Source organism: Patulibacter sp., from assembly GCF_030655195.1.
Taxonomy (GTDB): Bacteria; Actinomycetota; Thermoleophilia; order Solirubrobacterales; family Solirubrobacteraceae; genus Patulibacter.
This window is the reverse complement of record NZ_JAURWA010000009.1, coordinates 1-55,791: the sequence shown is the minus strand read 5'-3', so window position 1 is coordinate 55,791 and position 55,791 is coordinate 1. Positions and strand designations below refer to the sequence as shown.

The window sequence follows — 55,791 nt, the reverse complement described above, 5'->3', positions numbered from 1 at the left end:
CGATGCCGGTGATGGAGGGCAAGGCGCTCTTCTACAGCCAGTTCGTCGGCCTGACGGCGGTGCCGATCCTGATCGACAGCCACGACGCCGACGAGATCGTCGAGACGGTGCTGCGGATCTCGCCCGGGTTCGGGGCGATCCACCTCGAGGACATCTCCGCGCCGACGTGCTTCGAGGTCGAGCGGCGCCTCGACGAGGCGCTGGACAAGCCCGTCATGCACGACGACGTCCACGGCACCGCCGTCGCGACGTTCGCGGCCGCCCTGGCGGCCTGTCGTCACGTGGGGCTGCGGCTGGACAAGGCGGTCGTCGGGCAGATCGGTCTCGGCGCGGCCGGCTCGGGGATCGCGAACCTCATCCACGACGCGGGCGTCGACCGGCTCGTCGCGACGGACCCCAACCCCGCCGCCCGCGAGCGCGCCGCCCGGAGCGGCCTCGAGATCGTCGACGGGGTGGAGGCCGTCATGGCGCAGGCCGACGTCGTGATCGCCACGAGCGGGCAGCCGGGCCTGATCCGCCCGGAGTGGGTCCGGCCGGGCACCGTCGTGCTCGCCCTGACCAACCCCGCGCCGGAGATCGAGCCCGAGGCGGCCCTGGCCGCGGGCGCCGCGTTCGCCGCCGACGGCACCAGCGTCAACAACGTCCTCGGGTACCCCGGGATCTTCAAGGGGGCGCTGGAGGCCGGCGCCACGCGCATCAACGTCGAGATGAAGCGCGCCGCGGCCTGGGCGCTCGCGGGCCTGACGGTCGAGTCCGAGCTGGTCCCGGACGTCCTGGACCCGGCGGTCCACGCCGCGGTCGCCGCGGCCGTCCGCAAGGCGGCCGTCGAGAGCGGCGTCGCCGCCCTGCCGAAGGACGCGGCCGAGACCTGGTGACGGGGTGAGCGGTGGCCGTCGACGGTCGCCGCGAATCACCCGGGTGAACGCCGCCCGTGGGCCTGTCCGGCAGCCCACGCCGGGCGTAGGGTCGCGCCACCCCGATCCCTCGTCCAGGACGTCCCCCCGTGCAGCACTTCCGCAGCCGGCGCCCGAGCGCCCGGCTCCTCGTTCCAGCGGCGGTCCTCGCCACCGCCCTCGTCGCCCCGGCCGTCGCCTCGGCCGAGATCACCACGACGACGGTCACCTCGCCCGCTCCCGGCACCGTGCTGCAGGGCACGGTCTTCGTCAACGTCGGCGGCGCCGGCACGACGGCGCGCACCACCACGGTGACCGGCACCGCGCCGGGGGCCGCGGACGGCGAGACCGTCGACCTCGTCTGCGACGTCCGCTTCTACGGGCGCTCCCAGGTCGTCGAGGTCTCTCAGGGGCCGGTGCCCGTGGCGGACGGTCGGTTCTCCTCGTCCACCGTCGTGGTGCCCCAGCTGCCGTGCACCCTGCGCGCGATCCCCACGGACGAGGGCGTCGGCAACGACGACGCGCTCACCCCGGCGCAGCAGGCCGCCTTCACGGGTCCGCCGATCCTCGCCGGGCAGTACACCGCCTACCGCTTCCAGCCGGGCGGCGACACGCCGAACGTGTTCACCCAGACGAGCCAGGGCCAGGCCGGCGGGGTCGCGCAGTACAACAGCGCGAGCCTCCCGTTCTCGCTCGGTGGAGGCGGTGCCGGGAGCGGCGGCGGGCTGGCGGTCTCCTACACCGCGGAGGACACGAACCTGCGCGGCGTGTTCTACGGCTCGGCGTCGCTCTCGCGCTTCGGCGCCCCCGCCGCGCGGTCCCGGGCTCGCACGAGCGCCCGGGACGTCCCGGACGCCGTCGACCTCGCCGACGCCGGGATGGTCGTCGACGGGCGCGCCGCCCTCCCGCTCTTCCAGACGGTGACCGGCGAGTTCAGCAGCGTGGTCTCGCAGGCGGTCGATCCGGTCACCGGCGACCTGACGATCGTCGAGACGGCGCCCGTGGTCTTCACCGGGGACCCCGGCGCGCTCACCTCGACCGGCGTCCGCCTCCGCCGGACCATCGTGCAGGACCACGCCGGCCGGCAGACGACGTTCCGCGACACCCTCGAGTCCGCCGACGGGGACGGCCACCGCGTCGAGCTGCGCTACAGCCAGGGCGTGATGCCGTCGCAGGTCACCGGTCCGCTCGACCTCGTCCAGACCGCCCCACCGGCGTTCCGCGTGCCGTGGTCGTCCGAGGCCTACGCGACCCCGGCGGCCGGGGACGCGATCCCGGCGGCCCCCGCCGGCCCGGCGACGATCTACGCGCACGCCCCGCAGTTCGGCGCGCCCGGCGACACGGGTGCCGTCGGCGCCGGCCCCGAAGGGGCCTTCACGTTCGACGCCGCGCCCAGCGACGGGCGCTTCCTGTCCCCGTCGAGCTTCGTGATCCGCTTCGTCCGCGACGTCCCGGCCGGGGGCTCCACGTCCCTGCGGCACGTGTACTCCCAGGACCCGACGCAGGAGGGCCTCGAGCGCCTCGTCGACGACGCGCTCGGTCGCACCCGGCCCGGCGCCCCGGCGACACCGGCGCCGGTCGCGCCGCTGCCGGGGAGCGCGCCACTGCCCTCGGCTCCCGCGCCGACCCCGCCGGTGTCGTTCCTCGACCCGACGGAGCGCCTCTCGCTCGCGGCGCGCGGGCTTCTGCTGAAGCCCCGCCTGGCCCGGTACGTCCGCGACGGCCGCCGCAGCAGCGTGGTCCTCTCGAGGGCCCCCGCGGGCCGCTACACCGTCGCGATCCGGCGGTACGTGAAGAACGGCCGGACTCTCGCGAGCGGCGCGACGACCCGCACCTCCACCGGCACGGTCAAGATCGCCCTCCGGCGCTCGAGGTACGGCGCGCGGTACCTCGACGGCAAGCGGCGTCGTGGCGAGACCCAGGTCAAGGTGCGCGTCGAGGTCACCTACACCGCGCCGGGCCGGCGGACGACGCGGGTGAAGAAGATCCGCGTCGTGGCGTTCCGGTAGGAGCCCACGGGTGAGGATCGCGCGCCGTGGCTAGGCTGCGGACATCGCGAAGCCTCGTGTCGATCCGGCCGCGACGGGGCTCTGCTCCGTCCACGGGACCTTCTACCGGGCGGTCGCGTCCGGTCGTGCGGATTCCGCGCTCGCCGGGTCGCGCGCGGCCGGCCGGTACTCGCCCCCGGACGTTCCGACCCTCTACCTGAGCTCGTCGACGGAGGGCGTCGCCGCGGCGATGATCGCCCACGCCGACACCCGTGCCTCCGACCTCGAGGTCCTCGCGTTCGACGTCCGCGCACGGGGGATCGCCGATCTGCGGGATGCCGGGGCGATGGCCGCGCTCGGGGTCGACGCGGAGGCCGCGGCGGCTCCCTGGCAGGACGACCTCGCCGCGGATCGGACCCCCGCCTCGTGGGACCTGCGGTTCGGGCTCGAGCGGCTGGGCGCGACCGGGCTGATCGATCCGTCTCGGAAGCGGCCCGGCCTGTGGCACCTCACGCTCTTCGCCTGGAACCGCGCCGGCGCACCGGCGGTCCGCGCGGTCTGACGTCCGGGATGCCCGGCGGGGAGGACGCAGCCCGGCGAACCCCGGGGGGCTCGCCGAACGCGGGTGCACCCGGGTCGAGGGCACCCGCACGGTGCCGGCGGCCCCGTCACGTCGCGCCCGTCACGCCGCGGCGTCGGGCCACACGTCGGCCTCGGTATCGCCGCCGCCGCGGCGGCGGCGGACGCGGATCGCGACGGCGACGAGGAGGCTCAGGAGCGCTGCGCTTCCGACGATCAGCGCGGTGGGAGCCGTGTCCTGGTCGTCGGTCGGTCGGACGGTGACCCGCCCGGTCCCCAGCGGCCCGGCGACGCGGACGTCGATGGTCTGCTGTCCGACGGTGTAGGCGTCGCGGACCGGGACGATCGCCTCGTAGCCGCCGGCGATCTCGCGGACGTCGGGGGTGACGGTCCGCTCGTCCGCGGTGACGGTGGTCCGTACGTTGGCGCCCGACACCGGGCTGCCGGAGGTGGCGTTGGCGACGTAGACGGTCACGTCGATCGCCGGGGGTCTGCCGGGTTCCGTCAGCGGCGCTCCGGCGACCTGCACGCGGTAGGGGCCGGCGGTGGTGCTCGCCAGGATGATCCCGCCGTGCGCGCCCGCGGTCGCCGGCACGAACAGCGCCGCCGCCGTGGCCAGCGCCAGGGCGAGGGTCGACCGGACGTTCATGCGTCCCATCCGGGCAGGCCGGGGCAGACGCGTCGCGGGCGTGGAGGGACGAGGTAGTTGCCCCGGGCGGTGACGGTGATCCACTCGTTGATGCCGTTGTTGACCTGGGCGCCGACGCCGGCCTGCTCGTTCGTGGCGCGCGCCGCGTTCATCGCCGCGCGGGTGACCTCGAAGTCCGCGATCGACCGTTGCAGGGCGACGAAGTGGACCTGTGCGGCGTCGCCGTCGCGGCTGTCGAAGTCGCGCCGGATGATCCGGGGTCGCCCGTTGCGGCGGACGGCGGCCATCGACTCGGCGTGGCCGACGACGCCACGCTGCTTCGCGACGGCGGCGAGGTCCCGGTCGGGGTTGGGCAGGCCGGTGGGGTGGTCCCGGACGTCCTGCGGGGCGCGGTCGGCGGCGAACATCCGGCGGACGCGTCCGGCGTCGTCGACGCCGTGGTACCAGGTGTCCAGGGTGAGGTCGATCGCGGAGACGTGCATCGTCGTGCCGCCGGCCCACGGACCGTCCTCGATGGTCACGTCGTCCTCGGTGGCCTGGTTCTTCCGCAGACCGGACTGGAAGCCCATGTAGAGCGGGGCGGACCGGGCGATCGGCCGGTCCGTCGGCAGTCCGACGGTGTCGCGCTGGTGGGCGCGCGGGAGGCCGGCTCCGACGAACCCGGTGCGCCGGGTGCGCACCCGCAGGAGCCCGGTCAGGGCGACGGGGCCGCGGGCGCCGGGGAGCGTGCCTCCGGCGAACAGCGCCCGCTCGACGCGGTCCAGGAGGGCCTCGTCGTCGGAGGCGAGGTGGACGATCGCGGCGGGGTCGTCGATCGTCGGCGCCTCGACCGGGCTGAGGGCCTTCGCAGCGGGGATCGGCGACGGCACCCCGACGCGCCGGAACCAGGAGGGTCCCCACGCGACGGTGAGGAGGACGCCCTCCGGGCCGGCCGGCACGGCGTGCTCGAGACGGCGCAGCGCCGCCTCCGCCGCGCGGGCGCGGTCCGGTGTCGGGTCTCCGGCGAGCTCGCAGAGCACGAGGCGCTGGAACCGCGGCGGCAGGACGTTGCCGTGCTCGTCGTGGTGCAGCGCGGTGTCCCAGGCGTGCTGGCGGACCTCACCGGTGGCGGGTGCGGGCAGCGCGGCGGCCGGCGGCTGCTGGTCGGTGTGACCGCCGGCGGTCGCGGCCACGGCCGCCCCGACGCCGGTGGCGCCGGCGGCGGCACCGCCGAGCAGCAGCCGGCGTCGGGTGAGCCTCATCGCGCGGCGCCCTTCCAGGTGAACGGGATGGTCGCCTTCACGGTGGTGTTCCAGCGGCCCTCGACGTCGGCGTGCCGGCCGATCCGCGGCGGCCCGACCACGAGCTGCGCGGTGTACTTCCCGGCCTTCGGGATGGTGACGTTGTCGCCGTAGTGGATGCCCATCCCCATGCCGATCATGGGGTACTGCGGGCCCGACGCGACGACCTTGCCGGCCTGGTCGATGACCCGCAGCGTGATCGTGGCGTCCGGCAGCCGGTCGCCGGTCCGGGCGTCCGACAGCGTCAGCATCACGTGGGCGTTCTCGCCCTTGCGCGGGGCGTGCTGCACGAGGCGGTCGCCCTCGTACACGCCGAACGTCACCGGCTCGGACGCGTCCAGCTCGACCTTGCGGTCGCCGGCGGTCGCGCTGCCCAGCCGCTCCATCCGCATCGACGACGCGACGGCCTGCTGGTCGGCCTGGCTGGGCGCGCCGGAGCCCATCGACGACATGTCGTGGCCGCTGTGGCCGGACGTCGAGGTGGTCGCGCTGGTGCCCGACGCCGAGACGTTCGAGCTCTGGTCGTCGGAGCCGCAGCCGACCGCGCCCAGCGCGAGTGCGGAGACGGCCAGGGCGGTGCTCGTGGTGCGGGTGAGGGGGGTCATCGGGGGTCCTTGGTGTCGGGGGAGACGGGCGGGGAGGGGTGGGCGGTCCGGCGGTCGCGGCTCATGCCGGGCGCTTCCGCGCACGGGGTCGTCGCGTCGCGCCGATCACCGCGTCGAGGACGAGGAACGCCACGAGCGTGATCCCGAGCAGCGGGACGAACCAGCCGATCGCGGCGACCACGACGACGCTCGGCACGAGCACCTTCCACGGCAGGTGGCGCCACGCGCCGCGCGGGATCGGCCTGCCGGGTCGCACGCCGGTGGCGTGCTTGGGGCGGCGCTGCCACCACATCCGGTAGCCGAGCACGATCAGGGAAAGGAGCGCGATCGCCAGCGCCGCGAGGACGAGCTGGTTGGCGAGACCGAACAGCAGCCCCATGTGGGCGTCGACGCCCCAGCTCGTGAGCTTGGCGCCGATCGGCCAGTCGTCGAACCGGGAGACGTCCGTGACCGCGGTGCCGGGTGGGGTGACCGCCACGGCGTCCTGGCGCTCGGGCCAGCGACGGTGGTTCTCCTGCACCGACCAGCCGCCGCCCTCGGCGGCGGGCGGCGTGATCACCATGGGGTCGACGAGACCCGCGGTCCGGGCCGTCCGGACGGTGTCGTCGATGGCGGAGACGCGCTGCAGCTCCTGGTCGCCGCCCGGCCCGCCGGTCGCGGCGGCCCCGTGTCCCGCATGGCCGGCGTGCTCGTCGGAGGCCCCCGTCCCCGTGTCGACGGTCGGGGTCGTCCACGAGAGCGTCGACCGCAGCTCGGAGACGTTCTCGCCCGCGTACTTCGACCACGTCAGGCCCGTGGCCGAGAGCCCGAGCAACCCGATCGCGGCGACGACCCCGATCGTGCGGTGCCAGCGCATCGTCCGCAGACGGGCGAGGACCCGGGGCGGCGCGCCCGCGGCGGGGGAACGCCGGCGTCGCTCGTCGCGGCGGCGGCGCCAGGTGAGGTAGAGGCCGCCGAGGACGACGACCCACAGCCAGCTCGCGGCCGTCTCGCTGTAGAGCCGGCCGACGTCGCCGAGGTGGAGGTTGCGGTGGAGGTCGTCGAACCACACCCGCACCGGCAGCCACTGCCCGAGGGTCTCGACGTTGCCCTGGATCCGGCCGGTGTAGGGGTCGACGAAGACGGTGCGCTGGTAGCCCTCGCGGACGCCGGGCACCGCGAGGTTGACGCGCGTGGTGCGGTCGGCCCGATCGGACGGCGCGACGGACGAGATGGTGCCCTGGGGGTAGGCCGCGCGGGCGGCGCGGACCTGATCGATCAGGGGGATCCGCTGCGCGCCGGCCGGGGCGCTGACGTGCAGCTCCTTGCGGTGGACGAGCGGTTCGACCTGGGGCATCGTCGTGTAGAGCAGCCCGGTGATGCAGGCGACCACCAGGAGCGGGGCGACGAGGATGCCCGCGTAGAAGTGCAGGCGCAGGACGAGCGGTCGCGCGGAGGATCGGCGCGGGCTCGCACCGGGCGTGGGCGCCGGCGGTGCTGCTGGGGTCGGGAGGGTGAGCGGAGCGGGAGGTGGGGGTGAGGTGTCGGTGGTCATGTCCGGCGGAAGGGATGGCTGGGCCCGGTCTCGCGCAGCCCCGTCGGGGACGGGCCGCCGTTCTCGGCGGGCCTCGTCGGCTCCGGGGCGCGACGGACCGATGGCGCGACCGCGCGGCGCAGGGGCGGCGTCGGTCGGGGGCCGTGTTCGCGGGCCCGCCCGTCCGCCCGCTGAGGGGCGGCGTGGGGGAGGGACCGTGAGCGGCGGTCGGGTCGTGCTGCGGGCGCGGGTGCGCCCTGCCGCCGGTGAGGCCGCCGGAGGCACGGACCCCCGTTCTCGGGGGCCCGGTCGCTACGACGGGTGGGCTGCCCGGTCCACCAGGACCGAGAGCGCGCTCAGCGGCAGACGGCGGCCGCCGGTGGCGGACGCATCGCCAGCGCGAACGCGAGCGCGGCGCCGGCCGGACGAGCCACGTCCGGCAGTGCGGGGGGCGCGACCCGGACGGGCGCCCGGGTGCGGCGGGCGCGGGACCGGCGGGCCCTGGCACGGGCGATCGCCTCCTCGCCGGGGAACACGCCGACGACGAGGATCAGCAGCAGCAGGAACGCCGGCCCGAGCAGCAGCGCCACCTGGGGCGCCTCGAGCACGGCCAGCGCCAGCGCCGCGAGGACCGCCAGCGCCGAGAGGACCCGCGAGATGTGGAGACCTGGCCGCACCGGAGGCCAACGGTAGCGGACCCCTCCGGAGGCCGAGGTCACTGTCCGGGCGCGGAGGTCGTCCGCCGCCGCGGGGCGATCCGCAGGGCGACCGCGCCGAGGGCGACGCCGATCACGACCCCGAGCCCGTTGGACGTCAGGTCGGTCAGCGCGCAGGAGCGGCCGATCGACGGCACGAGCGACTGGAACGCCTCGATCGCGATCGAGAGCAGCACGAGGCCGACGAGGGCGTGGAGCGGCCGGCGGAACGCGAGGACGGCGAGGAACGCCGGGACGACGAAGAGCACGAGGTTGCCGAACAGCTCGACCCGGTCCGGTGTGGGCAGCACGAGCGTGAGCTCGCACCGCCCGACCTCCCCGGGGCCGCGCGGCGTGGGGAGCAGGGTGAGGACGAGGACCGCGACGGTCGACGCGGCCGCGAGCACCGCCAGCGTCCGTCGACGGTCGGCCACCACGGCGCCGACCGGCGGCCCGAGCACGACCAGGACGGCGAGCACCGCGGGCATCAGCCACCGGTGCTCCAGCAGGACGTCCGTCAGCACGCGGGGATGGTGACCGACCCGGGGCGCTCAGGCCCAGCGGGAGGCGAGCTGCTCGCAGATCGCGCGCTGGTCGGGCTCGGGCATCCGGTGGGTCAGGAGCCCCTCGACCGCGAACACCGCGATCCGCACCTCCGCGTCGATCGCGCCCGGGGGGACCGTCTGCTCGATCGAGGTCCGCAGGAGTCCCTCGGTCGTCGCGTGGAACGTGTCGTGCCACGTGTTCAGCGCCTCGGATCGGCCGATCCGCGCGTGCACCGTGGTGACCAGGCGCTCCAGCTGCTGCAGCTGCCGGACCGTCCACAGCATCTGCTCGGCGATCGGCCGGTCCGCGACGCCGGCGTACTCCGCGAGCGCGTCGGCCATGACGGCGTCGAGGACGGCGATCAGCAGGTCGTCCTTGTCGCCGAAGTACCAGTAGATCGTGTTCGGGGCCACTCCCGCGGCCCTCGCGAGCGCGGCCATCGAGGTCGCGTCGTAGCCGTCCCCGATGAACAACCGACGCGCGGCGTCGACGAGCTCGCGGCGCTTCTCGTCCCGGTCCTGGCGCGGCTTGGTCGGCGGCATCGAGCCGGGACGCTAGCACTCTTGTACGTCGATCAAGAGTCCGCTACCGTTCCGCTCCCGCCGTCTTGAACGGCGTTCTACAGCAGCGAGGAGCGAGGCCCCGATGAGCACCACAACCACCGGCACGTACACCCGGGAGGACACGACGTTCGACTCGCACGGCACGTCGTGCGCCGCCTGGCTCTACCGGCCCGACCGCGGCGAGGCCCCGCCGATCATCGTCATGGCCCACGGCTTCGGCGCGGTCCGGGGGATGCGCCTGGACGCCTACGCCGAGCGCTTCGCACAGGCCGGCTTCGCGGTCCTGGTCTTCGACTACCGCGGCTTCGGCGACAGCGACGGCCGACCCCGCCAGGTCCTGAGCGTCCCGATGCAGCACGAGGACTGGCGCGCCGCCGTGGCCCACGCCCGCACCCTCCCGGACGTCGACACCTCGCGCGTGGTGGCGTGGGGGACGTCGTTCGCCGGCGGGCACGTCCTGCACCTCGCCGCCGAGGACCACGACCTCGCGGCCGTCATCGCGCAGGTCCCGCACGTCAGCGGGCCCGCGGCGGTGCGCTCCGTCCCGGTCCGGGTCTCGGCCCGCCTGATCCTCGCGGGGCTCCGCGACGCGATCGGCGCGGCCCTGGGTCGCTCGCCGCACCGCGTCCCGGCCGTCGGCAAGCCGGGCGAGATCGCGATGATGACCGCCCCGGACGCCTGGCCGCTCGTGCAGCGCCTCGTCGCCGCCGACCTCCCCCGCTTCGAGCGGGAGAACGTCGTCGCGGCACGCATCGCGCTGGTGATGGCGACCTACTCGCCGGGCCGCCACGCGGACCGGATCACCGCCCCGACGCTGGTGCAGATCGCGCTGAAGGACATCGTGACCCCGGTGAAGGTCGCGAAGAAGGCGGCCGCACGGATCCCTCGCGCGCAGGTCAAGACTTACGACTGCTCGCACTTCGAGCCGTACCTGGACCCATACTTCGAGAGCGTCGTCGGCGACCAGATCGACTTCCTCAACCGCACCCTCGGATGAGCCGGGGCGGGGCGCCGTCCGGGGCGCCGACGGCCTCAGGTCGAGCCGGGGCCCCGGGGCTCTGACAGCGCGGTCAGCGTGGCGGCGGCGACCGCCCGGAGTGCGGCGGGCGGGCGACCGATCCGGCCGAGCGCCTCGATGCCGCGCAGCGTCGCGAGGAGCACCGCTGCGACGTCGCCGGCGGTCATGTCGCTCCGCAGGTCGCCGGCGGCCTGTGCTCCCCGCACGCAGTCCTCGAGCAGCCGTTCGTACGTCGCGTAGAAGGCCGTCGCGACGGGCGCGACGTCCGGATCGTCGGTCCCCAGCTCGGCTCCGACCTTCGCCAGGAGGCACCCGCGCAGTGACTGCCGGGCGTCGGCGGTCTTGCGGTGGACGTGGTCCTCGAGGCGGCTCCGCGCACCCTCGTCGTCGCCCGTGAGCTCGCGCTCGAGCACCGCGACCTCCTCCTCGCAGTACTGCGCGAAGGACCGCAGGAACAGCCGGTGCTTGTCGCCGAAGGCGCCGTAGAGGCTGCTGCGGCTCAGGCCGGTCGCCGCCGTCAGGTCCTCGACCGACGTCGGGGCGAACCCGTGGTCGTGGAAGACCTCCCGGGCGCGGCCGATCACGAGGTCTTCGTCGAACGTCCGCGGGCGGGCCATCGAACGAGTGTAGGCGAGTTCCGGACCGTTCGTTCCGCTATGCTCCTCATCGGGTGTTCGGGACCGAACATTCCACAACCATCGATCGCGGAGTTCCCATGACCAAGATCCTCGAGGGCAAGGTCGCCGTCGTCACCGGCGCGACGAGCGGCATCGGCCTGGCGATCGCCCGCCGCTACGCCGACGAAGGCGCTCGGCTGTTCATCACGGGACGGAGGCAGGAGGCGCTCGACGCCGCCCTCGCTGAGCTGGGCGAGAACGCGACCGGCATCCGTGCCGACGCGTCCGTCGCCGCCGACGTCGACGCGCTCTTCGCGGCGGTGCGCGACGCGGCCGGCCACGTCGACGTCCTCGTCTCGAACGCCGGCGGGGGCTCCTTCGCACCGCTCGGCGCGATCACCGAGCAGCAGTACCAGGACACCTTCGACACGAACGTCAAGGGCACGCTCCTCACGGTCCAGGGAGCGCTGCCCCTGCTCGTCGACGGGGCGGCGATCGTCCTCATGAGCTCGAACGCCTCGATCCTCGGGGGCGAGGCGTTCAGCATCTACGCGGCGTCGAAGGCCGCGGTCCGCAGCTTCGCCCGCGGCTGGGCGAACGACCTCAAGGACCGCGCCATCCGCGTGAACGCGCTCTCCCCGGGACCGACGCTGACGCCGGGGCTGACCGGTCTCGTCCCGAACGACCAGAAGCAGGGGCTGCTCGACGATCTCGCCCGGGGTGTGCCGCTCGGGCGCGTCGCGGATCCGTCGGAGATCGCGGGCGCCGCGCTGTTCCTGGTCTCCCCCGACGGGAGCTTCGTCAACGGCGTCGAGCTGTTCGCGGACGGCGGCCAGTCGCAGATCTGACGGCGGGGCGCCGCGGCAGGCGGCGCGTCAGGCGCTCCGGTCGAGGGCGGTCGCCCGTCGCCGGAACTCGCTGGGGCTGACACCGCGGATGCGCTTGAACGCGGTGCTGAACGCGAACGCGTCGGCGTAGCCGACGACCTGCGCCACCTCCTCCAGCATCGTCGGCTCCGGTGCGCTCAGCAGGTCGGCGGCCAGGGTCATGCGCCAGCGGGCGAGGTAGGTCAGGGGCCCCTCGCCGAGGAGCTCGGCGAACCGACGGGCGAGTGTCGACCGCGACACCCCGGTCCGCGCCGCGAGCCCGGCGACGGTCCACGTCGCGGCCGGGTCCGCGTGCAGGAGGCGCAGCGCGGCGCCGACCACCGGGTCGCGCTGCGCGGCCCACCAGGCCGGCGGGTCGTTGCCGGGGCGGTCGAACCACTCGCGCAGCGTGCAGACCAGGAGCCAGTCCAGCAGGCGGTCGAGCACGGCCTGCTGGCCGGGGGCGTCCACGGCGATCTCCGCGGCCAGGTGGTCGAGGACGGGATCGCCGGTCTCGACGGCCGGGACGCGGATCACGGTCGGCAGCGCGTCGAGCAGGCGGTAGCTGATCTCGCCGCCCACCGGGTACGCGCCCACGACGACGGTCGTGCTGCCGGGCGCGTCCGGGGCGGCGTCGCACCACCCGCGCCGGTGCACGGACCCGGGGCGACCGAGCGTCGAGCGGCGCTCGCCGCAGGGGACGGTCGGCGCCGTGGTGCCGATCTCGTCGACGAACGCGAAGCCGGCGGGCCCGCATACGACGACGGTGTCCCGGGCGCCGAGGTGCTCGGGGGGACGACCGTCCGGGACGATCCAGCCCGAGCCGTGCAGGACGCTCACGAGCGTCAGCGGCGGGCCGTCGTCGAACCGGAGCGCCCACGGTGCGCGCAGCGTGGAGCGTCCGAAGGTCGAGTCGTCGGCGCGCACCCCACGCATCACGTCGCTGAACACGTCCACGTCCGCATCGTAGGACGCCCGCACATGCGATCCGGCGTCCTGGCCATTCCGGTGGGGCCCCCGGAGCGGGACGCTGGGTCCATGACCGCACGCGAGACGCCCGACCCGGGCACGACCCGCTCCGCCGCCGCCGGAGGCGCACGATGAAGGTCTTCGTCTTCGGCATCACGGGCGGCGTCGGTGGACTGCTGGCCACCGAGCTGCTGCGGCGGGGAGACGACGTCGCGGGCCTCGTGCGACGCGAGGACCAGCGGAGCGCGCTGCGGTCGCGCGGGATCGCCGCTCGGGTGGGCGATCTCGCCACGATGTCCGCGTCGGCGATCGCCGACGCGATCCGCGGCTCCGACGTGCTGGTCTTCAGCGCGGGATCCAACGGCGGGAGCACGGCGACGACCGAGGCGATCGACCGCCGCGCCCTCGCGACGGTCACCGACGCGGCGGGGTCGGCGGGGGTGCGACGTCTCGCGTCGGTCTCCGTCCTCCCCGAGTCGTGGCGCGAGCGCGACCTCGACGAGGAGCTCGAGTCCTACTTCACCGTCAAGAAGGACGCGGACGTCGCGCTCAGCCGCAGCGCCCTGGACTGGCTCATCCTGCGCCCGTCGATGCTCGTCGACGCCGCCCCGACGGGCACCGTCTCCCTGGGGCCGGCGGAGCTCCACGGCGAGATCGCCCGGGCCGACGTCGCGGTGACGCTCGCCGAGCTCCTCCACGAGCCCGGGATCCGGAGGCAGATCCTCGAGCTGAACGGCGGTGCCGTCCCGATCGCGGAGGCCGTCGCGGCGAACGTCAGGGGCGGTCCAGCGTCGGGTCGATGAGGTACTTGGTCCCGGTGCTGCGCCGCCCGAAGACCGCCAGGTGCTCCGGGTCCAGCACGTCGGCGAGGCCGATCGTCCGGGCGTAGGTCGACGCGAAGGTCGTGTGCAGCTCGTCGAGCACCCGGCCCCGCATCGCGGCCACGACCTGGGGCGGCAGGCGGGTGAGCGCGTCGGTCAGCAGGAAGCCGCCGACGCTCCAGCGCATGCCGAAGGTCCGGTCGATCGTCGTCGGCGCCCGGTCCAGGCTGCCGTAGACGTGGACCTGCTTGTGGGTCTGCGACCCGTACGGCGTCCAGGGCCCGTCCCGCTCGGCGGTCCGCTCCATCGCCGCGAGGATCTCGCCGGCCAGCGTGCCCCCGCCGACGGCGTCGAAGGCCACGGTCGCCCCCGTCGCCGCGACCGCGTCGGTGAGGCGGTCGGCGAAGTCCGGCAGGGACGAGTCGACGACGTGCTCGGCGCCGAGCTCGACGAGCGCCTCGACCTGCTCGGCGCTGCGGACCACGTTGACGAGACCGACGCCGTCGTCGCGGCAGATCCGCACGAGCATCCGTCCGAGGTTCGACGCGGCGGCCGTGTGCACGAGCGCCGTGTGTCCCTCCTCGCGCATCGTCGCGACCATGGCCAGCGCCGTCAGGGGGTTGACGAAGATCGCCGCCCCGTCCGCGGCCTCCACCCCGTCGGGGAGCGGGACGACGGAGGCGGCGTCGGTGAGCCGGAGGTCCGACCACATCGCCCCGCCCAGGGTCGCGACCCGCCGTCCGAGGAGCCCCTCGGCGTCCGGGCCCGCCGCGATGACCGTCCCGGCGCCCTCGTTGCCGACCGGCAGCGCCCGGTCGAGCCGGTCGCGCAGCGCGGGGATGGCCCGTTCGGGCACGACGCCGTCCAGACCGCCCGCGACGGGCGAGAGCGTCCCGGGGTCCGCCGGCCCCAGCAGGACGCCGAGGTCCGAGGGGTTGATCGGCGTGGCCTCGATCGACACGAGCACCTGCGAGCCCGTCGGGGCGGCGACGGGCTCGTCGACGATCCGGAGCTGCAGCGCGCCGTCGGAGGTGATGGTCGAGCGCAGGGTGCGCCCGCTGGTCGGTGTGGTGGTCATGCCGTCCTCGTGGGGGTCTCGGTGGTGCGCCCCATCATCGCGGGGTGCGAGCGCGTCGGTGCGGACGCGACAGGGAGGACCTCTCGCGGAGCACCGACTTCCCGGACGGCGCGCAGATCCCGTCGTGAGCGACACCGGCTCCGCAGGTCTGGCCGGCACGTCGTAGCCGCCACCGACACGGGGGCGGGCGGCGCCGGGCCACCCGCCGACTACCGCGGTCGGCCGGCCCGGACACCGTCCACGCCGAGCACGCCGAGGAACGCGAGCGCCTCGGCCGCCGGCGAGCCCTGCGGGGCGGAGTAGAGCACGAGGTGCTGGTCGCGATCGACGAGCGTGGTGGCGTCGCAGTCCACGGTGACGTCGCCGACGACCGGGTGGTGGAAGGTCTTCGTCAGCATGGGCGCGACCCGCACGTCCTGGCGCTCCCACAGGCGCCGAAACTCGGGGCTGCCGTCGAGCAGCTCGGCGACCAGACCGACGACGTCCGGATCGGTGGGGTAGCGGGCCCGGGTGGCACGAAGCTCCGTCACGACGGTGCTGCGGAACTCGGCCGCGTCCGAGACGCCGTAGAGGCCACCGTCCGCGGGGTCCACGGACCGGAGGAACGCCCGTCGCGCGAGGTTGCGGTCCTCGGGATCGAGGTGCCCGAAGTCCTCCATGAGCGCGGCGGCGAGCTCGTTCCAGGCGAGCACCTCGAACGCGGCGGACATCACGAACCCGGCCGTCCCGGGGAGCCGCTCCAGGAGCGCGAGGATGCTCGGGCGGACGTCCCGGCGGTGCACCCCGGTGCGGCTCGGCGCGGTGCCGGCGAGGACGTGGAGGTGGGCGGACTCCGCGTCCGTCAGCCGCAGGGCGCCGACGATCCCGGCGAGCACGTCGCCCGACGGGCGCGGCGCACGGCCCTGCTCGAGGCGCACGTAGTACTCGATGGAGATGTGCGCGAGGACCGCCACCTCCTCGCGGCGCAGCCCCGGCGTCCGGCGCCGCGATCCGGAGGCGAGGCCGACGTCCTCGGGGCGCAGCCGCTCGCGACGGCTGCGCAGGAACGCGCCGAGCTCGTGCTTGTCCATGCACCGAGTATGCGCCCTCGGGGCCGCCGCATCCTGGTACTGCCCGTGCCTGGATCCGGCTGCCGCGCCGCTCGACACTCCGACCCATGACCACTCACGCCCCGCCCATCGGCCTGCTCCACGAGAAGGTGATCCTGATCAGCGGCGCCAGCCGCGGCATCGGTGCGGCCGCGGCCCGCCTGTTCGCCCGGGAGGGCGCCGCCGTCGTCCTGGGGGCCCGGGGCACCGACGCGCTGGACCGGGTCGTCGCCGGGATCCGTGCCGCCGGCGGCGTCGCCGACGCCGTGCCCCTGGACCTCGCCGACGAGGCGAGCGTCCGCGCGGCGGTGTCGCGGGTCGAGGACCTGCACGGCCGACTGGACGGGGCGTTCAACAACGGGGCGGCGATCCAGGCGCCCGGTCCGTTGGACGCGACGAGCGGCGAGGACCTCGACCGGCAGTTCGCGGTGAACTTCCGCGGCCACTGGACCGCGATGACCGCCGAGGCCGCGTTGATGCGCGCCGGCGGTGGCGGCGCGATCGTGAACACCTCGAGCATCGGGAGCCGCCGCGCGAACCCCGTCCTGCCCGCGTACGGGGCGATGAAGCGCGCACTCGACAGCATCACGGAGTCCGCGGCGGTGACCTGGGCCCCGGAGGGCATCCGCGTCAACGGCATCACCCCCGGGGGGACGGCCACGGAGATGATCGACGAGTGGGAGGCCGCGACCCCCGGAGTGGTCGCGCAGGTGACGGCCTCGATCCCCCTCGGCCGGATGGCGGAGCCCCACGAGGTCGCGGAGGTCGCGGCGTGGCTGCTCAGCGACCGCGCGTCGTTCGTCACCGGGGCGATCGTGCCCGTCGACGGGGGTGCCGGGGCGTGACGAGGTGACCTCCGGCGCCGGCGCGCGGGGCGATGGCGGCGGGGTCAGACCGCGGGTCGGTGGGTCGAGACGATCTCGATCGTTCCGCGGATGTGGTCGTTGAACTCGTCGAGGTCTTCGGCCGGCACCCAGAGCTCGTCGATCCCGCGACCCCCGACTCGCCGGGGCTCGAACCTCCTCAGGTACGTGCTGTCGACCTCGAACCGCAAGACGTGGCCGACGTGCTCCGACGCAGGATCCTTCGTGTTCCAGTCGCGGGCGATCTTCGTCGCGTACTCCTCGTTGAGGACGGGGTAGAAGATCGGCTGTCCCAGCAGTCGCGGCGGGAACCGCTTCCACGCGGACGCCTCGATCAGGTCGAGTTCCTTCTGCCCGACGGGCCGCCAGAGCGTGGTGGTCGACTCGGTCATACGGCACAGGCTCGCACCGTCGCGCGACGACCGCGAACAGTCGGAACGACACCGTCTTCCTGCGGACGGCGGGACGCCGGATCGGCTGCTGAGCCGGCGTCGGCCGCAGGCGACCGTCCGTCAGTCGGTCGGTTCGAGTCGCGCGGTGATCCGGTGACCGAGGCCGTTGCGGCAGGTGACGGTCTGGGAACGGGCGCCGGTTCGAGAGCAGTCCCAGTCGTCCAGGGTCGGGTATCCGGGGCCGGCGTCGCTCAGCCGGATGGTGCGGTGCCTGGGCAGACGGCTCGAGCTGCGCGTCGTGGCGGCGAGGTGGTCGAGGAGCTGTCCTGAGGTGCGGCAGGAGTAGGGGTCGTCGGCGGTCGCACGGAGCGAACGGAGCGTCCATCCGGGGTCCGCGAAGCCCGCGCGGAGTCTGCTGCCGGTGCAGGCGCGGGGTGCGGTGTCGAACGTCGCTCGCGTGGCCGGGCTCGGTCGGAACTCGCCGCCGCCTCCGAAGTCGTCGAAGAAGCTGATGCCGCCGGCCGTGCGCCGGCTCCGGCTGCCGAACTCGTAGCGGCAGTCCTGCTGGCTGCCGTAGTTGCGGTCGTGACTGAGCTGGGCCGCGGGGCATGCGACGTACCGCACCGCTGCGTCGGTGAAGTCGGCCCCGTGACGGTCGGTCAGGAGGCGCGTCACGCGTGACTCGAACTCGGCGCGGGTCGGGGTGGTGTCCGCTGCGGCCGTCGCCGTGCCGGCGAGGAGGACCAGTGCGGTGGCTGCGGACAGGAGTGGCGGGCGCATGGTGTTCCTGGGCAAGGGGGACGGTCGGACCATGAACCCGGGCGGACGTGAATCGTTGCGGATCGCCGGGCCCTGTCAGAACGTCTCGCCGAGCTCGACCCATTCGACGACGACGGGTGCGTCGTCGGCCGGCGTGAACGCCGGGTCGCCGATCTCGTCCCGGAAGTCGTCGCTGGTCCAGAACTCCATGTGCGCCGCGCGCCACTGGTCGACGGACGCGAAGCCCTCGCCCTCGCCGACCGCGATCCGGAGGTCGACCTCGTCCATCGGGACCACGTCGACCGCAGAGACGGTCAGGAGTGCCACGGGCCGTCGCTGCGAGTCGACCATGATCGATCGGTCGCCCGGGACGGGGAGGGGCTCGTCGGCGATCTCGTACTCGAGCAGCAGGGACGATCCGGCGGTCTTCGTGCCGTCGAGGTACGCGGCGATCAGTCGTTCCCGCAGCTCGCCGGGGAACGCGATCTCGGCGACCGCCGTACCCGTCAGGTCGGGACGATCGGCGAAGAGGTCCTCGAGGGATCGAGACGACGGCACGGGCCGAACGTAGCGAACGAGGCGCCGGGACCAGCGTCGCGGGACCATGCGGCCCTGGCGAGGCTCCGCAGCGGCGAGCCACGGACGGTGCGGATCGCCATCTCCTCCCGCGGCGGCGGGACGACGACCTACGCCGTCCCGATCTACGACGAGCGCGACACGGGCATCGAGGCGGCGGCGACGGCCGCGAAGTGCGAGTGGCCGTAGAGGCTGCGTCCGGCTTTCCGTTCACGACGCCCGCGCCGCCCACCCCCGGGGCTAGGGTCCGGGCATGGACGCCCTGCGCACGCCCGACGAGCGGTTCGACGGCCTCAGCGGCTGGACGTACGCTCCGCACTACGCAGAGGTCGACGTCGACGGGTCGGGCACGCTGCGGATGGCCTACGTCGACGAGGGGCCGGCGGACGGGCCGGTCGTCGTGCTGCTGCACGGTGAGCCCAGCTGGTCCTACCTCTACCGGCACATGATCGGCCCGCTCGTCGCGGCCGGGATGCGCGTGATCGCTCCCGACCTCATCGGCTTCGGCCGTTCGGACAAGCCGACCGCACTCGAGGACTACACCTACGTCCGCCACGCCGGCTGGATCGAGGACCTGCTCTTCCTCAAGCTCGAGCTGCGCGACGTCGTCCTGTTCGGCCAGGACTGGGGTGGGCTGATCGGCCTGCGGCTCGTGGGGCAGCAGCCCGAGAGGTTCTCCGCGGTCGTGGCCTCGAACACGTTCCTGCCGACCGGGGAGCGGCCGCTGGGCAAGGCGTTCGAGGCCTGGCGCTCGTACTCGCAGTCCGTCGACGTGTTCCCGGTGGCGAACATCCTCCAGGGCGCCACGGCCCGCGAGCTGTCGGCGGAGGAGCTCGCGGCCTACGACGCACCGTTCCCGGACGAGTCCTACAAGGCCGGCGCCCGCCGGTTCCCCGCGCTGGTCCCCGACCGGCCCGACGATCCCGGTGCGGTCGACAACCGCGCCGCGTGGGAGGGGCTGCGGTCGTTCCCCGGTCCGTTCGTCTGTGCGTTCGGCGACTCGGACCCGATCACCCGTGGCGCCGACCGCGTGCTGATCGCGCAGGTCGCCGGGGCGGCCGGCCAGCCCCACGAGACCCTCGGGAGCACCGCGCACTTCTGCCAGGAGGACGCCGGCCCGCGGTTGGCGGAGATCATCGTCGAGACGCACGCGCGGGTCGCTGCGGCCGACTGACCCGGGGCGGCTCTCGCGATCGCAAGCCCGCCGGCCGTCGGGGCGGCGGATGCCCCGAGCCGGTGGTCAGCCGGCGGCGCCGGCCGACGTACACGGGGGCGGGGGACGTTCGCCAGCTCGCAATGCCAGCGACGAGGGCTGCGAGGTGCCGCCGGGCGTTCGAGACGATGGTGGCGAACTCGGGACGGACCTCGGGGCAGTGCGTCCACATCGCGTGGCCCCACGGGTGCTGTGCGGTCCAGTCGCGGTACGTCGCGTCGGGGCGGGCAGCCGCGAAGCTCTGCGAGGACCTCCTCGGCGAGGGCGACGACCAGGCCCCCGCGGGTGCCGAAGCAGCGGCGGGGCAGACTTCACGCCCCGGACGCGGGCTCCCGTCGCGGTTGCGCGAAGGCCACGATGGCGTCGACGATGACCGGCGCGAGGTCCTCCATCGGCCCGTGGTCGAGGGCCGCACGGGCGACGAGCTCGGCCACGCCGGCGACCAGCAGGACCGCGGACAGCTGTGGGATCGGCCGTACCGCCGCGCCGCTGCCGGCGAACGACCGGGACATCTCGGTGAAGAGCCCCGCGAAGCGGTCGAGGGCCTCCCGGTGCAGGGCGATGCCGCGGGGGCCGAGACCGGGCAGGTCACGAGAGATGGCCGCGACGAGCAGCGGGTTGTCGTCCAGGGCGCGGAGGTAGGCGGTCACGCCGAGCTCGACCTGCTCCTCCCACGGCAGGTCACCGCCCACCAGGCGGGCGACGGCGTCGAAGGTCTCGATGCTGCCTTCCCGGATCAGCTCGACGAACGCCGACTCCTTGTCGGGAAAGGTGGCGTAGAACGTGCGCTTCGACATCCGGGCGTGGCGCACGATGTCGTCGATCTGGGTGTGCGCGAGCCCCCGCTCCCGCAGCGACGCGGCGAGGCCGTCGAGGATCCGTCGCCGTGGATCGCTGCTGGGTGCGGTCACCTCCCGAACGCTACTCGCGGAGGCACGTCGACCTGCCTTGCGTCGTACGGTAACCGGCAGTACCCTAGCTTGGGTACTCACGATTACCGCCGTGGAGATCCCGTGTCCAAGCTGTCCGTCACCCCGCTCGAACCGTCGGTGCCCCCGCGCCTCCCGGCCGGGCCCCGCCTGCCCACGCTCGTCAGCGCGGCACTGTTCGCGTTCGCCCGGCGGCCGTTCTTCACGACGTTGCAGCGGCGGTACGGGGACGCGTTCTCGATCCCGCTGCCGGGGATCGGGCGAGCCGTCGTCGTCTGCCACCCCGATCTCGTCAAGGCGGTGTTCACCGCAGACGCCGCCGTCCTGCACGCGGGAGAGAACCCCTTGGGGGACGTCCTCGGGCGTGGGTCGATCTTCGCGCTCGACGAGGAAGATCACCTGCGCGAACGCCGGCTGCTGCTCCCGGCGTTCCACGGCGACCGGATGCGCGTCTACGAGGAGCTCGTCGAGGAGGAGGCGCTGCGGGCGATGGCGGCGTGGCCGGACGGGGAGGAGTTCCCGACCCTGCCGTCCTTCAACGCGATCACCCTGCGCGTGATCCTGCGGGCCGTGTTCGGTGCCGCAGGCGACGAGCTCGACGAACTCGAGGACCTGCTGCCCGAGGCCACGGCGCTGGGGCAGCGCATGGTCGTCGCCCCGGCGCTGCGTCGCGACCTCGGGCGGCGGAGCCCGGGCGGGAGGCTGAAGCGCCTGCGCTCGCGGTACGAGGAGCTCGTGGGCCGACTGATCGACGGCTGCCTCGCCGACCCGGAGCTGTCCCAGCGGACCGACGTGCTCGCCATGATGCTCCAGGCGGGGCAGGACGGCGGCGGCGAGGTCGACCGGACCGCCGTGGCCAACGAGCTGTTGACGCTCCTGGTCGCCGGTCACGAGACGACCGCGTCGTCCCTCGCCTACGCCGTCGAGCGGCTGCGTCGTCACCCGTTGGTCCTCCGCCGGCTCGAGGAGGAGGCGGAGACGGGCGACTCCACCTACCGGGCCGCGACGATCCTCGAGCTCCTGCGCCACCGCACGATCATCGGTGGGACCGGTCGGCGCGCCGTCGTGCCGGTGCAGCTCGGCGAGTGGCGGATCCCGGCGCGAACGATGCTCTTCCCCGCGCTGGCGACGATCCACGACGACACCCGCTTCCACGCGCACGCAGAAGGCTTCGATCCCGGCCGCTACGTCGACGCGAAGCCGGGGACCTACACCTGGGTCCCCTTCGGCGGGGGGCGTCGCCGGTGCCTCGGGGCGTCGTTCGCCCTCTTCGAGCTCGAGATCGTCCTCCGTACGATGCTCCGGCACTTCGACCTCGAGCCGACGAACCGGCGGGCCGAGCGGCAGAGCTTCCGCGGCCTCGCCTACGCCCCCTCCGACGGCGGACTCGCGGTCGTCCGGCGGCGACCTGTCCCGCGGCACGGGGACGCGGTCGCGTCCGTCGCCACCGAGGTGCCTCGGGCCGCTGCCGCCCCCGCAGCCGCGGCGGGGTGCCCCGTGGCGCACTGACCGGCACCGAGGGGCACCCGGGCGGCGACGGCGACGGTCGCAGCTCGGGCGTCGCCCAGCCCCGGGCGGCGAGAGCGTCGAGCCGCGTCCGGGCAATCTGAGACGTTCGCGTTCCTGATTGCTACCGTGGGTGCATGGGAGACCGCACCACGCCGGGTCGCGTCTACGGCGGGCGCACCACGGAGGAGCGCACCGCCGATCGACGCGAACGGCTCCTCGACGGGGGTCTGAACGAGTTCGCCTCCCGCGGCTGGGACGGGGCGACGGTCGCCGGTGTGTGCGAGCGCGTGGGGCTCAGCCGCCGCCAGTTCTACGAGGAGCACGCCGATCGCGAGGCACTCTTCGCCGCCATCCTCGAGCGCGTCCTCTCCGACGTCCGTCGCGTCGTCACCATGGCCGCCGGCGACACCGCGACACCGCCGGAGGACCGCCTCCGGGCAGCGTTGGCCGCGGTCTCGTCCTACTTCCTCCAGGACGCACGGATCACTCAGGTCTGCCTCGTCGAGTCGTTCGCGACCCCGCGCCTGCGGCGATTGCGCGGCGACGCGCTCGCGGACGCAGCGACCCTCGCCGCGCGGATGATGCAGGCGCTCCGAGCGACGCCGGACCAGCCGCCGGATCCCGCGCTCACCCTCTCGGCCCACACCCTCACCGGGGGTCTCGCGGAACTCCTGATCGCCGCCGCCGACGGACGATCCCCCGGCACGCCGGGGGCGGTCGCCGACGACGTCGCCGACCTGTTCCTCGCCGCTTCCCGAAGGGCCACTCGATGAGCGACCACTCCGCCGCCGGCGTGCGGGACCCGTCGAGCCCCGGCGGCCCGTCGCCCCGCCGGAGCCGCCGGACCGCCGCTCCCCAGCCGTCCTTCCGGGGCGGAGCGGGTGAGCCGCTGCTGCTCGTGCATGCCGGATGGACGTCCTGGGAGATGTGGAAGCCGTTCGTGGCCGCCCTCGGCGGACGCCGCGACGTCATCGCCCCGACGCTGCCCGGACACATCGGAGGCCCCGAGCTTCCCTTCGTCGTGGACCCCGGACCAGGCCGTGAGCGATTCGACGTCCTCGTCGACGCCCTGGAGCGCCACCTGGACGACCACGGCGTCCACGAGCCGATCGACGTCGTGGGCAACTCGATCGGCGGCTGGGCCGCCCTCGAGCTCGCCCGTCGTGGCCGGGCGAGACGCGTGGTGGCGATCGGGCCGATGGGCATGCACGACGCCGCTCAGGGCCGTGCGCTCGAACGACGGTTTCGCCCCCGCCACCGCCTCGCGCGCCTCAGCCGTCCTCTCGCAGCCGCAGCGCTCTCGGTGCCGGCGATCCGACGCGTCGCGCTCCAGGACCTCGTCGTCGACGCGGGCCGCCTCGATGCGCAGTTCGCAACCCGCATCGCCGAGGCCTTCACGTGGGCCGACGTGCCGGCCCTGTTCGATGCCGCCCGCGCACCGGACGGCAGCCTGGACCGCATCGTCAGGGCCGACGAGATCGACACCCCGGTCCTGCTCCTGTGGGGCGACCGGGACACGATCGCCGACCGGACACAGATGGATCGCTACCTCGCCGCGCTGCCCGACGCCGAGCTCCAAGTGCTCCACGGCGCGGGACACTGCCCGCAACTGGACGACCCCGCCGGTGTCGCCCGCGCGGTATCCGCCTTCCTGCAGGCGGGCTGACGCTCCCCGGCACGGCGTTCCGGTCGGCGACGGCGCGCGAGCGCCTCGAGGATCCCGTGTTCCGCAGCCGACCGACGACCCAGGCGGACGATGCGCTCGAGCGTCACCTCGTGCCATCCCGCGTGCCCAGCGATCGCCCGACCGGGCCGATGTCGAGCAACCACCTCTGCACCGCCCGCCTCGACAGGTACGATTCGTCCTGACGGAAGCGGAGGCAGCAAGCGCGACGAGCCAGCCGGTGTCTCGCCTCGCGCCGGTTCGTCGCTGCTCGAAGGGCTGGCGACGGGGCTGCGGCGACGAGCCGACGAATGCCCCCCCCCGATGAGTTCGGAACGACGCGGCGGTCTCAGCTCGACCACCCGCCGCGCGTCCCGAATGGCGGGCTCCGATCGAAGGACAAGCACATGGTCTCCACTCCCCCCACGCCCGACCCCGCCGTCCGCTTCCGCAGCACGATCGTGTCCGGCGGCGGGGCCACGACCGGCGTGCTGGTCCCGCCGCAGGTCGTCGAGGAGCTCGGCGGCGGGCGCCAGCCACTGGTCGCCATCACCGTCGGCAGTCACAGCTACCGCGGAATGATCGCGACCCGTGGTGGTCGCTCACTCGTCTCGCTGAGCGCCGAGAACCGCGAGCTGGCCGGGGTCGGGGCCGGCGATGAGGTCGACGTGACTCTCGCGCTGGACACCGCTCCCCGCACCGTCGAGGTCCCCGACGACCTCGCGTCCGCCCTCGAGGCGCTGCCCGGTGCTCGGGCGTTCTTCGACGGGTTGACGGCGAGCCAGCAGAAGGGCTTCGTCACCACGATCGAACAGGCGAAGGCGGCCGAGACTCGCGCCCGGCGGGTAGCGAAGGCGGCGGAGGCGCTCGCGGCAGGACGCAAGCGCGTCTGAGGGACCGACTTCCGCGGGACGGTCCTGTGCCGGGCTCCCGTCACCGTGGACCGGCGGCCCAGGGCCCGCGATCGCTCACGAGCGTCCGACGAGCGGTCGGCTCCCGGACGGCGGTCGACCTCAGAACCGTGCGCTCGGGCCGGTTCAGGCGCCGGTTCCGTCCCCGAGGAAGGCGATCGTGCGGTCGAACACGTCGTCGGTGTCGAGCATCGGCCAGTGTCCACCCTTCACGAGCGCGGTCTCGGTGGGGCCGCCGAGGGCCGCCGTCAGGACGTCCGCTTCGTGGGGGCCGACGTAGGGGTCGTCGGTGCCCCAGAGGACGAGCGCCGGCGCGACGACGTCGGGCAGGTTTGCGCCGTAGCGCCCCAGGAGCTCGGGATCGGCTGAGCGGTAGAGGCTGAGGATCGCGCGCTTCATCCCTGGGTCGAGGTCGCGCTTCACGCGGTCCAGGAGGTCGGCGTCGAGCGGGCGGAGGCCCGGGCGCTGCAGGCGAGTCAGGAGCTTGATGGTGAAGCGGTTGAAGACGGTCATGCCGACCTCGCCCACCACGCGGGGTCGCCAGAGGTAGGTCGCCAACCAGTGCCAGCGGTAGTCCGCCGAGAGCGGGACGATGTCGATCGCGACGAGTCGCTCGAGCTGCTGTGGCCGCCGCGCTGCGGCGGCGAGGGCGAGGCTGCCCCAGTCGTGGACGACGAGGTTGAAGCGGGGCACGTCCAGGGCGTCGACGAATGCGTCGAACCATGCGACGTACGCGACCAGCGTCGCATCGAACGCCGCGGGGTCGGGTCGTTCCGAGCGCCCGAACCCGGGGAGGTCCGGAGCGATGACGCGACCGATCTCGCCCGCCCGGTGGAGGATCGGCAGCCAGGCGTCGGCCGAGTCCGGGTTCCCGTGCACGCAGATCGTCGGGACCTCGCCGGTCCCGGTGTCGTAGAAGAACGTGTCGACGCCGGCCGCGCGGACCCGCCCCGACGGGACGGGGGTGTCAGGGAGCGGCGCCTCGAGCGGTCCTGGGGTGCGTGTCATCTCGTCCTCGATCCGCGGGGCATGGTCGTTCTGGCCGATGCCGCGCCGGGGTGTCGGACGCTCTCGGCGCGGACGTTCGCCGGGCGCGCCGCCGCGCGCTCGACGTACTCGCGGAGCGGGCCATCCTCGTCGGCTAGTCCGCGGCGGTAGGCGGTGCCGAGCGGGCCGCTGCAGAGCACGTCGGCGACCGTGAAGGTGTCGCCGAGCATCCACCGCCGCTCGCTCACGACGTCGCGGAGGACCGCGGCGACGGTGGCGAAGTGCTGAGCGGCAGCCTCGACCTCCTGGAGCGTCCCGCCCCGTGTGGCCCGCATCCATCCGAAGACGGCCGGCTCGAGCTCGGCCATCGCGAAGAACAGCCATTGGTAGAGCGCAGCGCGGTCGCTCGTGCCGACGGGCGGGGCCAGGCCGGCGTCCGGATGGAGGTCGGCGAGGTGCAGGCAGATGGCGGCGGACTCGAAGACGTGCCGGCCGTCGTCGAGCTCGAGGACCGGGACGCGGCCGAGCGGGTGCAGCGCGCGATGCTCGGGGCCGGTGCGCTCGGCCCCGGTCATGACGTGGAGGTCGTAGTCGATGCCGAGCTCCTCGAGGGTCCAGAGCACCCGGGTCGATCGACTCCCGGGCAGGTGGTGGAGGCGCACGACGCCCTAACCGGCGAACGCCGCGACGGGAGCGCAGAACCCGATCACGATCGTGCGCAGCGACGGCATCATCCGCAACGCGGGCTGGAAGGCCTCGGTGGCGAACGACGCGTTGCGGGTGGTCAGGGTCTCGGAGACGGTCATGGTCTGCTCGATCGCGGTTGTAGGTCCAACTTCCGGACTGACTGCGGTGTACCGTACAGGCATGGGTCCAGAAGTGCTACCGAGTCCCAGGACGTGTTCGCTCACCGACGCGGTCGGCGTGCTCGGCGACAGCCACTCGTTGCCGTTGCTGCGGGAGATCCTCTACGGGTATCGCCGGTTCTCCGAGCTGGCCACGCTGACCGGGGCTCCGCGGTCGCTGCTGACCTCCCGTCTGCGCAAGCTGGAGTCCGCCGGCGTCATCGCCCGCCGCCGGTACTCCGAGCGCCCGCCCCGCGACGAGTACGTCCTGACCGACGCCGGGTACGACCTCGTCCCGGTGCTCCTCGCGCTCAAGGTCTGGGGCGAGCGCCACACGGGAGAGCACCATCAGCCAACGGCCGTGTTCCGTCACCGTTGTGGCGCAGAGCTGCATCCCGTCGTGGTGTGCGAGGCCTGCGGGGACGAGGTGCGGCCGGGGGAGTTCGAGGTCTCCGGGGGAACCCACCCGCCGATCCTGCGTCCTTGAGGCCACCCCGCCTGGATCGGTCGTCGGGGGTCGACGTGCGTGCTGCGTTCTGAGGGACTTGCGTCGTGGGGACGTCTCAGCGGCGCAGGCCGGCGAGCACGATGGTGCTGAGGCGGCGGGCCGATTCGGCGCCGAGGGTGGAGAGCACGGCCACGTTGGCCACCAGCAGCGCCGCGACGTCGTCGATGTGCGCGTCCGGACGGGCGGAGCCGGCGTCGATCGCGTCGGCGAGCGCCGCGCCGACACCGTTCATCGCGGTGGTGCACTCCTGGGCGAGCGCGCTGCCGGGCGGTGCCTGGGCGATGGACTGGGCCAGCGCCGGCGTCAGGATCTGCATCTCCACCAGGCCGTGCAGGTGGCTCTCGAGCCGGTCCCACGGGTCGACGCAGGCTTCGGCGCGTGCCGCGATCGAATCGACCTGCTCTCGCAAGAGGCCCGTCATCGCGCCATCGATGAGCCCCTCCCGGGAGCCGAAGCGGTTGTAGAGGGTTCCGATGCTCACGCCTGCCCGGGCGGCGATCGCTTCGAGCGAGGCGCCGAGGCCCTGCTCGGCGAACACCTCCTGCGCCGCCGCCCTCAGCCGTTCTGCGTTGCGTCGGGCGTCGGCACGGACCACGTGTCGAGAGTACCTCCGCCCTGGTTCGCTATAACTTGAGGCATGTCTCAGGTTATTGCGGTGTTCGGTGCCGGTCCCGGTCTGGGTTCCGCGGTCGCCAGGCGGTTCGGTCGCGAAGGCTTCGAGGTCGCACTCGTCGCACGGCGCCCCGCGCCCCTCGCCGCGTTGGCCGACGAGCTCTCGGCGGACGGCATCACCGCACGCGCCTTTCCTGCAGATCTCTCCTCTCGCGGCGGGGCGTCGGACGTGGTGGAACGCATCCGGAAGGAGATGGGACGCATCGACACCGTCTATTACGGCCCCGTCGGGTCGGAGGTCGGCTTCACCCCGGCGCGATCGCTCACCTCGGCCGAGCTGCGAGCAAACGTGGAGCTGCTGACGCTGGCCCCGGTCGACATCGTCCAGGCCGTGCTTCCGGAGATGACCGAGCGACGCAGCGGAGCGATCCTGTTCGGCTTCGGCACCACCGCGGCGCAGCCCAAGGCCGACCGCAGCGGCGCGGGCCCCGCCATGGCCGCCACCCGGAACTACGCCCACGGCCTCGCCGCCGAACTCTCCGCGCACGGCATCCACGTGGGATCGCTGCTGATCTCGGCCCTGATCGAAGGCAGCGCCGCGCACACGGCGCTCGCCGGCGGCGACGACGCCGCGCCGATCCCGTATCCCGTGGTCGAGCCGGACACGCTCGCCGAGGCTCTCTGGACGATGGCCGCCGAGGGCTCGCCAGTCGAGACCCAGCTGCCCTCCTAACACCAGCGTCTCGACCGCCCGCTCCGCGTCCGATCTCAGCGTCCGACGGTGTGGGAGCGGACCACCACGTCGTGGACGATGCTGAGGTCGATCGGCGGTGGAAGCTGGGTGCGAGGCTCGCCCGGCCGCAGGCCGTCCAGGAAGATCGCCAGATAGCGACGCCACAGCTGCGGGGCAAGGTCACGGCTGGCGTCCAGCAGCGAGCTGAGCATCAGCTGCAGCAGCGGTAGGTCCTGGGTGTCCGCGTCGGCGCGGATCGCGCCGCTGTCGCGCGCGCGCTGCATCACCGCCGCCGCGAGCGGTTCGAGCCGCGCCCGGATGCGTTCGACCCTGTGCGAGCCGTGCTGGCTGCCGGTCAGCAGCTGTTGCAGCGCGACGTTGGCGCTCGCCAGCTCCAGAGAGCGTTCGAGCAGCGCGACCAGGCCGTCCCACGCGTCCGGGGTGTCCAGCGCCTGCTGGGCGATGTCGACGACGACGAGCAACTCGTCGTCCAGCAGCGCGTCGATGAGCTCTTCGCGGTCGGGGAACCGGCGGTACACGGTGCCGACGCTCACGTCGGCGCGTCTGGCGATGACCTCGTGCGAGGCGCCGAGGCCCTGCTCGCGGAAGACCTCCAGCGCCGCGGCGCGGATGCGCTGGACGTTGCGCCGGGCGTCACGGCGCAACGGCGGCTCGGGGACGGCGTCGATCGACGGGGACACCACAGGACCGTAGCGCAAAAACGAGGCAGTCCTCAACTTGAGAACTGCCTCTCAACTTATTTGGTAGCGTGCCGACAGGAAGTTGAAGGCTCATTCTCATTTACCTGGAAGGCACCATGGTTCCCGACGAACGCCCCTCCGCACCTCGCGCCGGTGACGACGCAAAGAAGGTGCTGGGCCTGTCCGCTGCGCTCGCTGCGGTGATCGTGGTGATGCTCCTCGCGTTCGTCCTGCCGAACCACGGCAGTGGCCCCAACGCCGCACCCATCGGCACGGTCGGCGTCGCCGCCCAACAGGCCGGCGCCAGGCTGGATCCTCGTGGGTGGGACGTCCGCCCATACGAAGACGCCCGCGCGCTGCAGGCGGTGATCAAGGACCGTGAGGTGGTCGGCGGGATCGAGTCGACCGGCCGGCAGTGGCGGATCTACACGGCCATGGCCGCAGCACCACAGGTCACCGCCGCGCTGACCTCCGCCGGCTCGGCAGGCGCCCAGGCCGCCGGGACGATCGCAAGGCCCGTCGAGGTCGTCCCGTTCCCCCAGGGCGACCCGCGCGGGACCGGGCTGGCCGGCGCCGGCCTGCCCCTGGTGTTCGGCGGCCTGCTCCCGGTCGCGCTCTTCTTCAACCTGCTCACCGGAGCGCGCCGCAACCGCCTCGAGATCGTGGGCGTCGCGACGTACTCCCTGATCGCCGGCTTCGGCGTCGCGCTCTTCCTGCAACTCGTGTTCGAGACGATCGACGGCAGCATCCTGCTGAACGGCCTCGGGTTGAGCCTCGGGATCGGCGCGCTGGCGATGACCCAGCTGGCGCTGATGACCGCCTTCGGCTACGTCGGCTTCGGGATCGGCGCGGCGATCGCGATGCTGGTCGGCAACCCGCTGTCCGGGCTGGCCTCGGGCCCCTACTGGCTGCCGGACGGCTGGGCCACGCTCGGCCAGATCCTGCCTCCGGGCGCCGCCGGCAGCCTGCTCCGCGCCACCGGGCTGTTCGACGCCACCGGCGCGCTGGGACCAGCGCTGATCCTCGGCGGATGGCTCCTGATCGCACTCGCGACGCTGGCGTTCGCCACCCGCACCACCGGCGATCCGACGCCGATCGCTACGGCGTGACCGCCCGCGAGCGCCGCCGACCGCGCGATCAGCGAAGCGGGCGTCCGGGGAGCCGACCGGTCGTTGAGGCGACGCTTCCGCCGTCCTGCGGCGCGAGGTGTTCGCCGTGGAGACGGGAGACGTACTGATCGAGGTGGCGCGTGGTGCGATCCAGTTCGATGGCGAGGCGGCTCAGCGCGTCGGTGACGGCGGTGCTTCTCGCCTCGTCCTCTGTTGCGACGGGGATCGTGCTCCCGGACGCTGCCATCAGGCCCTGCGCTCCCGGGCCGAGGGCGCGGTCTCGTGCGTCTCTGGAACGTCGATCTGTCGCTGGGGAGTTGCAATCAGATCGCGCAGCACGGCGACGTCGTCGACCGCTGCGTCGATCTGCTGAGGCGTCGGGGCCGTTCCGGCGAGCCAACGGTCCGTGAGGACGTCCAGGCGCTGGACGAGTGCGTGGGCAAGATGACGCAACTCTCCCGGTGGGGACGGGTCAGCCCTGAGCATGTGACGGGACCAACGCCGTGAAGGCCCGAATGGATGCACTCGAGGCACCATCGTTCGGCGCGACACGCGAAGCACCGCCGGTGTCCGCGCTGCCCGGGCGCGGCGCCCGCAGTGCCCCCGGCAAGAATCGAACTTGCGCACATGGTTTAGGAACACGATCGCGGGGGTCGGGCCAGGTCGGTCTAGGTCGAAACAGGCAGGTTTCAAAGGCGATTCGGGCAGGCCAGCTTCGACGAAACTTGCACAAGACGAAGCACAAGGTGCCGCTGGGGCACAAGAAATCGGGCCCTGATCGCTCGTCCTTGGGTCCGCGGCCGTGACCTCTCCGGGGGCCGCTGGGGGCGGTCTCAGCCGCAGGCCGCGCAGCGGTTGTTCTGCCGCCCGATGTGCGTGATCCGATCGCCCGGTCGGATGGACGAGCGGCAGCCGGAACAGGTGCCGGGGTACCGGGCGATCATCGACCGGCCGCGCGGGCCGGCCACCGACGCCGAGGCGACGACGGGACGATCTGCTCCTGACGCTGTCCCTCCGTTCGCGGGCCCGGGGGCACGTTGGAAGGCGTGGGCCGAGAGGCGGATCACGACGATGACCAGTACGGCGAGGAGCGCTCCGGCGAGTGTGCCGCCGCCGATGCCGACGAGGTAGGGCTGGAACGTCGTCCAGAGGGTGTCGCCCATGCATTTTCCGAGCGAGTCGCTCGAGGTGCCGGTGCAGTTCGTCGGCGTCACTGGATGGTTCGCCGCCCAGAACAATCCGGCGAGGAAGCCCGCGCCGGTCGTGAGGCGGAGAAAGGCGTCGGCGGCTTCGTTGGCGAGCGACGGTCGGCGGCGTGCCATCTGAGCATCGTGGCCGCAACGGTCACGTCGGGCGAGCAGTCTCAGCAAACCTTCGATCTGTTGGAAGCGGCAGTCCATTCCGCTTGTCATCGGTGTGGTGGGGACGTAGCGTCGCGGAATGAGTGTGTGGAAGCGGGTGCGTGACGAGGTCAGGTACGGCGCCGGTGGATCTCCTTCGGCGGACGACCGAGTGCCCCTGGTGGGCGACGACGCGGGGGTCGCCGAACCAGAGCCGGAGGTGAAGGTCCCCGTCGAGGCCACGGCAGAGCAGCCCTCGAAGGTGCCGCTGTTGGGAGCGCGGGGCGCGGGTGCGGGAGCTGCAGGACCGGAACGGGGAGCTCAGCCGAGGGGTGGCGGAGCTCCGCGCGCACCTCGATCGTACGGGCGCCCTGACGGTCTACGACCTCGAGCAGCAGCGCGAAGAACTCCAACGACAGATCATCGACCTGCGCGACACCTCGACCCGAGAGCGCCGCGAAGCCCTTGCGCAGCTCGACGCGCAACTCGTGGCCGGTCGGGCAGAAGGGGAAGCGCAGCTACGCGATCTCGCGCGGAGTGTGGGGGAGGCACGGGCGGAGCTGGACGAGCTCCGCAGGTCGGTGGTCGCGACGACCGACGAGCAGTTGCTGCAGGAGGTCGGGGTGTACGAGTTCCGGCACCCCCTCGACGACGCCGTCGCGTACAAGGCGGAGCTCGATGACGTTCGCGGAGCGATGAAGGCCATGGCGCGAGCTGACGGCGGTGCGGTGACCGGGGCGACGGGCTGGACGGTCAACGGGTCCGAGGCGCAGGGTCGGAAGATGGTGCGGGAGAACTGCAAGCTGATGTTGCGGGCCTACAACTCCGAGGCGGACGCGTTGGTCCGCGGTCTCAAGCCGTACAAGCTCGACGGCGCCGTGTCGCGGCTGACGAAGTCCCGCGAGGTGATCGCGAAGCTCGGCCGGACGATGAGCATCGAGGTCTCGCCCAGGTACCACCGCTTGCGCATCCGCGAGCTCGAACTGACGGCCGACTATCTCGCCAAGGTCGCCGAAGAGAAGGAGCGCGAGCGCGAAGAAAAGGCTCGGCTGCGGGAGGAGCGCAAGGCCCAACAGGAGCTGCAGCGCGAGCGCGAGCGACTCGACAAGGAACGGCAGCACTACGCCAACGCTCTGGCATCACTGGAGAGCAAGGGCGACCTCGAGGCCGCGGGGAAGCTCCGGGCGCAGCTCGACGACGTGGACCGGGCGATCAACGACGTCGACTACCGCGCCGCGAACATCCGCGCCGGCTACGTGTACGTGATCTCGAACGTCGGGGCGTTCGGGGAACGAATGATCAAGGTGGGCATGACGCGTCGCCTTGAGCCCTTGGATCGCGTACGCGAGCTCGGCGATGCCTCGGTGCCGTTCCGCTTCGATGTGCACGCGTTGTTCTTCGCCAACGATGCGGTCGGGATCGAAACGGCGATGCACCAGCGCCTGGCCGACCGCCGCGTCAACATGGTCAACCTCCGCCGCGAGTTCTTCTACGCCACACCACAAGAAGCGCGCGAACACCTGCTCGACCTCGCGGGCGACCTGCTCGAGTACGTGGAGGACCCGGAGGCGCTGGAGTTCCGACAGTCGCAACCCGACCGCGCGAGCAGCGGCGTTGCTGCTGAGGTCGAGAACGCGAAGACTTCAGGAACTCGCGTCACCGCCGGAACCATCCCCGCATCCTGAAGCTGGCGCCAGATAACGGGAGTCCGGTCAACTCGTGAGGAGGGTCAAGACGTCGGGCGCTCGGAAGACTTCGGCGCCGGCGGGCGTTCGGAATCCCGACGGTTCGAGGATCCCGACGGCTTGGAGTGCCTGGATCGCGTTGGCCGCGCCTTGTCCCGACAGCTCGTATAGGCGCGCGACCTCGGGCCGTGAGACGTAGGGGCGTCCGACGAGGTCGGCTGCGAGCCGCTCGGCGGCGCCGCGTTTGCCGGCGGCGTGGACGCGGGCGCGAAGGTCGGTTTGGAGGCCGAGAAGGCCTTCGACCTTGCTGCGGGACTCCTCCGCGGAAGCGGCGACGCCTTCGGCGAAGAAGGCGATCCAGCGGTCCCAGTCGCCGGTGCACGAGAGGTCGAGCAGTTCGTCTTGGTAGGCGGTCCGGCGTGCCTCGAACCAAGGCGAGACGACGAGGAGAGGCTCCCGGATGATCGCGCCTCGCAGAAGTTGGACGATGACGAGCAGCCTGCCGAGGCGGCCGTTGCCGTCGGAGTAGGGGTGCAGGGTCTCGAATTGATAGTGAGCCATCGCGGCCTGGACGACGGTCGGGAGCTCCGGTGGTGTTTCGATCCAGTCGAGAAGCGCTTCGACGCCGCTGCGCAGCTGATCTCCGGGCGGGGGTGGTACGAACCGGGCATCGGCGAGGGGCCGGCCGCGCGACCCGATGACGACGACGCGGTTGCGGATCTGTCCGGCGTCGCCGAGTTCGCTAGCAGTCCCTGTGACCAGGGTCTGCTGGAGATCCCCGAGCATCGAGATGGTGAGCCGTCGATCGTCGGGCCAGGAGAACGCGAGCTCGGCCATCTGCTCGAAGTTCAGGACTTCGCGCAATGCGGCGGGGAGGTCGGTCTGCGCCTGGTCGGCGGCCAGGACGTCCGCGATGGGTGCGTAGGTGCCCTCGAGGGCGCTGGTGCTCTGGGCCTCGCGGCGCAGGGCGGGGCGGCGCAGGAGTCCGGGGTTCGGGATCAGGCGGGCAGTGCCGTCGAGCCGGGCGAGGGACGCAGTGGCGCGGTTGACGGTGGTCCACGTGCTTGTCGAGAGCTGGACCTCGACCGGCAGCGGTTCGGGAAGGAACGCGTGGCCGTCGACCGTCTTGCGCGTGAGGGGGTCGGGAAGTCGGAGCGGAACGACTGTGCCGATGGGGCTGGCGGTGAGTCGTTCGAGATCCACGATCCAAGTATTGCGTCCGAAACTTGGATCTGGGGGGAGGGTTCCCAACTTCACTTGGGACGCCGGGAGCCCGGGCCAAGTTTCGCTCACGAAACTAGGGCCCTAGCCCGAGCGCTCGATCGGCGCCCGACTCGGGGCAGGGTTTCGACCCGGGTCCCCGGGCAGCGATCCGTGCCACAGATCTGCCCACTGAGGATAATCCAGGACCCAGAACGGTGAGCTCTTGCCGCGCGCCTCAGTATCCCGAGAGGAATCTGGCGTCCTAAGCGCTCGCGCGAGTCGGTCGGGACGTGGGAGTGGCCCAGAGAACCATGTGCACGAGAGACGTGCGCGTAAGACAGCGAGCTTCGATTCTCAGGTACTTCCGATGCCCCCGGCAAGAATCGAACTTGCGCACATGGTTTAGGAAACCAATGCTCTATCCACTGAGCTACGGGGGCGGGCTCCGGGAATCCTAGAGGCCGCGATCGCGCGGTGGCGCCTGCTCGCACACGCCCGGGCGGTCCCGTGTGAGCGCCGTGTGCGGGCGCTGTGAGCGGGCTCGCGGATGCTGCCGGGCATGAGCTCCACGACCACCGCACCACTCGCCGCCGGGCCGCGGACCTACACGTCGCTCCGCGCGGCGTGGATCCCGCTGGCGGCCCTCTGCCTGGCCTTCTTCGTCGAGATGGTCGACAACACGCTGTTGTCGATCGCGCTGCCCACCATCGGGCGCGACCTGGGCAGCGGGACGACCGGGCTGCAGTGGGTCACCGGGGCGTACTCGCTGACGTTCGGCGGGCTGCTGCTGACCGCCGGGTCGATCGCCGACCGCTGGGGACGACGGCGGGTCCTCAGCGTCGGGCTCGGCCTGTTCGGCGGGCTGAGCCTGCTCGTGGTGTTCGTCCACTCCGCCGGCGAGCTGATCGCGCTGCGTGCCGGTCTCGGGATCGCCGCCGCGATGATGGCGCCGATCACCAACTCGCTCGTCTTCCGCCTGTTCGACGACAAGGTGCTGCGGATGCGCGCGATGACGGTGATGATCACCGTCGGCCTGTCCGGGTTCGTGCTCGGCCCGCTGCTCGGCGGCACCGCCCTGGCCCACGTCAGCTGGGAGTGGCTGCTCGTCGTCAACGCGCCGATCGCTCTGATCGCCTACGTCGGGATCCGCCTGGGCGTCGCGGCCGACCACCCCGACGGCCTCACCCAGGACCGGCTCGACCTGCCGGGCGCCGTCCTCAGCGTCGCCGCCATCGGGCTCGCGTGCTACTCGCTGACCAGCGGGGTCGAGCACGGCTGGCTCGGCGCCGGCACCCTCGCGGCCGTCGTCGGCGCGGTCGGTGCGGCCACGTGGTTCGTCCGTCACGAGCGCCGCACGGACGCGCCGATGCTCGACCTGGGCCTGTTCAAGAACGGCACCGTGCGCGGCGCCGCGATCGCGCAGGCCGGCACCTCGATCGCCATGGCCGCCGTCATGTTCGGCCTGATCCTGCACTTCCAGTACGCCTACGGCTGGAGCCCGGTGAAGGCCGGTCTGGCGAACCTGCCGCTGATCGTCACGATGCTGCTCGCTTCCCCGCTCTCCGAGGGCCTCGCGAAGCGCTTCGGGCACCGCGTCGCCTGCATGATCGGCGCCGGGCTGCTCGCCGTCTCGCTCGGCGGCATGTCGTGGGGCGTCTCCCACGGCTACCTCGCCATCGCGATCTCGATGGTCGTGATGACCATCGGCCTGCGGACGATCATGACCATCTGCGCCGTCGCCCTCGTCGACGCGATGCCCGCCAACCGCACGTCGATGGGCACCGCGCTGAACGACACCGCGCAGGAGGTCGGCACGAGCGTCGGCACCGCCGTCGTCGGCACGCTGATCGCCGTCCTGGTCACTACCGCCCTGCCCGCCGGCACGTGGAGCCCCGACCTCGTGCAGTCGTTCTTCCACGGCGAGCGCGTGACCTACGGGATCCTCGCGATCGTCGTTGGCCTGGTCGCCGGCTACGGCGCCTGGACGCTGACCGACTCCCGCTCCGTCGAGGAGCACCCGGTCGAGGAGCCCGCCGAGGCCGCGACGCCGGCCGCGGCCCCGCCAGCCGCCCGCACGGCGCAGCCGGCCTGAGCGGGCAGGCGGTTCAGCCCCCGAGCGTCGCCGGGTCCAGCCGCCGCAGCGCCCCGTCGCGGTCCTGCCGGAGGCCCTTCGCGTACGTCCCGTCGAACGTCTCGTCCCCGAGGGTCTGCCGCAGCCGGGCGGTCAGCCGGGCGATCGCGGGGTCGGTGCGGTCCGCCGCGCCGCGCAGCCGGGCGGCGGCCCCGAGGATCTCGGCGGCGGCGGTCGCGTCCCCGGTGCGCTCGGCCAGGGCGGCGAGGGCGACGCCGACCAGCGCCATCACGGGCTGGTCCTCCGTGCCGACCGCCGCGGGGTGGGCGAGCGCCAGGTGCTCGCGAGCCGTGCGCAGGCCGCCGTCGTCGACCGCGATCAGGACGGCGGAGGCGCGGACGGCCGCGTGGATGTGGCCGTGCTCGGGGCGCACGGGGGAGACGCGGTCGGTCGTCCGCAGCGCGGCGGCGATCAGCTCCCGGGCCTCGTCCTCGCGACCGAGGAGCCACGAGACGCGTGCCAGGAACGCCCCGGCGAACGCCGCCTCGATGCCGCCGACGTCGGTGGCGTCGCGCGCCCGGCGCGCGTAGTCGAGGGCGCCGTCGAGATCCCCCTGGCGCCAGCGGACGCCCGCGATGTCGAGCAGGAGCCGCGCGTTGTCGCTCTCCGCTCCGAGTTCCTGGAACAGCGAGCGGGCCTCCTCGAGCGCCGCCGCGGCACCGTCGAGGTCGTCCTCGAGCATCCGCAGGCTCGCGATCGAGCTCAGGGTCGCCGTCAGACCCCAGCGCTCGCCGATCGCGCGGAAGGTGGCCAGCGCCTCGTCGAGGTGCCGTCGGATGCCCTCGACGTCACCGGCGTTCTCGGCGGTCTGCGCCAGCACGAGCGGGACGGTCGCGCGGACCCACGGGTCGTCGCTGTGGAGCGCGGCGGCGAACAGCGGCTGGGCGCGCCCGGGATCCCCCGAGAACCAGGCCAGGACCGGGGCGGCGGCGATCAGGACGGGGCGCGGCGTCAGGTCCATCGCCTCGAGCTCGTCGAGCAGCCCCGACAGGTCCGCGCGCAGATCCTGCGTCATCGCGTCGTCGCCGAACAGAGCGAGGTTCTCCGCGACGAGGCGGTCGAGCGGGTCCGCGTCACCGGGGACCGCGTGGGCGAGCCGGACAGCGGCGCTCGCGTCGTTCGGGCTGCCCGAGAGGACCCAGAACCAGGAGAGGGAGAGCGCCAGGCCCAGGGCGGAGCGCGCGTCGCCGTCCTCGGCGAGCCAGCGCAGCGCGGCCTGCAGGTTGTCGCGCTCCGCCTGCAGCCTGCGGAACCAGGCGAGCTGGTCGGGGCCACGCAGGTGCGGGTCCGCCTCGACGGCCAGCCCGGCGAAGAACCGGGCGTGGGCCGTGCGGGTGGCGCCGAGCTCGCCCGTCGCGGTGAGCCGCTCGGTCGCGTACTCGCGGATCGTCTCGAGCATCCGGTAGCGCGGCGCGTCCCGGTCGACGAGGACCAGCAGCGAGCGGTCGACGAGCGCGGCGAGCAGGTCGAGCACCGCGTCGGCGTCCAGGTCGTCGTCCGCGCAGACGGCCGCGGCGCTCTCCGGCGTGACGCCGGCGGGGAAGACCGCGACCCGCCGGGCGAGGAGCCGCTCGTCCTCCGACAGCAGGTCCCAGCTCCAGTCGACGACGGCGCGGAGCGTCTGCTGCCGCGGCAAGGCGGCGCGGCTGCCGCCGGTCAGCAGGCGGAACCGGTCGTCGAGGCGCGCGGCGATCTGCGCGACCGGCAGGGACCGCAGGCGCGCGGCGGCCAGCTCGATCGCCAGCGGCAGGCCGTCGAGGCGCCGGCAGATCTCGACGACGCTCCCCACCGTCCCCGCGTCGACGGCGAAGCCGGGCGACGCGTCGGCCGCGCGGTCGGCGAAGAGCCGCACCGCGGGGTGGGCCATGGCCACCGCGGCGTCGGCGTCCGCGGGCGGCAGGCCCAGGGGCGGGACCTGCTCGAGCCGCTCCCCGGCGATGCCGAGGGGCTCGCGGCTGGTGGCGATGATCCGCAGCCGCGGGCAGTGCGCGAGCAGCTCGTCGGCGAGGACGGCGGCCGCGGCGACGAGGTGCTCGCAGTTGTCGAGGACGAGCACCGTCTCGCGCTCGGCGAGGACGTCGAGCAGGTGCGCCACCGGGTCGGTGTCCGGCGCCGCCGCCGGACCCGTGCCGCCGGCGGGGGACTGCCGCAGCAGGCTCGCCTCGCGCAGGCCGAGCGCCCCGAGGACGCCCGCCCCGACGTCGCCCGGGTCCGTGATCGTCGCCAGCTCGACCATCCAGACGCCGTCGGCGGCCCGTCCGCCCTGGCGTCCCGCGACCTCGCCGGCCAGGCGCGTCTTGCCCGCGCCGCCCGGCCCGATCAGCGTGAGCAGGCGGTGCTCGGCCAGCAGGGCGTCGAGGCGCTCGACCTCCGCCTCGCGCCCGACGAAGCTCGTCATGGCGTGGCGCAGGTTCGTGCGGCGCGGGACGGCCTCCTGGGCAGGGGCCTCGACGGCGGCCGGCGCCGCGGGACCGCCGACCGCCCCGACCGCGCCGACCGCGGGGGAGACCTCGGGACGGTCGCCGCGGCCCGAGGCGCCGCCCCCGGGGCCGGCCGCCCCGCCGAGCACCGACAGATGTGCCGCCCGGAGCTCGGCGGACGGCAGCGCGCCGAGCTCGTCGTCCAGCCGGGTGCGGATCCGCTCGTAGCCGTCGAGCGCCTCGGCCGCGCGGCCCGCGGCCGTCAGCGCCCGCATCCGCTGCGCCGCGATCCGCTCGTCGAGGGGGTGGGCGCTCGCCAGGTCGTCGAGCTCCCGGACGAGGTCGGTCCCGGCCCCGAGCGCGAGGTCCGCCTCGATCCGGTCGACGGTCGCGGCCAGACGCGAGCTCTCGAGGCGGTCCGCCGCCCGCGCGGCGAAGCGCCGGTCCGTCGCCAGCTCCCCGAGCGCCGGACCCCGCCAGGTCGCCAGCGCGTCGCGCAGGACCTCCGCGGCCCCGGCGGCGTCCCCGGCCCGCAGCGCGGCGGATCCGGCCCGGGCGGCGACCTCGAACGCGAGGGCGTCGACGTCGGCGGGATCGGCCGCCAGCCGGTAGCCGCTGGTCCCGGAGACCACCGCGTCGGACTCCAGCGTGCGGCGCAGGCGGGAGACCAGGGCCTGCAGGGCGTGGCCGGCGTCGGCGGGCGGCGACTCCTCCCAGATCGCGTCGATCAGCGCGTCGCGCCCGACCTCCCGTCCGGCGTCGAGGGCCAGGCGCACCAGGAGTGCTCGCACGCGTCCGCCCGCGACGGGCACGAGGCGCTCGTCGCGCCACACCTCGAGGGCTCCGAGGACGGCCACGCGCACGCGCCCACTCTTGCACGGGGCTCCGCGGCGCCAGGTCCGCGGGCGGGTTGCCGCTCGCCCGTCCTCCGGCGCCGGTGCGCCGCTCCCTCAGTCCTTCGGCGCCGGAGGCCGACGCGCGAACCAGGCCGCGTAGGCCACGATCGCCAGGACGATCGCGAGGGGGACGAAGGTGCCCGCGCTGAGCGACTCGCCGTCGTCGGCGGAGGCCAGGGTCAGGAGCAGGCCGGCGGCGCCGATCACGACGCCGGCGCCCATCAGGGTCAGGGTGCGGCGCGGCTCGAGGCGCTCGAACAGCGCGAGTCCCGCGCCGGCGCCGGCGGTCGCCAGGCCCAGGAACAGGACGATGACGCCGACCAGGGTCATCGGGCGACCCCGGCGGAGGACGCGTCAGCGGGGAGGGCGGCGGCGCCCTGGGCGAGGCGGATCACGGGGGCGGCCGGGCCGCGGGGGGAGCGGTGCGTCATGGCTCTAGGCGTCGTCGCGGTCGGGATGGACGTCGTCGATCGTGGTGAGCGCGACGTAGGGGGCGCCGCCGGCGTCCTCGATGCGGGCGCCGCCGCCGGCGAGGCGGTCCAGGACGGTGACGACGCCGACGATGGTGCGGCCCTCGGCCTGCAGGGCCTCGATCGCCTTGACGGTCGAGCCGCCGGTGGTGACGACGTCCTCGACGACCAGGCAGCGGTCCGCGTCGGTGAGGAACGGGCCCTCGACGCGGCGCTGCAGGCCGTGGGCCTTCGTCTCCTTGCGGATGAAGAACGCGGTGGCGTCCGCGCCACCGGCCAGCGCGGCGCAGGCGACGGGATCGGCGCCCATCGTCAGCCCGCCGACGGCGGTGGCCCCGAGGCGCTGCACCTCGGCCGCGAGCAGCTCGCCGAGGGCCCGGAATCCGGCGGGGCGCATGATCGCCCGCTTGGCGTCGACGTAGTAGCTCGCGGTCCGGCCGCTGGTCAGCGTGACCTCGCCGAGCACCAGTGCGTGCTCGCGCAGCTCGGCGACCAGGAGGTCCTTGGCGGTCTCGGCGTCAGGCATCTTCCGGGCGATGCTACGTCGCCGGGGGAGTACGGGGTGCGCCGCGTCGTCGTGCCGGGCCGCAACGGCGACCGCCGGCCCGGGGGCCGGCGGTCTGATCCTGCTCACCGGCCACCCACGGGCGGGCCGGGTGCCGCGGTCCTAGTAGGTGTCGACCGGCATGCCCAGCGACGAGAAGTTGTAGATCGTCGTCGCGTCGGCCATCGGGACGCGGAAGCAGCCGTGGCTGGCGCTGTAGCCGGCGGGCACCGACGGGTAGCCGTGCACCGCGTAGCCGCGGATGAAGTAGACGGAGCGGAACATCCCCAGGGCGTTGGTGCCCGGGTCCTTGCGGTAGACCTTGAAGCTGCCGCGGATGGTCGGCGTCGAGGCCTTGCCCGGGGACGTGTGGTAGATCCGGACGGCCTTCCCCTTGTCGATCAGGGCGATGACGCGACGGCCGATGTCGCCCTCGATGTGGCGGCCGTGGCTCGGGAAGCGGACCTTGAACGTGCCCTTGCCGGCGCGCAGGGCGCGGAACACGGCCGAGTCGGCCTCGCTCGTGGCGCTCATCCGGACGACCTTGCGGAAGGCCAGGACGGCACGCTGGGTGCGGGCGTCGTAGACGCCCTTCGTGCCGATCACGTACGCCTTGTCGGCGAGCATCCGCTGCAGCATCCGGACGGCGAGGCCCTTCTCGCCGGGGGAGACGTTCGGCGAGGCCTGCCGGACGATCCGCGTCTTCGCGGCGGTCGCGGCGGTCGGCTGGCCGCTGGGCACCGAGGCGCGGACGACGACGCGGGAGCTGCGCTCCAGCCGCTTGGGCACCGTGAAGCGGACGTAGCCCTTCTCGCCCTTCTTCTGCTGCTTCAGCGTGAGCGTCCGCGAGACGGTCCGCTTGGAAGCCTTGAACGACAGCTTCACCTTCGTGCCGGCCACGTACTGGTCGGCGACGACCAGGGCGCGCCACCGGTCGCCCTTGAGCGCCTCGCCCGTGCGGGCCTTCTCGGTGACGAGCGTGAGCTTCGTGGCCACCGGGGCGGGTGCCGGAGCCGGTGCCGGGGCGGCCGGGGCCTGGGCGTGCGCGGCGGTCGGCACCAGCAGGAGGGCCGGCAGCACCGCGACCAGAGCTGACCTGCGAGCGGGGAGGCGATGCTGCGTCATGGCCTCATGGTACCCGTGCCCGCGACGGCGCACCCCGGTTGGGACGGGCCGTTCACCGGGGCGACGGCGACGGGCCGACCGGGCGGCGTCCTCCCCGTGGCGAGCGGCGGCGCGCCAGATCCGTCCCCTCCGCGGGGCGTCGTCGGCCCCCGCGGTGACGGGACGGCCGCAGGCCCTCAGCGCGCGGGCGTGACCCCGCCGACCCGCTTCGGCGGGCCGAGGCGCAGCTCGAACCGCCGGGCGGCCAGCGCGAGCAGCGTGATGATCGAGACCGCCGCCGCCCACAGGGCCAGGCCGCCGAGGAACGACCAGTCGAGCGCGACGGTGATCGCGATCGAGTTGTTCGTGCAGTGCAGGAGGATGTTCGCGTACAGCGTACGGGTCAGCTGGTACAGCAGGCAGAGGATCACGCCGAAGACCATCAGGACCGGCAGGAAGATCGCCTTCGTGCCGCCGAGGTGCAGCGCGCCGAAGAGCAGGCCGTCGAGGATCGCCGCCAGCGCGATGGCGACCCAGACCGGGGCGATGCGGGCCAGCGAGTCGCGCAGGCCGGGGTAGAGGATCCCCCGCAGCAGGAACTCCTCGCCGATCGGGGCGCAGACCGTCACCGCCAGGCCGACCGCGATGCCCGCCAGGAGGGACTCCTTGGCCCCGAGCTTGTCGGGCAGCTCGTCCTCCTGGCCGCCGGCGTTCAGGAGCTCGCCGAGCCCGGCCGAGATCAGCAGGTACAGGACCAGCGCGACCGCCACGAACAGCGGGATGCGCCACGCCTTCGGGGGCAGGACCAGCCCGACGTCGCGGCGCCGCAGGCCGCCGACCATCATCCCGACGATCAGGAGCGGCATGCCGACGAAGACGGCGTTCTGGAGGATCGATCCGACGACGGAGCCCGTCGCCTTGGCCGTCCCGGTGTCGTCGCCGATCGCGATCGCGGGGATCGACGTGACGATGGTGGCGCCGAGCGTCGCGATGAACGCCAGGAGCGCCGTCCCGGCGCCCCACGAGAGCCGGGGACCGAAGCCGTCGCCGTCCCGATCGGGTGCGGGCGGGGACGACGGCGTCGTCGACACGGGCGTGCTCACCGGGCCGAGAGTACCGGCAGCCGGGCGTCGAAAGCCCCGCCGGGCGGGGGCGCACGGCGGTGGGCCGCCGGAGCCCGGCCCGGCTCCGCCGGTGCGCCGTCGGGACGGTCCGGGACCCGGGCGGCCGGTGCTCAGGCGACGAAGAGCCAGCGCGTCGTCAGCTCGGAGAACAGCGCCAGCATCCCGAGACCCACGACCGCGAGGACGATCCGGCGGGTGCGCTGCAGCCGCCCGCGGGTCAGCCACCAGCCGGCCCACATCGCCAGCGGGAACAGGACCCCGAGGAATCGCGGGAGCGACATCAGGGGGCCGGCGCCCTCGGTCGCGGGGGAGCTCAGCGGCAGCAGCAGCGCGCAGCCGGCGTACGCCGCGTAGGCGGGCGGCAGGCGGCGGGCGGCCCCCACGAGCGCCACCACGGCGCCGACGAGGAACACGAGCAGCAGCGGGTTCATCCACGCCAGCGCGGTGGCCTCGCCGGAGGGGGTCGAGACCGGGTGGACGAGGTCCGACAGCCCGGCCTCCGCGGCCCGGACCGACTGGACGATCCCCTCGAACGGCCCGACGTTGCGCCGCCCCCACTCCTGCTGCTGGTCGAACGAGACGGTCCACGAGTGCCCCGCGAGGCGCAGCCCGACGAGGAACAGCAGGAGCCCGCCGACGACCGCCCCGGCCGAGAGCAGCGCGGGGCGCAGGTCGTCCGCGGCGTCGGCCAGCCGCGCGCCGGCCCGGTCGGCGGCCGCGCGCCCGCCGACGAGCACCCGGTCCACGGTGCCCGCGACGCCGCTCCCGCCCGCAGGGCCCTCGACGCCGCTCCGGCCACGAGGCGTCCGCCCCTGCCACGCCATCACGAGGATCGGGACCACGAGGACCACGCCCGCGCTGCGGGTGGTCGCCGCCAGCGCCCCGCACGCGGCGACCACGGCCCAGCGCCGCTCCCGCGCGTAGTACAGGCAGGCGGCGGACAGCAGCAGGAACAGGCCCTCCGAGTAGACCGCCGACAGCCAGAGCGATCCCGGGAACAGCAGGAGCGCCCAGACCGCCACGCCCGCCGCGGGCCGGCCGAGCTCGAGCTCCGTCAGCCGGTGCACGAGCATCGCGCCGAGGAACGCGCAGACCGACGAGATCAGCAGCCCGGCGATCAGCGGCGAGCCGAGCACGAGTCCGCCGACGTTCAACAGCACCGGGTAGAGCGGGAAGAACGCCGTCCGCGGCGCGTAGTCCGTCGGGTAGCCGTTGTTGGCGATGTCGAGGAACCAGACGGCGTCCCAACGCGCGAAGGGCCCGACGAGCCGGTCGACGACGCCGCCCAGGCCGGTGGTCAGCCCGGCCGGGTCGTACGTGGTCGCGCCGTCGTGGATCCCCCAGAGCGCGGCGCCCACGACGCCCGCGATCAGCGTGACCAGGCGGGTGAGCACGAACGCGGGGAGCACCACGCGAGCCGTCGCGCGCCAGCCGAGGGGCGTCGCCGGGCCGTTCGGGGCGGGGCCGGCGGCGGACGCCGGGGCGGCGACGGACGCGGGCGTCGGGGGCCCGGACGCCGGCGGGCGCTCGAGCTGGGGAGGGCGCCCCATCCGACGTCATGGTGCCCGATCCCCCGCCCGACCGCGACCGATGGGACCGCGGCGCGGGTGCATCCGCGGGTGCATCCGTGGGTGCAACCGGCAGGAGAACGGGTCCGATGGGGGTATCGTCCCTCCGGAATGTCCCACGCAGCCCGCAAGCGTCGCCAGCGACGCTCCAAGGGCGGTGCGGCACGAGTCGTCCTCGTGCTGTTCGCCGTCGCCTTCGTCGCCCTCGGTGTGAGCGCGATCGGCGGTGTGGGCTACGTCGTCTCCGTCGCCGACAGCGTCGACCTCGACGAGATGGACCAGGTCGACCCCGGTGCGCCGTCCGTCGTCTACGCCAAGGACGGCACGCGCCTGGGCTACCTGCCCGGCCCCGTCCTGCGCGAGAAGATCCGCACGACCGAGATGTCGGACCTGGTCCGCAACGCCACCGTCGCGGTCGAGGACCGGCGCTTCTACGAGCACGCCGGCGTCGACGTCGAGGGCATCTTCCGCGCCGCGACCCGCAACATCTCCGAGGGCGGTAACGCCGAGGGCGCCTCGACGCTCGAGATGCAGCTGATCCGCAACCTGTGGACGAAGGACACGACGAGCAGCCTGGACCGCAAGATCCGCGAGGCGAAGCTCGCCCAGCAGCTCGAGGACCGCCATCCCGGTCGCGAGGGCAAGACCTGGGTCCTGACGACCTACCTGAACACCGCGCCGTACGGCACCGTCGGCGGCCAGGAGATCAAGGGCGTCGAGGCCGCCGCGCGCGTCTTCTTCAGCACGACGGCGCGCAAGCTGACCCTCGCCCAGGCCGCGACCATCGCCGGCCTGCCGCAGGCCCCGTCGGACTACAACCCGTACCAGAACCCCGAGGGCGCGCTGGCCCGTCGCAACGACGTCATCCGGCGCATGGCCCAGCAGGGCTACGTCAGCACGTCGGAGGCCGCGGCCGCCCAGGCCAAGCCGCTCGGCGTCAAGAACGGCGGCACCTACTACACGACCCGTCGCGAGCGGTTCTTCCTCAACTACGTCCGCACGAAGCTGATCGACAAGTACGGCAAGAAGCGCGTCTCGCAGGGCGGGCTGAAGGTCTACACGACGCTCGACCTGCGCAAGCAGGAGCTGGCCCGCAAGGCGATGGCCGACAAGCTCGACCCGTCCGCGGGCGACCCGTCCGCCGCGGTCGTGACCCTCGACCCGGCCACCGGCGACATCGAGGCGTCGACCGGCTCCACCCAGTTCGGGCAGAACCAGTACGACCTCGCCACGCAGGGCAAGCGCCAGCCGGGCTCGACCTACAAGACGATCGTCCTGACCACGGCGCTCGAGCAGGGCATCAGCCCGAGCACGAGCTACCCGGCCCCGGGCTCGCTGCCGATCCCGTCGCAGTACGGCACGGGCGTCGTCAAGAACTTCGCCGGCGAGGGCTCCAAGGGCGGGTCGATGGACCTGAAGACCGCGACGTTGAAGTCGGTCAACACGGTCTTCTTCCAGCTCGGCCTCGACGTCGGCATGAAGAACGTGACGAAGACCGCCCGCGCGATGGGCATCACGTCGAAGCTGCAGTCGTACCCGTCGGAGTCCCTCGGCGCCGCCGAGGTCACCCCGATGGAGATCGCCCGCGTCTACGCGACGATCGCCAACGGCGGCATGCGCGTCACCCCGCGGGCGATCACGAAGGTCGTCTTCGGCGACGGGTCGGTCAAGCGCCCCGAGCCCGTCCGCCGCACCCGCGGGATCCCGAAGGACGTCGCGTCCGAGGTCAACCGCATCCTGCAGGCCGACATCAAGGGCGGCACCGCCGCGTCGGCGAACTTCGGCTGCCCCGCCGGCGGCAAGACCGGCACCACCGACGGCCCGTCCGACGTGTGGCTCGCGGGCTACACGCCGCGGATGTCGACCGCGGTCTGGGTCGGCTACCCCGGCTCGCGCAAGACGATCGTGTCGACCACGCAGGCCGGCGGCAACATCCAGGGCGCGAGCGTCTCGGCCCCGATCTGGAAGCAGTACATGGCGTCGGCGCACGGCGACTACTGCGGCGACTTCCAGGGCCTCGTCCCGTTCACGGGCACGAAGGGCCGCAGGGGCTCGAGCACCTCCCCGAACGGGACGGGCACCACCGACCAGTACGGCAACCCGACGGGCGGCACGGGCGACTCCGGCAGCACCGGCACGGGCAGCACCACCGGCGCCGGCACCTCGGGCGTCTCGAACGCCTACCCGGCCGACTCGTACGAGACCCCGCCGGCCCCCGCCGCCCCGTAGGACGTGGCGGGGCCGCCGCCGGCGGCCCCCCGCAGTCGGCTCCCCGCCGCGGCCCGCGGCGGTGGCGCCCCGGGACTCCCGCGGTTGCCCCGGCGCCCGCCCATGTGGTAGGGGCTCAGCGTCCGCCGGTCGACCCTTGGTACCGTAGGTCGGATGGCCAAAGAAGACAAAGTAGAGTTCGAGGGCGAGGTCGTCGAGGCCCTGCCCAACGCGATGTTCAAGGTGCAGCTCGACAACGGGCACGAGGTCCTCGGCCACGTCGCCGGCAAGATGCGCCGCTTCCGCATCCGCATCCTCCCGGGCGACCGGGTCCGCGTCGAGGTCTCGCCGTACGACCTCAGCCGCGCGCGCATCGTCTACCGCCACCGGTAGGACGCACCCGGCGGCCACGGGCCGCCGACCTCCGCCCCGCCCGGGCGTCATGCTCCCGGCGTGGGCGAACGCGCACTCATCCGGTCGTTCACCGCGGGCCTCACGGCCCGTGACGACCGCCTCCTGATCGGGCCCGGCGACGACGCCGCCGTCGTCCGTCCCGCCGGCGCGCTGGCGGTCACGAGCACCGACACGACCGTCATGGGCGTGCACCTGCCCGCGGGCGATCCGCGGGCGACGCCCGCGGTCGTCGGGCACCGCGCGCTCGCCACGGCGCTCTCGGACCTGGCGGCGATGGGCGTGGCGGCCGGCGAGGCGTACGTCGCGCTGACCGTGCCCCCGGACTGGGGCGATGCAGACGTCCTCGGCGCCGTCGCGGCGATGGAGGAGCTCGCGCTGCGCACCGGCACGACGATCGCCGGCGGCGACGTCACCGCCGGCCCCGTCCTCGTGATCACGGTCACCGTCGTCGGTTGGGCTCCCGGTCCCGAGGCGCTGCTGCGTCGCGACCGTGCCCGGCCGGGCGACCGCGTCGGCGTCACCGGGTCGCTCGGCGGGAGCGGGGCGGGCCTCGCGATCGTCCTCGGCCGGGCGCCCGGCCCCGCGGAGGGGCCGGCGCTCGTCGAGCGGTACCTGCGGCCCCTGCCCCGGCTGGACGAGGGCGTCGCGTTGTCGGCGGCCGGCGTGCGCTGCGGGATCGACCTCTCCGACGGGGTCGCCGCCGACGCCGGGCACCTCGGGCGGGCGTCCGGGGTCGTGGTGGACGTCGACCTGGCCCGGCTGCCGCGCCAGGCCGGCGTCGACGCCGTCGCCCGGGCCACGGGGCAGGACCCCGCGGAGCTGGCCGCGACGGCCGGGGAGGACTACGAGCTGCTGGTGACCGCGCCGCCGGGCGTCGCCGACGGCCTGGCCGGCGTCACGTGGATCGGCGAGGTTCGCGCGGCGGCCGGCGACGAGGCCCCGGGTCCGCGGCTGCTGCGCGACGGCGTCCCGGTCGTGCTCGCGGGCTTCGAGCACCGGGCGGGCTGACCGGCGGGTCCGGCGCCTCGGCGGGCGGTGCGGGACCTTCGAACGGCTCGTCGTCGGCGACCGGGGCCCGTCGACGGCGCCGTGGTCCGGGCGGGCCGACCGGCGGGGCCGGCGCCTCGTCCTGGGGTGCGGGACCTCCGAACGGCTCGCCGTCCGCGACCGGGCGGCGGCGACGCCGTCGGGGTTCGCGCTCCGGCGCCCCGCCGCGCCGGCCCGTCACCGGGTTGGTGACCGGCGGGACGACCGAGAGCAGGGTCGCGATCGCCGTGCCCGCGACGAGGCTCAGGAGCAGCATCGCCACGGGCGTGATGTGGCCGCCGGCGACGAGGAGGACCAGCCACCACGGCACCTCGACGATGCCGACCCGGAGGTCCGAGACCACCGTGACGATCGCCGCGAGCGGCAGGAGGGCACCGACGAGGAACAGCCCCGCGCGGTGCAACGGCGCGACGACCGGGAACGGGGAGATCGCCGCCGGCCAGGCCGCCAGCGCGGGCACCAGCAGGTACGCCGCGAGCGGATCGAGGACGAGCAGGGGCACCATCGTGACCAGCAGGACGACGAACACGCCGAAGGCCACGGACGGGCGCGTCGGGCGATGATGGCCGGCGACCTCGCGCGTCAGGAACGGTCGCGCCAGCGCGGTGAGGACGAGCAGCAGCAGGAGCAGGACGCCGATCAGCACCCACGCCCCGGCGCCGGTCTGTACGGCGGTCCCGGCGAACGGGGCCGGGAGCGCGGGCCAGGCCAGACCGGTGCGACCGGCACCGATCGCGACGAGCCCGGCGACCAGGGGCCCGACCGCGCACCCGACCGTCCAGGCGAGCCCGCCGAGCAGGTGCACCCCGTCGCGGGCCAGGGCGATCGAGAGGACCAGCGCCCCGCCGGTCAGCGGCAGCACCAGGCAGAGCAGCAGCACCCGCAGCGCCCAGCCGGGCAGCTCGCGCCCGGCGATGACGAGACTGCCCTGCTGCGGTCCGACGTCCGCCCGCGGCATGTCGACCGCCAGCAGGGCGCGCACGGCGGCACGGCCGGACGCGCCGAAGCGCCCGGCGTCGACGGGGGCGGTCGCGGACGAGGCGATCGAGTCCGTCGTGGTCAGGAGGACGGACGGGACCCCGGCCTGGTCGAACTCGCCCTGCTCGCCGACGGTCGCCGGCAGCCCGCGCCGGACGACCTGGCGCCACAGCGACTCCGACGGCGCCGGCCGCAGACCCTCGCCGCGCAGCGCCGCCTCGACGGTCCGCCCGAGCCGCAGGGGCGCCGCGCTCGGCGTGTTGCCCCAGGAGACGACGACCGGCTGCCGCGACCGGTCTCCCGACAGGTCGCCCAGCACGATCACCGTCGAGACGCGGCCCTTCGCGGCCTTCGCCAGACGGGTCGCCCCGGAGAGCCCGCCGCCCGAGCCGCCGCTGGTCGAGACGAACTGCACGGTGTGCTGGAAGCGGTTCTGCCCTGCGGCGCGTGCGAGGGCGATCAGCCCCGCGGTGCCCGTCATCTCGGCCGCCGAGCCGCGCCGCAGGGCGTCGCGGTGGGCCACGATCATGATCTCGGGCCCCGGCAGGCCCGGCAGGGTCGCGGAGACGTTGCGCAGGGTCCGGGTGCCGTCGGGCGTGTCGGAGGTGAACTCGTCGACGTCGATCGCCGCGGAGGGCAGCGCCCGGCGCAGCTCCGCGCCGACCCGGTCGCCGAGGGCCGCGTCGCCGGGGGAGCCCGCCCGACGGGACGGGAACGTGCGGGTCAGCTCGGTGTTCAGGCGCATCGCCGACGCCGCGTCGTAGGCGTCGGCGGGCAGGTCGGCCGTGAGGGGCCGCGGCAGCGCGCGCAGCGAGAACACCGCGACCAGCGCAGCGAGGAGCAGCGCACCGATGCCGATCCGGATCGCCAAGGACCGCCAGCGTACCGGCGCACCCCGATCCGGCGGCCCGGGCGCGATGATGGGGTGACGATGACCGCCGCCGCCCGCATCCTCGTCGTCGACGACGAGGAATCGATCCGGACGCTCCTGGCCTTCCCGCTGCGCCGGGACGGCCACGAGGTCCTGACCGCCGCCGACGGCCGCGAGGCCCTGGAGCAGTTCGACCGCTCCCGTCCCGACCTCGTGCTGCTCGACGTGATGCTGCCCGGCGTCGACGGCTTCGAGGTCTGCCGCCAGCTCCGCCAGCGCTCGACGGTGCCGATCATCATGCTCTCCGCCCGCGGCGAGGAGGCCGACCGCGTGACCGGCCTGGAGAGCGGCGCGGACGACTACGTCACCAAGCCGTTCTCGGTCCGCGAGCTGCGCAGCCGCGTCCGCGCCGCGCTCCGTCGCGCGGCCATGCCGGCGGTCCAGCCCGGCGACACGCCGCCGATCGAGGTCGGCGACCTGGTCATCGACCCCGACCGCCGTCGCGTGACCGTCCGCGGCGAGGAGGTCGAGCTGACCCATCTCGAGTTCGAGCTGCTGACGACCATGGCCTACGCGCCCGGCCGCGTCTTCACCCGCGACATGCTGCTGGAGCGGGCCTGGGGCGGCTCGGCCTACCGCGAGCGGCGGACCGTCGACGTCCACGTGCTGCACCTGCGCGAGAAGATCGAGCGCGACCCGAAGAAGCCCGAGCACGTCATCACGGTCCGCGGCCTGGGCTACCGGTTCCGCGACGCGGACGACTGAGGACGGGGTGGCCGGCGAGCGCCAGCGCGGGCGCGGCCTCCTGGGGGTGCGGGCCCGGCTGCGCCGGTCGCTGCGTCTGCGGCTGACCCTCGCCTTCGTCGCCGTGACGGTCGTCGCCGTCGGCGCGATCGCGCTGCAGGTCCTGCCGAGCCTCGAGTCCACGCTGGCCCAGCAGCGGGTCCAGTCGCTCGCCCAGGACGCCGGGGCGGCCGTCCGCGACTCGCGGGCGCAGGCCGGGGGCGCATCACCCGGATCGGCGCGGTCCGATCGTCTGCTCGTCGACGCGGTCGCGGCCCGGACGGGGGCGGAGGTCGTCCTCTTCTCGCCCGCCGCGGGGCAGCTCGTGCCGACGCGCCGCTCGTCGTCCGGCCGGACCCCGGCCGACGGCCCGGGCGCCCGGCTCGCCGCCCGCGCGGTCCAGGCCCGGCGCACGATGCGGGCCGTCGACGACGGCGATCGCCTGGTGGCCCGCGTCGCGGAGCCGGTGGCGGCCGCGACCGGCCGCCGCGGCGTCATCGTCGTCGCGGAGGACCTCGCCGACGTCCGCGCGACGGTCTCCCTCGTCCGCCGCCGGCTGGTCCTCGGCGGGCTCCTGGGCATCGTCGTCGCGCTGCTCACGGGCACCGCGTTCGCCGTCGGCGTCTCGACCCGGCTGCGCCGCCTGGAGCAGGGCTCCCGCGAGGTCGCCTCGGGCCGCTTCGCCACCCGCTTCGACGTCGACGCCCCCGACGAGCTCGGTGCGCTGGCCAGATCGCTGAACACGATGCAGCGGCAGCTCGGCGAGCTGGACTCGAGCCGCAAGCGCTTCATCGCCACCGCGTCGCACGAGCTGCGCACGCCGCTGCAGTCGCTCTCGGGCTTCGTCGAGCTGCTGCAGGACGAGGAGCTCGACGACGAGGAGCGCGACGCCTTCCTCGCCCGGCTGGCGACGCAGGTCGAGCGGCTGACGCGCCTCTCCTACGACCTGCTGGACCTCTCGCGGCTCGAGAGCGGCGGGCTCGAGCTGCGGCCGGAGCAGACCGACCTGCACGCCCTCGCCGAGCGGGTCGCCGGCGAGTTCCTGCCGCGGGTCGAGCTCGAGGGCCGGCGGCTCACCGTCCGCCTGATCGGCGACCCGGTCGAGTGGTACTGCGATCCCGAGCGCGTCGCCCAGATCGTGCGGATCCTCGTCGACAACGCGTTCAAGCACTCGCGCTCCGACGACGAGGTCGAGGTCCGCGTCTCGCGCGGGGGCGGGGCCGCACGGATCGCGGTGGCCGACCGCGGCGCGGGGATCGCCCCGGAGGATCTGCCGCACCTGTTCGAGCCCTTCCACGGCACCGGCGACGGGTCCGGTGCGGGCCTGGGCCTGGCGATCGCCCGGGAACTCGCCGTGCGCATGCGCGGTAGCCTCGACGTGGAGGGCGGACCGCCCACCACGACGTTCACCCTGGAGCTCCCCGCATGACATCCGGCCTCTCGCGCACCCTCCCCGCCCGCCTCGCCGCGATCGCGCTCCTCGTGGCCTCGCCGGTCGCGCTGACCGCCTGCGGCGGGGACGACGACGAGCCGACGGGCGGCACCTCCGTCTCGACGCAGAGCTCCGGATCGGGCTCGGTCACCGCGGTCGACGACCTCGACACGAGCGCCGGCGACGGCGACGCGCAGACGGGCGGCCTGTCGATCGACCCGCGGCAGATCTACTCCAAGCTCGGCGGCGGCGTGGTGACGATCATCGCGGCGGGCGCCTCGGGCACCGACGCGGGCGGCCTGGGCTCGGGCTTCGTGGTCTCCGACGACGGCGAGATCGCCACCAACGCCCACGTCATCAGCCTCGGCGAGTCCGTCCGCTCGCCCGTCGCCAAGCGCGTCTTCGTGCGCTTCGCCGACCGAAACCAGGTCTCCGCCCGGGTCATCGGCACCGACCGCTTCAACGACGTCGCGCTGCTGAAGATCGACCCGAAGGACCTCAACCTCGTGCGCCTGCGCTTCGCCGGCGGGGACGACCCGAAGGTCGGCGACCCGGTCGTGGCCATCGGCTCGCCGTTCGGCGAGGAGCAGTCCGTCTCCGCCGGCGTCGTCTCGGCGCTGGACCGCTCGATCCGCTCCCAGTCGGGCTTCGACACCGTCGACGCGATCCAGACCGACGCCGCCATCAACCGCGGCAACTCGGGCGGCCCGCTGCTCGACGCCCGGGGCCGCGTCATCGGCATCAACTCCCAGATCGAGACGACCAGCGGCGACGGCTCCGGTGTCGGCTTCGCGATCTCGTCGACCACGGTCCGCCGGGCGATCCAGCAGATCCGCGCCAGCGGCTCGGCCTCCTACCCGTTCCTCGGCATCTCGACGGTCGGCGTCTACCCGCAGCTGGCCAAGGAGTTCGACCTGGGCACCGACAGCGGCGCCTGGATCCAGGCCACGCCGTCGGGCCCCGGCAAGAGCGCCGGCCTGAAGGGCCCCGACGGCCCGCAGCGCGCGTTCCAGGTCTCGTCCTTCGCGCCCGGCGGCGACGTCGTCGTCGGCATCGAGGACAAGCCCGTCCGGACGTCGACGGACGTCGCCGAGATCATCCAGGGCTACCGCCCGGGCCAGAAGGTGACGCTGAAGATCTACCGCGACGGCAAGCCGCGCGACGTCGAGGTCACCCTCGGTCGTCGGCCGGTCACCGCGCCGCGGGGCTGAGCGGGCGGCGGTCGCGACCCGGCCGCGACCGCCGCGGCCCCGTCGGCGCAACCAGGATCGATGCCCCGGCGGGGGCCGTCGCATGCACGCGTCCGCAGGTCCCCCCGACGGCCGTCGGTCGACGTGGCGACGTGGTCACCGGCGGTCCACGAGAGCGCCCCCGCGCCCCGCTACGCTGGAGGTCGAAATGCCGGATCCTCCCCAGAAGCCGCTCGTCCTGGTCTCCAACCGCGGGCCGGTGACGTTCGACACCGACGGCACCATCAGCCGCGGCACGGGCGGCCTCGTCACCGCGCTGACGGGCCTGGCCTCGCACCGCCCGGTCACCTGGATCGCCAGCGCCATGGGCCGCGGCGACGCCGACCGCTCGCGGCAGGCCGGCGGCAAGGCGTTCACCGTGCAGTCGCCCGTCGGCGGGGACTACGACGTGCGCCTGGTGGTCTCGGACGAGCAGGCCTACGAGGGCTTCTACTCGATCATCAGCAACCCGATGCTGTGGTTCATCCAGCACTACCTGTGGGACCTGTCCAACGCCCCGGACATCCGCACCCACGAGGTCGAGGCCTACGACTACGGCTACAAGCTGGTCAACGAGGACATGGCAGACGCCGTGGTCGAGGAGATCGACGGCGTCGAGAACCCCGTGGTGATGGTCCACGACTACCACCTGTACCTGCTGCCGGGCATGATCCGGAAGCGCCGGCCGGACGTCTTCCTCCATCACTTCGTCCACATCCCGTGGTCGCAGTCGGACTCCTGGCGCGTCCTGCCGCCCCGGATGCGCGAGGAGATCTACCGCGGCATCCTCGCCAACGACATCATCGGCTTCCACACGAGGTCCTACCGGCGCAACTTCCTGCAGTGCTGCGAGGACCTGCTGGACCTCGAGGTCGACCACAAGCAGGGCGTCGTGAAGATCGACGACCGCGAGGTCTGGGTCCGTGCGTACCCGCTGCCGATCGACGCGGCCGCCACCCGCGCGGTCTCCCGGCGCGTCCGCGTCCGCCAGTTCGAGGACGAGCTGCTCCGGCGCCGCCGCGACTTCATGATCCTTCGCGTCGACCGCGCCGACCTGTCGAAGAACGTCCTGCGCGGGTTCTCCGCCTTCGACCTCTTCCTCGAGCAGCACCCGGAGTTCATCGAGCGCGTGACCTTCGTGGCGCAGCTGATGCCGTCGCGGACCGACGTCGCCGAGTATCAGGAGTACCTCGAGCGGATCGAGGCGCTCGTCGCGGTCGTCAACCACCGGCACGGCACGCCGGACTGGATGCCGATCCAGCTGAAGCTGCGCGACGACCTCGAGGAGGCGATGGCCTCCTACCGCCACTACGACGCCCACATCGTCAACGCGATGTTCGACGGGATGAACCTCGTGGCGAAGGAGGGGCCGATCGTCAACGAGCGCGACGGCGTCTCGATCCTCTCCGAGAACACGGGCGCCCACGAGGAGCTCGGCGAGTTCGCCCTGACCGTCAACCCGTTCGACGTCCAGGACCTGGCGAACATGATCCACCGGGCGCTGACGATGAGCGGTGCGGAGCGCAAGCGCCGTGCCGACGGCCTGCGCGAGATCGTCCTGGACCGCAGCCCGGGCGACTGGATCGACGACCAACTGGCCGACATCCGCGGCAAGGCCGCGGGCGCCCCGGCGCACGACGAGGTCTGAGCGGGGGCGGGGCGCGGGGCCCGGAGGCGTCCGCGACACCAGCGCGGGCGCCGGTGAGCGGGGCGGGCGTCCGCCCCTGCGCCGTCGCGGCGGGGCCGAGGCACCCCCGGTGGGTGGCTCGCAGCGTCGCGGGTCGGGAGGCCTGGTGGGGTCGGGGCGATCCCGTGCCAGGGGGTGGCCCGGGTTTGACCCGGGGCGCCGGTCTGGCCGCGATCCGGTGGGGGTGGGGCGATCCCGTGCCAGGGGGTGGCCCGGGTTTGACCCGGGGTGCCCGTCGGGTGCCGCGATCCGGTGGGGGTGCGGTCGATCCCGTGCCGGCGGGTGGCCAGGGCTTGACCTGGGGTGCCCGTCGGGTGCCGCGATCCGGCGGGGGGGTGCGGTCGATCCCGTGCCAGCGGGTGGCCCGGGTTTGCCCCGGGGTGCCGGTCTGGCCGCGATCGGGTGGGGGTGCGGTCGATTCCGTGCCGGCAGGTGGCCCGGGTTTGCCCCACCGGCGGCCGTCAGGGGCCGAACTCGGAGGCCGCGCTGCCACCACCGCGCGACGGACGCGGGCCCGGGGCCGGCGCCACCGGGCGCGGGGCGGGAGGCCGGGTGGGGTCGGGGCGATCCCGTGCCAGG

At 73.9% G+C, this 55,791-nt stretch carries 54 protein-coding genes and 1 tRNA gene (1 of these 55 only partly in view); 25 read left to right on the top strand and 30 right to left on the bottom strand.

The genetic code is table 11. The features are described 5' to 3' along the window. The 3 genes from Q7T67_RS01060 to Q7T67_RS01050 form a co-directional block, all read left to right on the top strand. A protein-coding gene (locus Q7T67_RS01060) for an NAD-dependent malic enzyme (protein ID WP_304785471.1) crosses the window boundary here: on the top strand, window positions 1-875 show its 3' portion. Its footprint begins 463 nt before the window's first position; 875 of the gene's 1,338 nt are visible here — the last part of the coding sequence; its start codon lies off the left edge, out of view; it ends in the stop codon at window positions 873-875. A gap of 128 nt (window positions 876-1,003) precedes the next feature. Continuing rightward, entirely contained in the window at window positions 1,004-2,902 is a 1,899-nt protein-coding gene (locus Q7T67_RS01055; protein ID WP_304785470.1) for a hypothetical protein, read from the top strand. Window positions 2,903-2,945: 43 nt separating this feature from the next. Beyond that, window positions 2,946-3,443, top strand: a complete 498-nt coding sequence (locus Q7T67_RS01050; protein WP_304785486.1) for an RES family NAD+ phosphorylase — start codon at window positions 2,946-2,948, stop codon at window positions 3,441-3,443. A gap of 120 nt (window positions 3,444-3,563) precedes the next feature. Here Q7T67_RS01050 and Q7T67_RS01045 read toward each other — a convergent pair whose 3' ends face one another. The 7 genes from Q7T67_RS01045 to Q7T67_RS01015 form a co-directional block, all read right to left on the bottom strand. Beyond that, entirely contained in the window at window positions 3,564-4,109 is a 546-nt protein-coding gene (locus Q7T67_RS01045) for a hypothetical protein (protein WP_304785469.1), read from the bottom strand. After that, entirely contained in the window at window positions 4,106-5,350 is a 1,245-nt protein-coding gene (locus Q7T67_RS01040) for a hypothetical protein (RefSeq protein ID WP_304785468.1), read from the bottom strand. Before Q7T67_RS01040 ends, Q7T67_RS01045 begins: the two co-directional genes overlap by 4 nt. Next, on the bottom strand, window positions 5,347-5,994 hold the full coding sequence (locus Q7T67_RS01035; RefSeq protein WP_304785467.1) for an iron transporter: 648 nt from the start codon (window positions 5,992-5,994) through the stop codon (window positions 5,347-5,349). Before Q7T67_RS01035 ends, Q7T67_RS01040 begins: the two co-directional genes overlap by 4 nt. A 61-nt stretch (window positions 5,995-6,055) precedes the next feature. Next, window positions 6,056-7,528 carry a PepSY domain-containing protein gene (locus Q7T67_RS01030; protein WP_304785466.1) on the bottom strand — a complete coding sequence of 491 codons (1,473 nt, stop codon included), beginning with the start codon at window positions 7,526-7,528 and terminating at the stop codon, window positions 6,056-6,058. Between the two features lie 335 nt (window positions 7,529-7,863). Beyond that, window positions 7,864-8,184 carry a hypothetical protein gene (locus Q7T67_RS01025; protein WP_304785465.1) on the bottom strand — a complete coding sequence of 107 codons (321 nt, stop codon included), beginning with the start codon at window positions 8,182-8,184 and terminating at the stop codon, window positions 7,864-7,866. A gap of 38 nt (window positions 8,185-8,222) precedes the next feature. Continuing rightward, the gene (locus Q7T67_RS01020; RefSeq protein ID WP_304785464.1) at window positions 8,223-8,726 is read right to left on the bottom strand and encodes a VanZ family protein; all 504 of its coding nucleotides are present in this window, start codon (window positions 8,724-8,726) and stop codon (window positions 8,223-8,225) included. 27 nt (window positions 8,727-8,753) lie between these two features. Further along, window positions 8,754-9,290, bottom strand: coding sequence for a TetR/AcrR family transcriptional regulator (locus tag Q7T67_RS01015; protein WP_304785463.1), 537 nt, complete (start codon window positions 9,288-9,290; stop codon window positions 8,754-8,756). 103 nt (window positions 9,291-9,393) lie between these two features. Here Q7T67_RS01015 and Q7T67_RS01010 point away from each other — a divergent pair, with 103 nt between their 5' ends. After that, window positions 9,394-10,308, top strand: a complete 915-nt coding sequence (locus tag Q7T67_RS01010; protein WP_304785462.1) for an alpha/beta hydrolase — start codon at window positions 9,394-9,396, stop codon at window positions 10,306-10,308. A gap of 35 nt (window positions 10,309-10,343) precedes the next feature. On the opposite strand, the gene Q7T67_RS01005 is transcribed toward Q7T67_RS01010, so the two are convergent. Then, a complete protein-coding gene (locus Q7T67_RS01005) occupies window positions 10,344-10,946 on the bottom strand; it encodes a TetR/AcrR family transcriptional regulator (protein WP_304785461.1) in 603 nt (200 codons plus the stop codon). Window positions 10,947-11,044: 98 nt separating this feature from the next. Here Q7T67_RS01005 and Q7T67_RS01000 point away from each other — a divergent pair, with 98 nt between their 5' ends. Continuing rightward, window positions 11,045-11,794, top strand: coding sequence for an SDR family NAD(P)-dependent oxidoreductase (locus tag Q7T67_RS01000; RefSeq protein WP_304785460.1), 750 nt, complete (start codon window positions 11,045-11,047; stop codon window positions 11,792-11,794). A 27-nt stretch (window positions 11,795-11,821) separates the two neighbouring features. Here Q7T67_RS01000 and Q7T67_RS00995 read toward each other — a convergent pair whose 3' ends face one another. After that, a complete protein-coding gene (locus Q7T67_RS00995; RefSeq protein WP_304785459.1) occupies window positions 11,822-12,769 on the bottom strand; it encodes an AraC family transcriptional regulator in 948 nt (315 codons plus the stop codon). 143 nt (window positions 12,770-12,912) lie between these two features. On the opposite strand from Q7T67_RS00995, the gene Q7T67_RS00990 reads away from it, so the two are divergent. After that, a complete protein-coding gene (locus tag Q7T67_RS00990) occupies window positions 12,913-13,584 on the top strand; it encodes an NAD(P)H-binding protein (RefSeq protein WP_304785458.1) in 672 nt (223 codons plus the stop codon). Here the strand turns inward: Q7T67_RS00990 and Q7T67_RS00985 are convergent. Both Q7T67_RS00985 and Q7T67_RS00980 read right to left on the bottom strand, forming a co-directional pair. Further along, window positions 13,556-14,680 (bottom strand): zinc-binding dehydrogenase, encoded by a 1,125-nt coding sequence (locus Q7T67_RS00985; protein ID WP_304785457.1) that lies wholly within the window; start codon window positions 14,678-14,680, stop codon window positions 13,556-13,558. The two genes, Q7T67_RS00990 and Q7T67_RS00985, sit on opposite strands and share 29 nt — an antisense overlap. Window positions 14,681-14,889: 209 nt before the next feature. Further along, a complete protein-coding gene (locus Q7T67_RS00980) occupies window positions 14,890-15,750 on the bottom strand; it encodes a helix-turn-helix transcriptional regulator (RefSeq protein ID WP_304785456.1) in 861 nt (286 codons plus the stop codon). An 86-nt stretch (window positions 15,751-15,836) separates the two neighbouring features. Between Q7T67_RS00980 and Q7T67_RS00975 the strand changes: the two genes are divergently transcribed. Continuing rightward, on the top strand, window positions 15,837-16,613 hold the full coding sequence (locus Q7T67_RS00975) for an SDR family NAD(P)-dependent oxidoreductase (protein ID WP_304785455.1): 777 nt from the start codon (window positions 15,837-15,839) through the stop codon (window positions 16,611-16,613). Window positions 16,614-16,657: 44 nt separating this feature from the next. Here the strand turns inward: Q7T67_RS00975 and Q7T67_RS00970 are convergent, their stop codons facing one another. From Q7T67_RS00970 to Q7T67_RS00960, 3 genes are all read right to left on the bottom strand, one after another. Further along, window positions 16,658-17,023, bottom strand: coding sequence for a hypothetical protein (locus Q7T67_RS00970; RefSeq protein ID WP_304785454.1), 366 nt, complete (start codon window positions 17,021-17,023; stop codon window positions 16,658-16,660). 120 nt (window positions 17,024-17,143) lie between these two features. Next, entirely contained in the window at window positions 17,144-17,803 is a 660-nt protein-coding gene (locus tag Q7T67_RS00965) for a hypothetical protein (protein ID WP_304785453.1), read from the bottom strand. Window positions 17,804-17,878: 75 nt separating this feature from the next. Then, a complete protein-coding gene (locus Q7T67_RS00960; RefSeq protein WP_304785452.1) occupies window positions 17,879-18,340 on the bottom strand; it encodes an ASCH domain-containing protein in 462 nt (153 codons plus the stop codon). 271 nt (window positions 18,341-18,611) lie between these two features. On the opposite strand from Q7T67_RS00960, the gene Q7T67_RS00955 reads away from it, so the two are divergent. After that, window positions 18,612-19,532: a haloalkane dehalogenase gene (locus Q7T67_RS00955; RefSeq protein ID WP_304785451.1), complete on the top strand. Its 921-nt coding sequence runs from the start codon at window positions 18,612-18,614 to the stop codon at window positions 19,530-19,532. A gap of 350 nt (window positions 19,533-19,882) precedes the next feature. Here the strand turns inward: Q7T67_RS00955 and Q7T67_RS00950 are convergent, their stop codons facing one another. Further along, window positions 19,883-20,482, bottom strand: coding sequence for a TetR/AcrR family transcriptional regulator (locus Q7T67_RS00950; protein ID WP_304785450.1), 600 nt, complete (start codon window positions 20,480-20,482; stop codon window positions 19,883-19,885). Window positions 20,483-20,584: 102 nt separating this feature from the next. Here Q7T67_RS00950 and Q7T67_RS00945 point away from each other — a divergent pair, with 102 nt between their 5' ends. From Q7T67_RS00945 to Q7T67_RS00930, 4 genes are all read left to right on the top strand, one after another. Continuing rightward, the gene (locus Q7T67_RS00945) at window positions 20,585-22,009 is read left to right on the top strand and encodes a cytochrome P450 (RefSeq protein WP_304785449.1); all 1,425 of its coding nucleotides are present in this window, start codon (window positions 20,585-20,587) and stop codon (window positions 22,007-22,009) included. Window positions 22,010-22,143: 134 nt separating this feature from the next. Continuing rightward, a complete protein-coding gene (locus Q7T67_RS00940; protein WP_304785448.1) occupies window positions 22,144-22,782 on the top strand; it encodes a TetR/AcrR family transcriptional regulator in 639 nt (212 codons plus the stop codon). Next, window positions 22,779-23,675 (top strand): alpha/beta fold hydrolase, encoded by an 897-nt coding sequence (locus Q7T67_RS00935; protein ID WP_304785447.1) that lies wholly within the window; start codon window positions 22,779-22,781, stop codon window positions 23,673-23,675. The genes Q7T67_RS00940 and Q7T67_RS00935 overlap by 4 nt, the downstream gene beginning before the upstream one ends. A gap of 404 nt (window positions 23,676-24,079) precedes the next feature. Further along, entirely contained in the window at window positions 24,080-24,565 is a 486-nt protein-coding gene (locus Q7T67_RS00930) for a YdeI/OmpD-associated family protein (protein ID WP_304785446.1), read from the top strand. A 144-nt stretch (window positions 24,566-24,709) separates the two neighbouring features. On the opposite strand, the gene Q7T67_RS00925 is transcribed toward Q7T67_RS00930, so the two are convergent. Genes Q7T67_RS00925 through Q7T67_RS00915 form a run of 3 tightly spaced genes read right to left on the bottom strand, consistent with a single transcriptional unit; the run spans window position 24,710 to window position 26,376 of the window. Then, window positions 24,710-25,591, bottom strand: a complete 882-nt coding sequence (locus Q7T67_RS00925) for an alpha/beta fold hydrolase (RefSeq protein WP_304785445.1) — start codon at window positions 25,589-25,591, stop codon at window positions 24,710-24,712. Continuing rightward, complete coding sequence (locus Q7T67_RS00920) at window positions 25,588-26,232, bottom strand: glutathione S-transferase family protein (RefSeq protein WP_304785444.1); 645 nt, start codon at window positions 26,230-26,232, stop codon at window positions 25,588-25,590. The genes Q7T67_RS00925 and Q7T67_RS00920 overlap by 4 nt, the downstream gene beginning before the upstream one ends. Before the next feature lie 6 nt (window positions 26,233-26,238). After that, window positions 26,239-26,376: a hypothetical protein gene (locus tag Q7T67_RS00915; protein WP_304785443.1), complete on the bottom strand. Its 138-nt coding sequence runs from the start codon at window positions 26,374-26,376 to the stop codon at window positions 26,239-26,241. 118 nt (window positions 26,377-26,494) lie between these two features. Here Q7T67_RS00915 and Q7T67_RS00910 point away from each other — a divergent pair, with 118 nt between their 5' ends. Further along, window positions 26,495-26,902 carry a helix-turn-helix domain-containing protein gene (locus Q7T67_RS00910; protein ID WP_304785442.1) on the top strand — a complete coding sequence of 136 codons (408 nt, stop codon included), beginning with the start codon at window positions 26,495-26,497 and terminating at the stop codon, window positions 26,900-26,902. Between the two features lie 76 nt (window positions 26,903-26,978). Here Q7T67_RS00910 and Q7T67_RS00905 read toward each other — a convergent pair whose 3' ends face one another. After that, window positions 26,979-27,518 carry a TetR/AcrR family transcriptional regulator gene (locus Q7T67_RS00905; protein WP_304785441.1) on the bottom strand — a complete coding sequence of 180 codons (540 nt, stop codon included), beginning with the start codon at window positions 27,516-27,518 and terminating at the stop codon, window positions 26,979-26,981. A 60-nt stretch (window positions 27,519-27,578) separates the two neighbouring features. On the opposite strand from Q7T67_RS00905, the gene Q7T67_RS00900 reads away from it, so the two are divergent. Then, entirely contained in the window at window positions 27,579-28,268 is a 690-nt protein-coding gene (locus Q7T67_RS00900; protein WP_304785440.1) for an SDR family oxidoreductase, read from the top strand. 35 nt (window positions 28,269-28,303) lie between these two features. Here the strand turns inward: Q7T67_RS00900 and Q7T67_RS00895 are convergent, their stop codons facing one another. Beyond that, a complete protein-coding gene (locus Q7T67_RS00895; protein WP_304785439.1) occupies window positions 28,304-28,969 on the bottom strand; it encodes a TetR/AcrR family transcriptional regulator in 666 nt (221 codons plus the stop codon). Between the two features lie 116 nt (window positions 28,970-29,085). Here Q7T67_RS00895 and Q7T67_RS00890 point away from each other — a divergent pair, with 116 nt between their 5' ends. Both Q7T67_RS00890 and Q7T67_RS00885 read left to right on the top strand, forming a co-directional pair. Then, on the top strand, window positions 29,086-30,078 hold the full coding sequence (locus tag Q7T67_RS00890) for a hypothetical protein (protein WP_304785438.1): 993 nt from the start codon (window positions 29,086-29,088) through the stop codon (window positions 30,076-30,078). A 282-nt stretch (window positions 30,079-30,360) separates the two neighbouring features. Beyond that, window positions 30,361-30,585 (top strand): hypothetical protein, encoded by a 225-nt coding sequence (locus Q7T67_RS00885; RefSeq protein ID WP_304785437.1) that lies wholly within the window; start codon window positions 30,361-30,363, stop codon window positions 30,583-30,585. A 326-nt stretch (window positions 30,586-30,911) separates the two neighbouring features. On the opposite strand, the gene Q7T67_RS00880 is transcribed toward Q7T67_RS00885, so the two are convergent. Beyond that, a complete protein-coding gene (locus tag Q7T67_RS00880) occupies window positions 30,912-31,478 on the bottom strand; it encodes a hypothetical protein (RefSeq protein WP_304785436.1) in 567 nt (188 codons plus the stop codon). A 230-nt stretch (window positions 31,479-31,708) separates the two neighbouring features. On the opposite strand from Q7T67_RS00880, the gene Q7T67_RS00875 reads away from it, so the two are divergent. Continuing rightward, on the top strand, window positions 31,709-33,103 hold the full coding sequence (locus tag Q7T67_RS00875) for a DUF4041 domain-containing protein (RefSeq protein ID WP_304785435.1): 1,395 nt from the start codon (window positions 31,709-31,711) through the stop codon (window positions 33,101-33,103). Window positions 33,104-33,130: 27 nt separating this feature from the next. Here Q7T67_RS00875 and Q7T67_RS00870 read toward each other — a convergent pair whose 3' ends face one another. Together Q7T67_RS00870 and Q7T67_RS00865 are read right to left on the bottom strand one after the other, a co-directional pair. Beyond that, on the bottom strand, window positions 33,131-34,306 hold the full coding sequence (locus Q7T67_RS00870) for a Fic family protein (RefSeq protein ID WP_304785434.1): 1,176 nt from the start codon (window positions 34,304-34,306) through the stop codon (window positions 33,131-33,133). 368 nt (window positions 34,307-34,674) lie between these two features. Then, window positions 34,675-34,746 (bottom strand) — tRNA-Arg (locus Q7T67_RS00865). A gap of 119 nt (window positions 34,747-34,865) precedes the next feature. Between Q7T67_RS00865 and Q7T67_RS00860 the strand changes: the two genes are divergently transcribed. Beyond that, window positions 34,866-36,398: an MFS transporter gene (locus tag Q7T67_RS00860; protein ID WP_304785433.1), complete on the top strand. Its 1,533-nt coding sequence runs from the start codon at window positions 34,866-34,868 to the stop codon at window positions 36,396-36,398. Between the two features lie 13 nt (window positions 36,399-36,411). On the opposite strand, the gene Q7T67_RS00855 is transcribed toward Q7T67_RS00860, so the two are convergent. From Q7T67_RS00855 to Q7T67_RS00830, 6 genes are all read right to left on the bottom strand, one after another. Next, on the bottom strand, window positions 36,412-39,720 hold the full coding sequence (locus Q7T67_RS00855; protein ID WP_304785432.1) for a BTAD domain-containing putative transcriptional regulator: 3,309 nt from the start codon (window positions 39,718-39,720) through the stop codon (window positions 36,412-36,414). Between the two features lie 87 nt (window positions 39,721-39,807). Further along, on the bottom strand, window positions 39,808-40,083 hold the full coding sequence (locus Q7T67_RS00850) for a hypothetical protein (RefSeq protein WP_304785431.1): 276 nt from the start codon (window positions 40,081-40,083) through the stop codon (window positions 39,808-39,810). A gap of 105 nt (window positions 40,084-40,188) precedes the next feature. Further along, a complete protein-coding gene (pyrE, locus tag Q7T67_RS00845) occupies window positions 40,189-40,749 on the bottom strand; it encodes an orotate phosphoribosyltransferase (protein ID WP_304785430.1) in 561 nt (186 codons plus the stop codon). Window positions 40,750-40,890: 141 nt separating this feature from the next. Then, on the bottom strand, window positions 40,891-41,892 hold the full coding sequence (locus Q7T67_RS00840; protein WP_304785429.1) for a L,D-transpeptidase family protein: 1,002 nt from the start codon (window positions 41,890-41,892) through the stop codon (window positions 40,891-40,893). 176 nt (window positions 41,893-42,068) lie between these two features. Continuing rightward, entirely contained in the window at window positions 42,069-42,974 is a 906-nt protein-coding gene (locus tag Q7T67_RS00835) for a CPBP family intramembrane glutamic endopeptidase (protein WP_304785428.1), read from the bottom strand. Window positions 42,975-43,105: 131 nt separating this feature from the next. Then, a complete protein-coding gene (locus Q7T67_RS00830; protein ID WP_304785427.1) occupies window positions 43,106-44,545 on the bottom strand; it encodes a mannosyltransferase family protein in 1,440 nt (479 codons plus the stop codon). A 129-nt stretch (window positions 44,546-44,674) separates the two neighbouring features. On the opposite strand from Q7T67_RS00830, the gene Q7T67_RS00825 reads away from it, so the two are divergent. The 3 genes from Q7T67_RS00825 to thiL all read left to right on the top strand — a co-directional run bounded on the left by Q7T67_RS00825 (window position 44,675) and on the right by thiL (window position 48,193). Further along, complete coding sequence (locus Q7T67_RS00825; RefSeq protein ID WP_304785426.1) at window positions 44,675-46,792, top strand: transglycosylase domain-containing protein; 2,118 nt, start codon at window positions 44,675-44,677, stop codon at window positions 46,790-46,792. Window positions 46,793-46,945: 153 nt separating this feature from the next. After that, window positions 46,946-47,164 carry a translation initiation factor IF-1 gene (infA, locus tag Q7T67_RS00820; RefSeq protein WP_007577037.1) on the top strand — a complete coding sequence of 73 codons (219 nt, stop codon included), beginning with the start codon at window positions 46,946-46,948 and terminating at the stop codon, window positions 47,162-47,164. A gap of 60 nt (window positions 47,165-47,224) precedes the next feature. Further along, window positions 47,225-48,193, top strand: coding sequence for a thiamine-phosphate kinase (gene thiL, locus Q7T67_RS00815; protein WP_304785425.1), 969 nt, complete (start codon window positions 47,225-47,227; stop codon window positions 48,191-48,193). Here thiL and Q7T67_RS00810 read toward each other — a convergent pair. Next, complete coding sequence (locus Q7T67_RS00810) at window positions 48,081-50,081, bottom strand: hypothetical protein (RefSeq protein WP_304785424.1); 2,001 nt, start codon at window positions 50,079-50,081, stop codon at window positions 48,081-48,083. The two genes, thiL and Q7T67_RS00810, sit on opposite strands and share 113 nt — an antisense overlap. 60 nt (window positions 50,082-50,141) lie before the next feature. Here Q7T67_RS00810 and Q7T67_RS00805 point away from each other — a divergent pair, with 60 nt between their 5' ends. The 4 genes from Q7T67_RS00805 to Q7T67_RS00790 all read left to right on the top strand — a co-directional run bounded on the left by Q7T67_RS00805 (window position 50,142) and on the right by Q7T67_RS00790 (window position 55,173). Continuing rightward, complete coding sequence (locus Q7T67_RS00805; RefSeq protein WP_304785423.1) at window positions 50,142-50,846, top strand: response regulator transcription factor; 705 nt, start codon at window positions 50,142-50,144, stop codon at window positions 50,844-50,846. 7 nt (window positions 50,847-50,853) lie between these two features. Next, window positions 50,854-52,293 (top strand): cell wall metabolism sensor histidine kinase WalK, encoded by a 1,440-nt coding sequence (locus Q7T67_RS00800; protein WP_304785422.1) that lies wholly within the window; start codon window positions 50,854-50,856, stop codon window positions 52,291-52,293. Continuing rightward, window positions 52,290-53,507 (top strand): S1C family serine protease, encoded by a 1,218-nt coding sequence (locus Q7T67_RS00795; protein WP_304785421.1) that lies wholly within the window; start codon window positions 52,290-52,292, stop codon window positions 53,505-53,507. The genes Q7T67_RS00800 and Q7T67_RS00795 overlap by 4 nt, the downstream gene beginning before the upstream one ends. A 187-nt stretch (window positions 53,508-53,694) precedes the next feature. Continuing rightward, a complete protein-coding gene (locus tag Q7T67_RS00790) occupies window positions 53,695-55,173 on the top strand; it encodes a trehalose-6-phosphate synthase (RefSeq protein WP_304785420.1) in 1,479 nt (492 codons plus the stop codon). Window positions 55,174-55,791: the final 618 nt, after the last annotated feature.

What these genes read in the sequence shown, in the direction of transcription:
- Q7T67_RS01045 (WP_304785469.1), bottom strand. Translation starts at nt 4,109, where the DNA reads ATGAACGTCCGGTCGACCCTCGCCCTGGCGCTGGCCACGGCGGCGGCG.
- Q7T67_RS01040 (WP_304785468.1), bottom strand. Translation starts at nt 5,350, where the DNA reads ATGAGGCTCACCCGACGCCGGCTGCTGCTCGGCGGTGCCGCCGCCGGC.
- Q7T67_RS01035 (WP_304785467.1), bottom strand. Translation starts at nt 5,994, where the DNA reads ATGACCCCCCTCACCCGCACCACGAGCACCGCCCTGGCCGTCTCCGCA.
- Q7T67_RS01030 (WP_304785466.1), bottom strand. Translation starts at nt 7,528, where the DNA reads ATGACCACCGACACCTCACCCCCACCTCCCGCTCCGCTCACCCTCCCG.
- Q7T67_RS01015 (WP_304785463.1), bottom strand. Translation starts at nt 9,290, where the DNA reads ATGCCGCCGACCAAGCCGCGCCAGGACCGGGACGAGAAGCGCCGCGAG.
- Q7T67_RS01010 (WP_304785462.1), top strand. Translation starts at nt 9,394, where the DNA reads ATGAGCACCACAACCACCGGCACGTACACCCGGGAGGACACGACGTTC.
- Q7T67_RS01005 (WP_304785461.1), bottom strand. Translation starts at nt 10,946, where the DNA reads ATGGCCCGCCCGCGGACGTTCGACGAAGACCTCGTGATCGGCCGCGCC.
- Q7T67_RS01000 (WP_304785460.1), top strand. Translation starts at nt 11,045, where the DNA reads ATGACCAAGATCCTCGAGGGCAAGGTCGCCGTCGTCACCGGCGCGACG.
- Q7T67_RS00990 (WP_304785458.1), top strand. Translation starts at nt 12,913, where the DNA reads ATGAAGGTCTTCGTCTTCGGCATCACGGGCGGCGTCGGTGGACTGCTG.
- Q7T67_RS00985 (WP_304785457.1), bottom strand. Translation starts at nt 14,680, where the DNA reads ATGACCACCACACCGACCAGCGGGCGCACCCTGCGCTCGACCATCACC.
- Q7T67_RS00980 (WP_304785456.1), bottom strand. Translation starts at nt 15,750, where the DNA reads ATGGACAAGCACGAGCTCGGCGCGTTCCTGCGCAGCCGTCGCGAGCGG.
- Q7T67_RS00975 (WP_304785455.1), top strand. Translation starts at nt 15,837, where the DNA reads ATGACCACTCACGCCCCGCCCATCGGCCTGCTCCACGAGAAGGTGATC.
- Q7T67_RS00970 (WP_304785454.1), bottom strand. Translation starts at nt 17,023, where the DNA reads ATGACCGAGTCGACCACCACGCTCTGGCGGCCCGTCGGGCAGAAGGAA.
- Q7T67_RS00965 (WP_304785453.1), bottom strand. Translation starts at nt 17,803, where the DNA reads ATGCGCCCGCCACTCCTGTCCGCAGCCACCGCACTGGTCCTCCTCGCC.
- Q7T67_RS00955 (WP_304785451.1), top strand. Translation starts at nt 18,612, where the DNA reads ATGGACGCCCTGCGCACGCCCGACGAGCGGTTCGACGGCCTCAGCGGC.
- Q7T67_RS00940 (WP_304785448.1), top strand. Translation starts at nt 22,144, where the DNA reads ATGGGAGACCGCACCACGCCGGGTCGCGTCTACGGCGGGCGCACCACG.
- Q7T67_RS00935 (WP_304785447.1), top strand. Translation starts at nt 22,779, where the DNA reads ATGAGCGACCACTCCGCCGCCGGCGTGCGGGACCCGTCGAGCCCCGGC.
- Q7T67_RS00930 (WP_304785446.1), top strand. Translation starts at nt 24,080, where the DNA reads ATGGTCTCCACTCCCCCCACGCCCGACCCCGCCGTCCGCTTCCGCAGC.
- Q7T67_RS00925 (WP_304785445.1), bottom strand. Translation starts at nt 25,591, where the DNA reads ATGACACGCACCCCAGGACCGCTCGAGGCGCCGCTCCCTGACACCCCC.
- Q7T67_RS00915 (WP_304785443.1), bottom strand. Translation starts at nt 26,376, where the DNA reads ATGACCGTCTCCGAGACCCTGACCACCCGCAACGCGTCGTTCGCCACC.
- Q7T67_RS00890 (WP_304785438.1), top strand. Translation starts at nt 29,086, where the DNA reads ATGGTTCCCGACGAACGCCCCTCCGCACCTCGCGCCGGTGACGACGCA.
- Q7T67_RS00880 (WP_304785436.1), bottom strand. Translation starts at nt 31,478, where the DNA reads ATGGACTGCCGCTTCCAACAGATCGAAGGTTTGCTGAGACTGCTCGCC.
- Q7T67_RS00860 (WP_304785433.1), top strand. Translation starts at nt 34,866, where the DNA reads ATGAGCTCCACGACCACCGCACCACTCGCCGCCGGGCCGCGGACCTAC.
- Q7T67_RS00850 (WP_304785431.1), bottom strand. Translation starts at nt 40,083, where the DNA reads ATGACCCTGGTCGGCGTCATCGTCCTGTTCCTGGGCCTGGCGACCGCC.
- pyrE (WP_304785430.1), bottom strand. Translation starts at nt 40,749, where the DNA reads ATGCCTGACGCCGAGACCGCCAAGGACCTCCTGGTCGCCGAGCTGCGC.
- Q7T67_RS00840 (WP_304785429.1), bottom strand. Translation starts at nt 41,892, where the DNA reads ATGACGCAGCATCGCCTCCCCGCTCGCAGGTCAGCTCTGGTCGCGGTG.
- Q7T67_RS00830 (WP_304785427.1), bottom strand. Translation starts at nt 44,545, where the DNA reads ATGGGGCGCCCTCCCCAGCTCGAGCGCCCGCCGGCGTCCGGGCCCCCG.
- Q7T67_RS00825 (WP_304785426.1), top strand. Translation starts at nt 44,675, where the DNA reads ATGTCCCACGCAGCCCGCAAGCGTCGCCAGCGACGCTCCAAGGGCGGT.
- infA (WP_007577037.1), top strand. Translation starts at nt 46,946, where the DNA reads ATGGCCAAAGAAGACAAAGTAGAGTTCGAGGGCGAGGTCGTCGAGGCC.
- Q7T67_RS00805 (WP_304785423.1), top strand. Translation starts at nt 50,142, where the DNA reads ATGACCGCCGCCGCCCGCATCCTCGTCGTCGACGACGAGGAATCGATC.
- Q7T67_RS00795 (WP_304785421.1), top strand. Translation starts at nt 52,290, where the DNA reads ATGACATCCGGCCTCTCGCGCACCCTCCCCGCCCGCCTCGCCGCGATC.
- Q7T67_RS00790 (WP_304785420.1), top strand. Translation starts at nt 53,695, where the DNA reads ATGCCGGATCCTCCCCAGAAGCCGCTCGTCCTGGTCTCCAACCGCGGG.